34 protein-coding genes are annotated in these 46174 nt (G+C 68.0%); 5 read left to right on the forward strand and 29 right to left on the reverse strand.

Annotation, left to right across the window (positions count from 1 at the left end):
* The 3 genes from LDQ05_RS09950 to LDQ05_RS19840 form a co-directional block, all read right to left on the reverse strand.
* Positions 1 to 1847, reverse strand: a 1847-nt coding sequence (locus LDQ05_RS09950) for a nitric-oxide reductase large subunit (protein WP_226436796.1), incomplete at its 3' end; no start/stop codon positions are given.
* 343 nt (positions 1848 to 2190) lie between these two features.
* Complete coding sequence (gene rarD, locus LDQ05_RS09955) at positions 2191 to 3051, reverse strand: EamA family transporter RarD (protein ID WP_372461073.1); 861 nt, start codon at positions 3049 to 3051, stop codon at positions 2191 to 2193.
* Between the two features lie 184 nt (positions 3052 to 3235).
* Positions 3236 to 3403 (reverse strand): helix-turn-helix domain-containing protein, encoded by a 168-nt coding sequence (locus LDQ05_RS19840; RefSeq protein WP_226436800.1) that lies wholly within the window; start codon positions 3401 to 3403, stop codon positions 3236 to 3238.
* A gap of 65 nt (positions 3404 to 3468) precedes the next feature.
* On the opposite strand from LDQ05_RS19840, the gene LDQ05_RS09965 reads away from it, so the two are divergent.
* A complete protein-coding gene (locus tag LDQ05_RS09965) occupies positions 3469 to 6927 on the forward strand; it encodes a helicase-related protein (RefSeq protein ID WP_372461069.1) in 3459 nt (1152 codons plus the stop codon).
* Between the two features lie 7 nt (positions 6928 to 6934).
* Here LDQ05_RS09965 and LDQ05_RS09970 read toward each other — a convergent pair whose 3' ends face one another.
* Positions 6935 to 8623 (reverse strand): tetratricopeptide repeat protein, encoded by a 1689-nt coding sequence (locus LDQ05_RS09970; RefSeq protein ID WP_226436801.1) that lies wholly within the window; start codon positions 8621 to 8623, stop codon positions 6935 to 6937.
* A gap of 110 nt (positions 8624 to 8733) precedes the next feature.
* Here LDQ05_RS09970 and LDQ05_RS09975 point away from each other — a divergent pair, with 110 nt between their 5' ends.
* From LDQ05_RS09975 to LDQ05_RS09985, 3 genes are all read left to right on the forward strand, one after another.
* Positions 8734 to 11517: a DUF1156 domain-containing protein gene (locus LDQ05_RS09975; protein ID WP_226436802.1), complete on the forward strand. Its 2784-nt coding sequence runs from the start codon at positions 8734 to 8736 to the stop codon at positions 11515 to 11517.
* A gap of 173 nt (positions 11518 to 11690) precedes the next feature.
* Positions 11691 to 15116: a Swt1 family HEPN domain-containing protein gene (locus LDQ05_RS09980; RefSeq protein WP_226436803.1), complete on the forward strand. Its 3426-nt coding sequence runs from the start codon at positions 11691 to 11693 to the stop codon at positions 15114 to 15116.
* Positions 15117 to 15289: 173 nt separating this feature from the next.
* Positions 15290 to 16714, forward strand: coding sequence for an HNH endonuclease signature motif containing protein (locus LDQ05_RS09985; protein WP_226436804.1), 1425 nt, complete (start codon positions 15290 to 15292; stop codon positions 16712 to 16714).
* Positions 16715 to 16757: 43 nt separating this feature from the next.
* Here LDQ05_RS09985 and LDQ05_RS09990 read toward each other — a convergent pair whose 3' ends face one another.
* The 3 genes from LDQ05_RS09990 to lspA are packed head-to-tail and all read right to left on the reverse strand — an operon-like array spanning position 16758 to position 18922.
* A complete protein-coding gene (locus LDQ05_RS09990) occupies positions 16758 to 17399 on the reverse strand; it encodes a hypothetical protein (RefSeq protein ID WP_226436805.1) in 642 nt (213 codons plus the stop codon).
* Between the two features lie 3 nt (positions 17400 to 17402).
* On the reverse strand, positions 17403 to 18311 hold the full coding sequence (locus tag LDQ05_RS09995; protein ID WP_226436828.1) for an RluA family pseudouridine synthase: 909 nt from the start codon (positions 18309 to 18311) through the stop codon (positions 17403 to 17405).
* A gap of 14 nt (positions 18312 to 18325) precedes the next feature.
* Positions 18326 to 18922: a signal peptidase II gene (lspA, locus tag LDQ05_RS10000; RefSeq protein WP_372461070.1), complete on the reverse strand. Its 597-nt coding sequence runs from the start codon at positions 18920 to 18922 to the stop codon at positions 18326 to 18328.
* Between the two features lie 65 nt (positions 18923 to 18987).
* Between lspA and LDQ05_RS10005 the strand changes: the two genes are divergently transcribed.
* Positions 18988 to 19944 carry a hypothetical protein gene (locus tag LDQ05_RS10005; protein WP_226436806.1) on the forward strand — a complete coding sequence of 319 codons (957 nt, stop codon included), beginning with the start codon at positions 18988 to 18990 and terminating at the stop codon, positions 19942 to 19944.
* Positions 19945 to 19966: 22 nt separating this feature from the next.
* Here LDQ05_RS10005 and LDQ05_RS10010 read toward each other — a convergent pair whose 3' ends face one another.
* The 22 genes from LDQ05_RS10010 to mraZ all read right to left on the reverse strand — a co-directional run bounded on the left by LDQ05_RS10010 (position 19967) and on the right by mraZ (position 45755).
* Positions 19967 to 20461, reverse strand: coding sequence for a WKL family lipoprotein (locus LDQ05_RS10010; RefSeq protein WP_372461071.1), 495 nt, complete (start codon positions 20459 to 20461; stop codon positions 19967 to 19969).
* A 134-nt stretch (positions 20462 to 20595) separates the two neighbouring features.
* On the reverse strand, positions 20596 to 21936 hold the full coding sequence (locus tag LDQ05_RS10015; RefSeq protein WP_226436807.1) for a DNA polymerase IV: 1341 nt from the start codon (positions 21934 to 21936) through the stop codon (positions 20596 to 20598).
* Between the two features lie 31 nt (positions 21937 to 21967).
* Positions 21968 to 25114, reverse strand: coding sequence for an isoleucine--tRNA ligase (ileS, locus tag LDQ05_RS10020; RefSeq protein ID WP_226436808.1), 3147 nt, complete (start codon positions 25112 to 25114; stop codon positions 21968 to 21970).
* A 271-nt stretch (positions 25115 to 25385) separates the two neighbouring features.
* A complete protein-coding gene (locus LDQ05_RS10025; protein WP_226436809.1) occupies positions 25386 to 25679 on the reverse strand; it encodes a hypothetical protein in 294 nt (97 codons plus the stop codon).
* 15 nt (positions 25680 to 25694) lie between these two features.
* Positions 25695 to 26546: a DivIVA-like cell division protein Wag31 gene (wag31, locus tag LDQ05_RS10030; protein WP_226436810.1), complete on the reverse strand. Its 852-nt coding sequence runs from the start codon at positions 26544 to 26546 to the stop codon at positions 25695 to 25697.
* A gap of 149 nt (positions 26547 to 26695) precedes the next feature.
* A complete protein-coding gene (locus LDQ05_RS10035) occupies positions 26696 to 26986 on the reverse strand; it encodes a YggT family protein (RefSeq protein WP_226436811.1) in 291 nt (96 codons plus the stop codon).
* A 114-nt stretch (positions 26987 to 27100) separates the two neighbouring features.
* Complete coding sequence (locus LDQ05_RS10040) at positions 27101 to 27760, reverse strand: cell division protein SepF (RefSeq protein ID WP_226436812.1); 660 nt, start codon at positions 27758 to 27760, stop codon at positions 27101 to 27103.
* A 31-nt stretch (positions 27761 to 27791) separates the two neighbouring features.
* On the reverse strand, positions 27792 to 28535 hold the full coding sequence (locus tag LDQ05_RS10045) for a YggS family pyridoxal phosphate-dependent enzyme (protein WP_226436813.1): 744 nt from the start codon (positions 28533 to 28535) through the stop codon (positions 27792 to 27794).
* Positions 28532 to 29263 (reverse strand): peptidoglycan editing factor PgeF, encoded by a 732-nt coding sequence (gene pgeF / locus LDQ05_RS10050; RefSeq protein WP_372461074.1) that lies wholly within the window; start codon positions 29261 to 29263, stop codon positions 28532 to 28534. Before pgeF ends, LDQ05_RS10045 begins: the two co-directional genes overlap by 4 nt.
* The gene (gene ftsZ, locus LDQ05_RS10055; protein WP_226436815.1) at positions 29263 to 30507 is read right to left on the reverse strand and encodes a cell division protein FtsZ; all 1245 of its coding nucleotides are present in this window, start codon (positions 30505 to 30507) and stop codon (positions 29263 to 29265) included. The genes pgeF and ftsZ overlap by 1 nt, the downstream gene beginning before the upstream one ends.
* 202 nt (positions 30508 to 30709) lie before the next feature.
* A complete protein-coding gene (locus LDQ05_RS10060) occupies positions 30710 to 31444 on the reverse strand; it encodes a cell division protein FtsQ/DivIB (RefSeq protein WP_226436816.1) in 735 nt (244 codons plus the stop codon).
* Positions 31441 to 32970, reverse strand: coding sequence for a UDP-N-acetylmuramate--L-alanine ligase (gene murC / locus LDQ05_RS10065; protein WP_226436817.1), 1530 nt, complete (start codon positions 32968 to 32970; stop codon positions 31441 to 31443). Before murC ends, LDQ05_RS10060 begins: the two co-directional genes overlap by 4 nt.
* The gene (murG, locus tag LDQ05_RS10070) at positions 32967 to 34121 is read right to left on the reverse strand and encodes an undecaprenyldiphospho-muramoylpentapeptide beta-N-acetylglucosaminyltransferase (RefSeq protein WP_226436818.1); all 1155 of its coding nucleotides are present in this window, start codon (positions 34119 to 34121) and stop codon (positions 32967 to 32969) included. The genes murC and murG overlap by 4 nt, the downstream gene beginning before the upstream one ends.
* Entirely contained in the window at positions 34118 to 35536 is a 1419-nt protein-coding gene (gene ftsW / locus LDQ05_RS10075) for a putative lipid II flippase FtsW (RefSeq protein ID WP_226436831.1), read from the reverse strand. The genes murG and ftsW overlap by 4 nt, the downstream gene beginning before the upstream one ends.
* Positions 35537 to 35592: 56 nt before the next feature.
* Complete coding sequence (gene murD, locus LDQ05_RS10080; RefSeq protein WP_226436819.1) at positions 35593 to 37068, reverse strand: UDP-N-acetylmuramoyl-L-alanine--D-glutamate ligase; 1476 nt, start codon at positions 37066 to 37068, stop codon at positions 35593 to 35595.
* A 4-nt stretch (positions 37069 to 37072) separates the two neighbouring features.
* Entirely contained in the window at positions 37073 to 38152 is a 1080-nt protein-coding gene (gene mraY, locus LDQ05_RS10085; RefSeq protein WP_226436820.1) for a phospho-N-acetylmuramoyl-pentapeptide-transferase, read from the reverse strand.
* Positions 38149 to 39675 (reverse strand): UDP-N-acetylmuramoyl-tripeptide--D-alanyl-D-alanine ligase, encoded by a 1527-nt coding sequence (locus tag LDQ05_RS10090; RefSeq protein WP_226436821.1) that lies wholly within the window; start codon positions 39673 to 39675, stop codon positions 38149 to 38151. The genes mraY and LDQ05_RS10090 overlap by 4 nt, the downstream gene beginning before the upstream one ends.
* Positions 39672 to 41345 (reverse strand): UDP-N-acetylmuramoyl-L-alanyl-D-glutamate--2,6-diaminopimelate ligase, encoded by a 1674-nt coding sequence (locus LDQ05_RS10095; RefSeq protein WP_372461072.1) that lies wholly within the window; start codon positions 41343 to 41345, stop codon positions 39672 to 39674. Before LDQ05_RS10095 ends, LDQ05_RS10090 begins: the two co-directional genes overlap by 4 nt.
* Positions 41346 to 41435: 90 nt before the next feature.
* A complete protein-coding gene (locus LDQ05_RS10100) occupies positions 41436 to 43316 on the reverse strand; it encodes a peptidoglycan D,D-transpeptidase FtsI family protein (protein ID WP_226436823.1) in 1881 nt (626 codons plus the stop codon).
* The gene (gene ftsL, locus LDQ05_RS10105) at positions 43313 to 44074 is read right to left on the reverse strand and encodes a cell division protein FtsL (protein WP_226436824.1); all 762 of its coding nucleotides are present in this window, start codon (positions 44072 to 44074) and stop codon (positions 43313 to 43315) included. Before ftsL ends, LDQ05_RS10100 begins: the two co-directional genes overlap by 4 nt.
* 3 nt (positions 44075 to 44077) lie before the next feature.
* Positions 44078 to 45100 carry a 16S rRNA (cytosine(1402)-N(4))-methyltransferase RsmH gene (rsmH, locus tag LDQ05_RS10110; protein ID WP_226436825.1) on the reverse strand — a complete coding sequence of 341 codons (1023 nt, stop codon included), beginning with the start codon at positions 45098 to 45100 and terminating at the stop codon, positions 44078 to 44080.
* Between the two features lie 223 nt (positions 45101 to 45323).
* Complete coding sequence (mraZ, locus tag LDQ05_RS10115) at positions 45324 to 45755, reverse strand: division/cell wall cluster transcriptional repressor MraZ (protein WP_226436826.1); 432 nt, start codon at positions 45753 to 45755, stop codon at positions 45324 to 45326.
* Between the last annotated feature and the right edge of the window lie 419 nt (positions 45756 to 46174).

The following is a 46174-nucleotide window of genomic DNA, read 5'->3' on the forward strand; positions in this document are numbered from 1 at the left end:
GGCAGGTTCACCAGGAACCCGAACACCCCCGCCCCCACGAAGTTCCAGAACCCCACCGCAACGAGGAACATCACCGCCCAGCGGTGCGGGAACGGCTTGTCGCTGCGCGACTGCTGCCGCGCCCCGAGTTGCAGGAACGTCCATGCTTCGACGGTGAGGAACGTCAGCGGCAACACTTCGAGTGCGGAGAACACGGCGCCGAGGGCGGTGTGTTCGACGGGTGTTCCCGAAAAATACAGGTGATGCATCGTGCCGATCACACCGCCGGCCGAATACAGGATCACATCCAAGAAGATGATCTGAATGGCGATCTTCCGACGCACCACCCCGAGCATCACGAAGATGTAGGCCACCATCACCGTGGTGAACAACTCCAAGAAGTCCTCGACCCACAGGTGCACCACCCAGAACCGCCAGAACTCCGCGACCGTCAGATGCGTCTGCGTCCCGGCGAGCATCCCGACCGCATAGAACCCCGGAATCGCCAGACCCGCGTAGAGGAACAACCACGGCATGTTCAACCGATGCTCGGTCTTCAACCGCGAACGGATCGCCCGATAGATGATCGCGATCCACAGGAACAACCCCACCACCAACAGCGCCTGCCACACCCGCGGCAGATCCAGATACTCCCACTGCTGATCGAACAGCGGCGACCCCGCCGCCCAGTCCGGACCGAAGATCGAGATCGCCTCACTGGCCAGGGAACCGAACACCACCAGCGCGACCGCACCGAACAGCGCCCACACCAACCAGTGCTGCCGCCGCGGTTCCCGCCCCGCGATGATCGGCGCGAGGTAGATACCCGCGGCCAGGAACGCCGCAGCCGTCCACAGCAACGACAACTGCACGTGCCAGGTGCGTGCCAGGTTGAACGGCAGGACCTGCGCGAGATCGATCCCGAAGAAGCTGGTCAGATCCGCGCGGTAGTGCTCGATCGCCGCTCCCAGCAGTGCCTGGCCGAGGAACAACACCGCGACGACGAGGAAGAACCACGCGGTGACCTTCTGCGCCTTGGTGATCTGCACCTCGCCGGGCTGCCGGAACGCGAGCGCGGGTTGTTCGGCGGCGTGCCAGCCGATCTTCTTGCTCCACCGTCCGTACACGGCGAACAACACGCCCAGGCCACCGATCAACGCGACCAAGGAAATGCCCGACCAGACGAGGATGTCCGCGGTCGGGGTGTTGTCCACGCGCGATTCGGGCGGCCAGTTGTTGGTGTACGAGTAGTCGTGGCCGGGACGTTCGGCGGCACCGGCCCACGCGGTCCACGAGAAGAACGAGGTCAGGTCGTGGATCTGCTGCTCATCGGTGATCATCTCCGGCAGCAGCCCGTATTCGGTGCTGTCGGTGCCGAAGAAGTCCGCGTAGTACTGCGTCGCGGCGTCGAACGCGGCGACCTGCTCGGCGGTGAATTCGAGGATCCCGGTGTCCTCGTCGTAGCGGTTCTCCCGCAGCATCTGCGACACCGCTTCCGACGGGTCCTGCACGCCGGTCTCGTCGAGTTGGCCGCGGATGTGCTCGGCGGACAGGCGCAGGTATTCGGCGGTGTAGTCCGGTCCGAGGTAGCCGCCGTGGCCCATCACCGAGCCGTACTGTTGCAGGCCGCGGCGCAGGAAGATCTGCTGGCCCTCGGTGATCTCCTCCGCGGTGTAGACCACCTCGCCGGTGGGCCCGATCACCTTGTCGGGCAACGGCATCGAATCGGTGTAGGTCCGTAGCGCCAGCAATCCCATCACGAAGAACCCGAACACCATCACCAGAACAACACCCTGGACCCATCCCTTGGACAGGTTCAGGTCCACACCCCGCACCGATCCACCACTGGTATCCGACCGTCGCGCCATCGTCCCTCCCATCTCCTCGCCTGCCGCGATATAACCACGGTAAAAGCTGTGTAAATTCGGAACTTGTTGATACCACGTGCATTACAGATTTGTCGAGCCGCCCCTCGCCACCCCGGACGGATCGACCGCAAGGTGTCCGGACTCACCGGCCGGACACCGATGTCCGGGGCTAGGATGCGCAGAAGACACACAGCATCCCGACGGTGAGTGGACCCGCGACATCGGGCGATTCCGCATACCCTCCGCACGACCGAACAGCGAACCCACGTCACCGTCGCATCGACGTGGACCCGCCGACGTGCACAATCTCACCGTCGGGCAGACAACCCGACCGGCACGCGCGTCACCGGCGGCGCGCGTCCCCCCCGGCACCGGCGATCGCGGCCCGCGAGGTGCGGCGCGCGCGAACCAGCGCATCGGCGCTGTAGATCCCCAGCGCCACCCAGATGAGCCCGAACCCGATCCACCGCGACGCCGGCATGTCCTCGTGCAGCACCAACACACCCCACGCCATCTGCAGGCTCGGCGTCAGATACTGCAGCATGCCCAGCGTCGCCAGCGGCACCCGCTGGGCGGCGGCCCCGAACAGCAGCAGTGGCACGGCGGTGACAAGCCCCGCCGAAACGAGCAGCGCGGAATGCCCGCCGCCGTGCCCGAAGAACGTGCCGGTGCCCGTCACCGCGAGGAACACCAGGTAGCCGACGGCGAACGGCGCCGCGACCACCCCCTCACCGGCCAACGACGTACGCGGATCCAGCGGAACGATCTTCTTGATCACCCCGTACGTGGCGAACGACAACGCGAGCGTCAGCGCGATGATCGGCGGCCGGCCGTAGTCGACGGTGATCACCACGACCGCCGACGCCGCGACGACGAGCGCGATCACCTGCGGGGTCCGCAGTCTCTCCCGAAAGAACAACACCCCGAACAGGACGCTCACCAGCGGATTGATGAAGTATCCGAGGGCCGTCTCGACCACCCGGCCCGACACCACCCCGTAGATGTAGACACCCCAGTTCACCGCTATCGCCGACGACGCGGCAGCAACAAGGAGCCAGGTGCGTGCGCCCAATCCGCGCAGTGCGCCGAGCCGCCCCAGCACCGCAAGCAGGATCAGCATGAGCACGAGCGTCCACACCACCCGGTGTGCCAGGATCTCCACCGCACCCGACGGTTCGAGAAGACCGAAGAACGCGGGAAACATTCCCCACGACAGATACGCCCCGAGCCCGCAGAGCACGCCTGCCCGCTCGAACCCTCGACGCCCCTGATCCTTCGGTACCACCGCCTCACCCTACGGGTTCGGACCCGTCGGTGAGTGTGCAGTTCTGGTTGCCTGCAACGCGAAAATGCAACAACACCTGCACACTCGACCGCCGGGACCGGCGTCAGCCGAGCTTCGCCTCGAGGTTCGAGATCTGATTGCGGTGCATGCCCGTCAGCAACCCGAGGGCTTCCTGCGACAGGCCCCTGCGCTTGCGGAGCCACCGCAGACGTTGCGCGAACGACAGGCCGAAGCTCACCCACACGAGGTCGCTCTCGGTCTTGTTCGCCACGGAACTCACCGTGTCCGACGCACAACGTATTGTCTGCACACCCCGTTGTGCACCAGGAGAGATCTGTGACACCGCCCGACTTCACCGACCTGACCAGCGGCATCGTGCTCCACGGCGTCCGATCCGACGCCGTGACCATCCTGGCCGTCACCCGCCACGGATCCGACGTCGCGACCGTCGTGTTCCGCGAGGCATCGGGCGTCACCGGCGAGCAACTGATCTACCGCGACGACCTCGCGGGGCTGACGATCGTGCCGACCACCGCGCGGTGGTCGTTCACCGGCGACGGCGCCGACTTCCGCCTGGCCGCGGAGGCGCTACGCATCCGGATGGCGGGCCTGCACGACCCGATGCTCGCCGTGTCGTCGAGCGCGGTCCAGCCGCTCCCCCACCAGATCCGCGCGGTCTACGGGGAACTGTTGCCGCGCATGCCTCTGCGCTTCCTGCTCGCGGACGACCCCGGTGCCGGCAAGACCATCATGGCCGGTCTCTACGCGAAGGAACTGATCCTGCGCGGCGACCTCACCCGGATGCTCGTGATCGCACCCGGTGGTCTCGTCGAACAGTGGCAGGACGAGCTCGCCGACAAGTTCGGCATCGCCACCACCCTGCTCACCCGCGACCTCGTGTCCGCCGCACCCGACGGCAACCCCTTCACGGGCAATCCGATGCTCGTCGCCCGCATGGATCAACTCGCCCGCGACGAGGATCTGCTCGGGCACCTGGCAGCGAGCCGGTGGGACCTGGTGATCGTCGACGAAGCGCACCGCATGTCCGCGAACTGGTGGGGCGGCGAACTGCGCGTGACCAAGCGGTACGCCCTCGGGAAGATGCTCGACGGGATCACACGGCACCTGCTGTTGATGACCGCTACACCGCATTCGGGCAGCGAGGAGAACTACCAGGCCTTCCTGGCGTTGCTCGACCCCGACCGCTTCGAAGGCCGCTACCGTCCCGGCGCGCACTCCACCGACACCGGCGGGTTGATGCGGCGCATGGTCAAGGAGGAACTCCTCACCTTCGACGGCAAACCACTGTTTCCCGAACGGGTCGCCGAAACCGTGCCCTATCGGCTCTCCGGCGCCGAACAGGAGTTGTACGAGGCGGTCACCCGCTACGTCCGGGAGGAGATGAACCGGGCCGACGCACTGCCCGACAGCCCGCGCACCCGCACCGTCGGATTCGCGCTCACCGTCCTGCAGCGGCGCCTCGCGTCGAGCACCCACGCCATCCTGCGCTCGCTCGTCCGTCGTCGCGCACGACTCACGACGCGACGCGCCGAACTGCTCGCGCCCCGGAGTGCGCCGACGTCGGGCGAAGAAGACTGGTCGAAACTGTCGGACCCGGACGAACTGAACGCCGCCGAACTCGAGGATCTCGAGGAGGACGTGGTCGACGCGGCGACCGCGGCGCGGTCCGCCGCCGAACTCGACGCCGAGATCACCGCGCTCGGCGAACTCGTCGACCTCGCCACCGCCGTCCGCGACGCCGGTGAGGACCGCAAATGGGTCGAACTGCGGTCACTGCTGCTCGACCGTCGCCTCCTACGCGACGACGACGGCAATCCCCGCAAACTCATCGTCTTCACCGAACACCGCGACACCCTCGACTACCTGCACGAGCGCATCAGTTCGGTGCTGGGCCGCGACGATGCCGTCCTGACCATCCACGGCGGGACACGCCGCGAGGATCGTCGGCGGGTACGAGAGGAGTTCACCCACGACCCGCGTCGCCTCGTCCTCCTCGCCACCGACGCCGCCGGTGAGGGCCTCAACCTCCAGGCCGCCCACTTGATGATCAACTACGATCTGCCGTGGAATCCGAATCGGCTCGAGCAGCGCTTCGGCCGCATCCACCGCATCGGGCAACGGCACGTGTGCCGACTGTGGAACCTCGTCGCCGACGACACCCGCGAAGGTCAGGTGTTCACGCGGCTGCTCGAGAAGATGGAACAGCAACGCCGCGCCTACGGCGGCCGGCTGTTCGATGTCCTCGGCGAAGCCTTCACCGACCGGCCCCTGCGCGAGTTGCTCCTCGACGCGATCCGCTACGGCGACGACCCGGCCGTCCGCGACCGCCTCGACCGGGTACTCGACGAGGAAGTCTCCCACGGCCTGTCGGATCTTCTCGAGGAGCGTGCTCTGGCGCGTGAGGCACTCGATCCGCACGAGGTGCAGCGGCTCCGCAGGCAGATGGACGAAGCCCGGGCACGCCGGCTGCAGCCGCACTACATCGAGCTGTTCTTCCGCGAAGCGTTCACCCGGCTCGGTGGGCGACTCACCCCGCGTGAACGGGGCAGGTTCGAGATCAGCCATGTTCCGGCAGTACTGCGGGACCATCAGCCGATCGGCGCGTGGCGTCCGCTGGCCGGGCGGTACGAGCGGGTGACCTTCGAACCCGAACTCGTCGACGGCACCGTGCGCGCGGCACTGCTGGCGCCGGGTCATCCGTTGCTCGACACCGTCCTCGATCTGGCCCTCGAGCGGCACGGAGATGTGCTGCGCAGCGGCGCGGTGCTGATCGACCGCAACGATCCCGGGACCGCGGCCCGCCTCGTCGTCGCCCTGACCAGCGAGATCGTCGACGGCACCGGAACCATGGTGAGCAAACGGTTCTCGTTCGTCACGCTCGGTGCCGACGGTGCGGTCGCCGATGCGGGACCGGCCCCCTACCTGGATGCCGAACCGCTGACCGGTCACCGGGATGTGGTCGCCGCGGTACTCGACGAACCGTGGCTGGCGCAGGGCGTCGAGGAGATTGCCTCCCGGTGGGCGATCGTCCACGACCAGCCTCAGCACCTCGAACAGGTGCGGGCGCGGCTGGTGCCGCAGATCGACAAGGCGCGCAGTGCCGTGCGGTCGCGGCTCATCCAGCAGATCAACCACCTCGACGGTGAGGCCGCTCGGCTGCGCGACGAGCAGGCCGCAGGCAAGGCCGCGAAGGTGCGGGTGTCGCCGGAACGGCTCCGCTCCCACGCCCGCGAACTCGAAGCTCGCCTCGAGGCGAGGGTCGCGCGCCTCGACGCCGAGTCGCGGTTGTCGGCGAAACCACCCCGCACCGTCGGGGCCGCGCTGATCCTCCCGGCCGGGCTGGTCGCCGCCACGGTTCCGGAGGCGGTGGCGGCGCACGCGGTCGACACCGAAGGCGTCGAACGGCGTGCGGTGGACGCGGTGCTGGCGGCGGAACGGAGGCTGGGCCGCGAGCCGGAGGAAATGCCGCACAACAACAAGGGATTCGACATCCGTTCGCATTCCGGGGAGACACCCACCGTGTTCGTGGAGGTCAAGGGCCGCCTCGCCGGGGCCGAGGACTTCTTCGTCACCTACAACGAGGTGCTGTACGGGAAGAACGCCGGGGCGCAGCACCGCCTCGCGTTGGTCGAGGTGCATCCCGAGGGCGCGCACCTCGACCGGGTCCGGTACATCGTCGACGCGTTCGCGAACATCGAAATGGGATCGTTCGCGGCCACCGGGGTGCGCGGCGACTGGGCGCGCGAATGGGCGCGGGGCGTCGAACCGATCTGACGGCGCGCTACAGGCCGAGGGCTTCCCGCAGGCGTCGCGCGCTCATCGTCCCCGGTCGTTCGTCGTCGGGCATGCTGCCGAGGAGGTTGAGCAGATCGTCGCGGCGGGTCGGATCTGCCGCGGCCTGTCGCGGGGTCAGGCCGTCGAGTGCCGGGATCTGTTCGTCGAGCCACTGCTGCTCGTACGCCCGGATCTTCTCGTCGAGAAGTGCCGCGATCTCCGGGTCGTCGAGGTCGGGTTGCGGCGCCGGCCCGGACATTGCGCCCGCACGCCTCTCCGCGATCATCTGGGCGGCCGGGACCCTCCCCTCGCGCACCAGCGTGGCGCCCGGTGCGGCGCCGAGCACCAGGTGAACCATGTCCTCGTAATCGAATTCACTCATCGCATCGACTTTGATCGTCCACGGATCGCGCGAGGTGTCGAGTACGACGACACCGAGCACGCGGTCGCCCTCGGTCCACGTCCACTCGTCGTCGTGCGCCGCACCGAAGCGGCGGCTGAGTTTGCGTCGGAGCGTCGACGACGGTGCGACCGTCCATGCCGACGAACAGAAGACCATCGGTTCTCCGGAAGCCGTCACGAACTGCGGTGGCCCGAACCGGGCGCTGAGGAATGCCACGAGCTGTTCTGGGGTCGCCTCGTCGTCGTCGAGGAGGTCGAGGAGGGGTTCGCGCTGCGGCAGCGAGACGGGTTCGGCGCCGCCGAAGATGTTCCAGACTCCCTCACCGACGGGCACCACCCGTGCGCAGTAGAACTCTCCTGCCCGCACCTGCCGGGTCGCCGCGCGTTCGGTGACGTCGATGCGGTCGCCGGTGCGCACGGCGCGCATGGTCATGCCCGCACCGGGGCGGACGTCCTCGACCTCGAACAGGGAACGCTCGATCAGCAGCCACTGCTGGGCCAGGAGTTGTTCGTCCGCGGGCAGGAGCGGGCCGCGGACGGCGATGAACTCGGCGAACGCGCCGCAGTCGAACAGCACGACGTCCCAGACGAAGTCGTCGAGTCCGTCCTGAAGGTCGCTGTCGCCGGCGAGCCTCGGTGCGATCCGGATGCTCGCGAGTTCGACCAGGTGATCACGATGATGCTGCGACTGCTCGAGGTATTGCCCCGCCTTCTCGTACAACCAGCGGGCGCGCTCGACGAGCGAGTACTCACGGTCGTCGCGGTATCGGAGCAGCACGTCGAACATCGGGTGTTCGCGCCCTCCGGGAATCCGGTCGTAGAGCGCGAGCCCGCGGAGCGCATCGCCGCGGTCGGAGGCGTACTGGGCCAGTCGCAGCAGCGCCGGGACGAACTCGCCGTCGGCGGTACACGAGCGTTCGAAGTGGCCTTCGGCATCGTCGATACGGCCCACTGCTTCGGCGGCGAGACCGATGATCCACCGCATCGCCGCGGTGATCTGCGCGGGGCCGTGTTCGAGCAGCCACCGGGCGGCCTCGGCGATCGACTCGGGTTCGGTGCCGAAAATCTCGAACACCGCATTCGCGACGCCGGTCGCAACAGCGGGGTCGGCGAGGTCGGCGAACAGGTCGGGTCCGAACAGATTCCAGGTGTCGACCGACCTGCGGGTGGCATCGGCATCACCGGCACGGGAGCTGACGAGGGTGATGAACGCCGTCACCGCCGGGAGCGCATCGGCGCGCACCCCCAGGCTCGTCGCTAGCCGCTGGTCATCGCCCGCTCCCCATTGCGTCATGCCCGCGACGGTACCTGCGCAGGCCGACAGCGACCCCGACTATGCTCCGCACAACACGTTGTTCAACGTGTGTTCCGTCATGCCCACGATCGAGAAGCGAGCACCACCCCATGCCCGACGATGCACAACACGTTGTTCAGAAGCGAAAGCTGATCGAGGTGGCACTACCCCTCGAGAAGATCAACGCGGAGTCGGCTCGGGAGAAGTCCATCCGGCACGGGCATCCGTCGACGCTGCATCTGTGGTGGGCCCGGCGCCCACTCGCAGCTGCCCGCGCGGTGCTGTTCGCCCAGTTGGTGGACGATCCGTCCTCTCATCCCGATCGGTTCCCGACCGAGGACGCCGTCGCTGCCGAGCGCAAGCGCCTGCATGATCTGATCGAGCGGTTGGTCGTGTGGGAGAACTCGAACAACGAGGAGTTGCTCCGCCGCGCGCACGAGGAGATCCTCGCCTCGACCGACGGCAACCCGCCACCCATCCTCGATCCGTTCGCCGGCGGCGGAACAATTCCGCTCGAGGCCCAACGTCTGGGTTTGGAAGCGCACGCGTCCGATCTGAATCCGGTGGCCGTGCTGATCAACAAGGCGTTGATCGAGATCCCCCCGAAGTTCGCGGGGCAGCCCCCGGTGTTCCCCGGCGCTGCGGAGTCGCAGATCAACAGCTGGCCGCGCGCCACCGGCCTCGCCGAGGATGTCCGCCGCTACGGGCAGTGGATGCGCGACGAAGCCGAGAAGCGCATCGGGCATCTGTATCCGAAGGCGAAGCTGTCGGACGGTTCCGAGGCGACCGTCATCGCATGGATCTGGGCGCGGACAGTCACCTGCCCCAACCCGGCCTGCGGCATCGCCATGCCCCTCGTCCGCTCGAGGTGGCTCGGCAAGAAGAAGGGCAAAGAAGCGTACGTCGTTCCGTCCGTCGAGGACGGGAAGGTGGTCTTCCGCATCGGTCACGACGTGAAACACGCACCGACCAAGGAGAACGACGGGACGGTCGGGCGGACCGGGGCGACGTGCATCGGGTGCGGTGCCACCATGAGCCTGGACTATCTTCGCACCGAGGGTCGGGCTGGACGTCTCAGCTGCCAACTGATGGCGACGGTCGCCGAGGGAAAACGAACACGGATCTACCTGGAACCTGATCCGGAGCACGAACGCGCCGCTCTTGTTTCCCGGCCCGCTGACGTTCCCGACGGCGAGATCGCCACGAACCCGCGATGGTTCTCCACCCCGGCGTTCGGGATGACAGACTTTGCCGATCTCTTCACGCCACGCCAGCTCACCGCCCTCACCACCTTCAGCGACCTCGTGAGCGATGCTCGCGAGCACGTCCTCGCCGATGCCCTCGCGGCCGGAATGGAGGAGGGTGAGCGCCTCGAAGCCGGAGGAACCGGAGCCGCTGCGTACGCGGACGCCGTCGCGACGTACCTTGGACTTGTTGTCAGTAAGTGCACCAACCTGTCGTCTTCGATTACCAGTTGGATGAGTGATCGCGGAGCTTTCCGCGAGGTGTTCGCCCGTCAAGCCATTCCGATGGCATGGGATTTTGCAGAATCGTTCCTACTCGGCGAATCTGGAGGCTCGTGGCTCACAACTCTTGACAAGGCAGCACAGGTAGCCAATGCCTTACCGATCAACGAGGGCGTAGCCCGACAACAAAACGCGGCTTCCGAAATCGCTGGGAACACCGTCATCTCGACGGATCCGCCGTACTACGACAACATAGGATATTCAGACCTGTCCGACTTCTTCTACGTTTGGCTACGCCGCTCACTCCGGTCAATCCATCCAGAGTTGATGGGTTCTATGCTCGTGCCGAAGAGCGACGAACTTGTAGCGAATCCCTACCGGCACGGCGGAAAGGAAGGCGCACACAGATTCTTCGAGGAAGGATTTCGAGGGCTATTCACCCGTATGCGCAGTTCGGCCCGATCTGATATCCCAATCACGGTGTACTACGCCGTCAAACAAGCCGAATCAACGAGCGAAGGAGAAGCCTCGACGGGATGGGAAACCATCCTTGAAGGTATTATTCGGGCCGGGTGGGTGGTCACCGCGACATGGCCGATGCGAACTGAAGGTAGCGGCAGGCTACTCGCGCGTGGCACCAATGCCCTTGCCTCCTCGATCGTCCTCACCCTGCGCCCGCGCCCGGATGACGCACCCACCGTCGACCGCCGGAGCTTCGTCGCCGCGCTCAAAGCAGAACTCCCCGAGAAGCTGAAGGAGTTGCAGCAGGGCGCGATCGCCCCGGTCGATCTGCCGCAGGCCGCGATCGGGCCCGGCATGGCCGTGTTCTCCCGCTTCTCCGGCGTCCTCAACGACGACGGATCGAAGATGACCGTCCGCGCCGCGCTCGCCCGCATCAACGAGATCCTCGACGAGGTCCTCGCCGAACAGGAAGGCGACTTCGACGCCGACACCCGGTTCGCGATCGCGTGGTTCCGCCAGAACGGTTTCGAGTCGGCAGCTTTCGGTGACGCCGACAATCTCGCTCGCGCCCGCAACACGTCGGTCGAACGGCTCGACCGCTCGGGCATCCTGACGAGCCGCGCCGGGAAGGTCACCTTGCTCTCCCCGACGGCGCTCGACGAGGTGTACGCCGAGAAGCCGTACGATCCGTCCGCCGACTCGCAGATCAGCGAGTGGGAAGTCGTCATGCATCTGACCCGGCTGCTCACCACGCTGGGCGTACCGGGTGCGGGCGCGATGCTGGCGCAGGTGCCGTCGTCGATCGACCGGGATCTGTGCAAGGAACTGGCGTTCCTGCTCTTCGCCATCGCCGAGGACCGTAGGCAGACCAAGATCGCCGTCGACTTCAACTCGCTCGGCACCGCGTGGAACGACATCGTCCGCGAGTCACGAAACTCGGCCACGCAGCTGTCGTTCGACAACTGACCAGCAGAAAAGGCAGGAGCCCCAGGTCGCATACGAGGTAGAGGCGGCCTGGGGCATTCACCGTCGACGGTACCCGAAGGCAGCGGTCCCCCGGTCGAGCGCCCATCGTCGCGACTCCGTAATGTGCTCTGCACAATTTGTTGTGCAAAAAGTCGGGAGTTGAGGGGAACATCGTGGCGCTGTCCAACCGCGACCGGATCGGCCGGACATTCGAGCTTCTCGGGCCCGCTCTCGACCAGTTCCACACCTACGTCCTCGGGAAGCACCTGCAGCCCGGCCAGGACTGGACCGCCCTGCTCGAGGCCCGCGATACGGCGCGCGGCAGCACCGGGAAGTCGTATTCGGGTACCGATCCGCAGGACGGACTGCGGATGATCACCGAACAGATCCCCAACCAGATCAAGAAGGGGTGGTATCCGTTCACCGACCACCTCTCGCGCACCGAGCAGTCCTGGGCCACCGAACTACGCGACGTCCGCAACAAGTGGGCACACAACAGTTCCTTCACCGCCGACGACGCCTACCGGGCTCTCGACACCGCCGAACGGTTCCTACGAGCCATCGGCGCACCCGACCAGGCCGACGAAGTGCGGCGGTCCCGCGTCGACCTGATGCGCATCAGCTCCGAACGCGAAGACCGCAAGGTCGTCAAGGCACCGGGCGTCGCGGAGATCGGCGCGGCCGGGCTCGAGCCGTGGCGCCTGGTACTGCGTCCCCACCGCGACGTGCAGAGCGGCAACTTCCACGCCGCAGAATTCGCCGCCGACCTCGCGATGGTCTCACGCGGCGAAGGCGACGCCGAGTACACCGACCCCGTCGAGTTCTTCCAGCGCACCTACCTCACCCAGGGGCTCCGCGACATCCTCGGCCGCGCGGTACGCAGACTGTCCGGCGATGTGAACGCCGCACCGGTCATCAACCTGCAGACCAACTTCGGTGGCGGCAAGACACACTCGATGCTGGCCGTCTACCACATCGCGTCGGGCAGGCCCCTCGCCGACTACCCGCAGGACGTGCAGGATCTCCTGGGCGGCACCGAGCTTCCCACCGCACGGCGGGTCGCGCTCGTCGGCACCCAGATCAAAGCCGGCGCCGTCAAGACGATGCCCGACGGCACACGCATCAACACCATCGGCGGACTGCTCGCCTGGCATCTCGGTGGGGCCGAGGGCTACGCGATGATCCGCGAATCGGACGAGAACCGACTCAACCCGGGCGGCGAGGCCCTGCGCGAACTGTTCGAGCGGTTCGGGCCGGCAGTGGTACTCATCGACGAATGGGTGGCGTACGCGCGTCTGCTGCACGGACACGACGAGCTTCCTGATGGCACGTTCGACGCACAATTCACCTTCGCACAGGCACTCACCGAGGCCGCCAAAGCCGTTCCCGGCACCCTCATCCTCATCTCCATCCCGGCGTCCGCGGAGATGAAGGACGGCGAATACGTCGGCGACGAAGAAGAAGTGGGCGGCGAGAACGGCCGCGAAGCCCTGCGCATGCTCCGCAGCGCGATCGGACGTGTCGCCGACCAGTGGCGCGCCGCCGACGCCGAGGAAAGCTTCCACATCGTGCGCCGTCGCCTGTTCGAAACACCCGACGGGCAAGCCCTCGCCAAGATCAACGCGACCGCCGATGCGATGGTCGCCTACTACCGCGACCACAGCACCGAGTTTCCGCGTGAGGTCCGGGAGAACACCTACAAGGACCGCATCAAGCAGTGCTACCCGATCCACCCGGAACTGTTCGACCGGCTCTACGAGGACTGGTCGACACTCGACCGCTTCCAACGCACCCGCGGCGTGCTGCGCCTCATGAACACCATCGTCGGGCAGTTGTGGCGCGGCAACGACGCCGCACCGCTGATCATGCCCGGATCGGTCCCCCTCGACGAGGACAAGGTGATCACCGAACTCACCCAGTACCTCGACGACCGGTGGAAAGCCCTCATCGACACCGACGTCGCCGGCACACGGTCGGCACCCGCCGAAGTGGACAAGAACAACGCCCTTCTCGGACAACGCTTCACCACCCAACGCCTGGCCTGCGCCGTCTTCATGGGTTCCGTTCCCACCCTCAAGACCGCCCACAAGGGCATCGAGAAGCAACGCGTGTTCCTCGGGGCGGCCCTGCCCGGCGACATCCCCGGCAACTTCCACTCGGCGCTCAACCACCTCGCCGACACCGCCACCTACTTCTACAATTCCGGCTCCACCTACTGGTACGACACGCAAGCCAACACCACCCGCACCGCACGCGACTACGCCGAACAACTCCACAAGGAAGACGTCTGGGCCGAAGTCGTACGCCGGTTGCAGACCCACCGTCGTACCGCACCCGACGGATTCACCGCCGTCCATGTCGCCCCGGAATCATCCGCCGACGTTCCCGACGAACAGGAAGTGCGGCTCGTGATCGTGCCGCCGTCGCACACCCACAGCAAGGGCGGCCCCGACGCCGTCGACTGGGCCAGGGACGTCACCGAACACCGCGGTAGTGCCGCACGCACCCACCGCAACATGGTGGTGTTCCTCGCCGCCGATGCCGCGCGCTGGCGTGAACTCGAAGCCGCCGTGCGGGACTTCCTCGCGTGGTCGTACGTCCGCGACAACGCCGACAAGGACCTCGACCTCACCGCGTCGCAGCGGGAGCAGGCCGTCGACCGTGTCGCCACCCACGACCGCACCGTGCACGACCGCCTCCTCGAGACCTACCAGTGGGTGCTCGCGCCCATTCAGCCCGACGCGACGCGCCCCCTGCTGATCGAGACGAAGAAGACGACCGCCGGCGACAACCTGTCCGACCGCGCAGCCACATGCCTGCGGAACGAGGGCTGGCTGACCACGCAACGTGGCGCGGCCCTGATCCGTCACGACCTGAACGGCACGCTGAAGGCCGCGTGGGATCGCGACGGACACATCGACTTCGGCACGCTCTTCGCGCTGTACACCACCTACCCGTATCTGGCGCGGCTGCGTGACCGGCAAGTCCTCGAAGACGGCGTGCTGTCGGTGTACGACGAGATGCACTGGCAACCCACCGGATTTGCATTCGCCGACAGCTGGGACGGTGAAAAGTACATCGGGCTCGTCCTCCCCTCGGACACGGCAACACCGCCGCAGGTCACCGATTCGCTGCTGCTGGTCCAACCCGATCGTGCAGAAGCACAACGCGAACGCGAAGCCGACGAGTACGGCGGAGGTGCCACCGGTGGGTCCGATGGGTCCGATGGGTCGGGTAGGTCAGGCGGAGAGGTTTCTCCGGGTGACGACGGATCCAGCACGGGATCGAATGGCGGAACATCCGGAGGCACGGGCACGGGCACGGGCACGGGCAGCGGAACCGGCGGTACCCCACACAAACCGGTGAAGCGTCGGTTCTTCGGAAGCACCACCCTCGATCCGAGCTTCTACGGCCGCGACTTCAACCGGATCACCGACGAGATCGTCCAGCACCTTGCGGCCGTCGACGGTGTGGAACTCGAGGTGCGCATCGAGATCTCCGCCCGCGCCCAGGACGGTTTCGACGATGCGAAAGTCCGGACGGTGAGCGAGAACGCCACGACACTCAAGTTCGAGCAGTCCGGCTTCGAGGAGTACTGACGTCCCGACAGTCCGTGGGTGGACACCTACGTCGCCGGGCGCGCGACCGTCGTGACCATATGGGCCAGGTCGTACCCCGCCGGCGTCGGCGTCCGGTGTGTCTCCACCCACCCGAACCTCACCGTGTGACCGATGAGCAGAACCTGTCGGTGGGCGATGCCATACTCCCGGGCATGCACTCGGAGGGTGGGGTCCTGGAGCAGATCGCGTCACTGCGCGACGCCGTCGCCGCGCTGTCCGCCGCCGACCTCACCGCACTCTCCGACACCGCTGTCCTCGACGCGCTGCGCGACCTCGAAGCCACACGCCGCATGCTCGCCGGCGTCGACCACACGCTCGTCGTGCAACTCACCGAGCGGAAACTGCACACCCAGCACGGGGTTCGCTCACCGCAACGGCTCCTCGTCGACATCCTGCGGGTCTCGCGCCGTGACGCAGCCGAACGCGTGCAGGCCGCACGGCTGCTCGGCCACTGGCACCGACCGGACGGATCCACCGCGCCACCGAAACACCCCGCCACCGCCGCTGCTGTCGCGGACGGTGAAGCGAGCGCAGAGCATGCGCGCGTGGTGAGCAAAATTCTGCACAAGCTGCCCGAATCCGTGTCCGACGAGAAACGCACCGAGGCCGAACAGACGCTCGCCGAACTGGCACGCACCGCCACCCCGGAAGACATCCTCAACGCCGGGCACCACCTTCTCGCGCACCTCGACCCGGACGGATCGCTCACCGACGAACGCGACCGGCGACGGCGCCGCTCCGTGTACCTGCGCGGCCAAGGAGCCGACCTCATGTCGCGATTCAGCGGCGAACTGGACCCGACGGCACGGGCGATGTTCGACGTCATCCTCGCGAAATGGGCTCGGCCCGGCATGAACAACCCCGCCGACCCCGACTCCCCGACCGGAGACTGCGACGCACCGTCCGTGAACCGTGACGCGCTGGTCGCGGCGGCCGCGCGCGATACCCGCACCGCCGCGCAACGCAATCACGACGCGTTCGCCGCGATGTGCCGGTTCGTCGTCGAAACCGGCGTTCTCGGTCGACACCGCGGTCTGCCCGCCACAGTGATCATCACGATGAGCCTCGACCAACTGGAGAAAGCCGCCGGTGTCGCCACCACCGCCACCGGAGGCACCCTGCCCATCAAAGACGCGCTGGCGCTCGCCGAACACGCCCACCCCGTGCTCGCCCTGTTCGACCACACCGGGAAGCCCCTCCATCTGGGTCGAGGCAAGCGACTCGCCAACGTCGACCAGCGGTTCGCACTGATCGCCTGGCAGCGAGGATGCACCCGGCCCGGATGCTCGACCCCCGCCGCGCACTGCGCCGTGCACCACCAGACCGAATGGGAACGCGGCGGCGGCACCGACATCGAGAACCTGTCCCTGGCGTGCGACGCGTGCCATGCGCTGGTGACCAACACCGACGCGGGCTGGACCACCGCGCCGTCACCGCGCACCGGCCGGCCCACGTGGACAGCCCCCGTGCGTATCGACCCGGAGCGGCGTCCTCGTGTCAACATCCGTCACCACCCCGAGGAAATCCTCCGGCGTGCCCGAAGCCGGATCGTGCCGGACGAGAGCGACGATCCGTGAGGGTGCGCACCCTCGTCGATCACCGTTCGAGATCATCCTCGCTTCAGGGCTCGCCGTCGTCCGGGCCCGGAGCGACCGTGTCCACGTGCTCGGGCAGCAGCGGCGTCACCGAGAACCGGCCGGCCACAGCATCGGCAGGCAGCGCTTCGACCGCACGAACCTCCGCGACGTCCCCGAGGGCCCGCAGCTGCGGCAGTGTTCCGCGCACCACGATTCCCGCCACACACGCGCAGCCGGCGGCGAGTCGCTCGGCAGACACCTGGGCGACACGTGCGGCCCGTCCGGTTCCCGCCGTCCGAGGCCCGAGAAGCCCTGCCGCAACCGTGCCTGCACGCGCCAGCGAGTCGGGATGCTCCGAGACATCCACGGTCACCAACGGTGTCTGCACCCGGTCGAGGGGAACACGGAACAGGACCTGCGAGACCCGTACCTCCGGCAACACCGCGACCGTCTCGATATCGACACTGTCGGTGAACGACACGAGCGCCCACCGCGGTGTGGTGGTGTCCGCGGTGTCGGCGATACTGGTCGCCGCACGGTCCAGATAGTCCTCGACGAGCTCTCCGTTGTCGGGCCCGAGCGCGTCGGTGCCGATCGACGCGGGTCGCACCGGATTGAGGATCCCGGCAGCGAGCACCACGACGATCAGCGCGGCACCCGCCAGCCAGGGGAGGACGTTTCTCATACCTCAGGCATCGCGCAGCACGTCGAGTGCATGTTCGAGGTCGGCGGGATACTTGCTGGTGATCTCGACCCAGTTCCCACGGGTGGGATGGGCGAATCCGAGGGACCGGGCGTGCAACCACTGGCGTTCGAGACCGAGCCGCGCCGCGAGCCTCGGGTCGGCGCCATAGGTGAGATCACCGCAGCAGGGGTGTCTCAGCGCCGAGAAATGCACGCGGATCTGGTGGGTGCGACCCGTCTCGAGGTGGATGTCGAGCAGGCTGGCGGCCTGGAACGCTTCGACGGTGTCGTAGTGCGTGATGCTCGGTTTCCCGTCGGCCGTGACGGTGAACTTCCAGTCGCTGCCACGGTGCCGGCCGATGGGTGCGTCGATGGTGCCGCTGCTCGGATCCGGATGCCCCTGCACGAGGGCGTGGTAGCGCTTGTCGATGGTGCGCTGCTTGAATGCACGTTTGAGCACGGTGTAGGCACGTTCGGAAGTCGCCACGACCATCACACCCGAGGTTCCCACGTCCAGGCGATGCACGATGCCTTGACGTTCATGTGCCCCGGATGTGGAGATGCGGAATCCGGCTGCGGCGAGACCCCCGATCACTGTGGGTCCTGTCCACCCCACGCTGGCGTGCGCGGCGACACCGACGGGTTTGTCCACGGCGACGATGTCGTCGTCGGCGTAGAGAATCTCCATGCCTTCGACGGGTTTCGCTTCGATGGTCAGGGGGCGGGGCGGTTCGGGTAGCACCACTTCGAGCCACGATCCGCTCGACAGTCGATCCGACTTCCCCACCGGCCCTCCGTCGACGACGACGGATCCTTCCTCGGTGAGCGCGGCGACCACGGTTCGGGACAGGCCCAGGAGTCGGGCAAGCCCCGCGTCGACGCGCATCCCGTCGAGCCCGTCCGGTACGGGCATCGCCCGGGTTTCCCTCACTGCTGTGTTTCCTTTCTGCCGTCGGACTCTTGTCCGTCCTGCTCCGTGTCGCTCTTCGTCGTGCGCCCGGCACGGGTGCCGTCGGGTTCGAATCCGAAGAGAGTGAGCGCCACGAGCAGGACCGCACCGCACACCACCGCCGAGTCCGCGACGTTGAACACAGGCCACCAGCCGACGGACACGAAGTCGACCACGTGGCCTTGCAGCGGCCCCGGCGACCGGAACAGACGGTCGGTGAGGTTGCCGACGGCGCCGCCGAGAACGAGTCCGAGGCCGACCACCCACCACGGGGAGCGGAGGGTGCGGCCGATCCTGATGACGCCGATGACCACTGCGATGGCGACCAGTGACAGCAGCCACGTCATGCCGGTCGCCATGGAGAACGCGGCGCCGGGGTTGCGGACCAGCGTCAATGTGACCGTGTCGCCGATGATGGAGATCGGGTCCGACGGGTCGATGAACTCGACGGCGAGGATCTTCGTCACAAGGTCTGCGATGTAGATGCCTGATGCCAACAGGAGCAGGTACGGCAACTTCGACCGTCCGGCCTGGGTTTCGGGCACGGGGTCGGGTCGGGAAGCGTCGTCACTCACCCTGACATCATCCCTCACGCGGTGACCCGAACCGGCATCGCGCCGGTCGTGGCTACGCTGGTGGAGTGCCTGTGCTGTCCAGATTGGTTTCATCGAAACCGTGTGTCCTCGCCGCCGCCCTGTCCTTGACCGCGTTCGTCAGCGGTTGTGGTGGTTCGTCCGATGGGTCGTCGACCGTCACCGCTGCGACGTCGACGGAGGTGACGGTACCTGTGTCCGCGGTGACCGCCACCGTGCTCGATCCCGGCAGCGAGCCTCGGTCACCGGTGCGGTTGACTCCGTCGACGGGAACGGAACAGGACGTGATCCTGACGACCAGGTCCGAGGTGTATCAGCAGATCGACGACCAGGCACAGCAGGATTTCTCGACGCCCGAGTTGACGTTGCCGTTGGCGGCGACGGTGGAGCAGGCGGTGGACGAGTCGTCGCCGAGCATGATGGTCGATCTGGTGCTCGGTGATGTGACGTCGTCGGATCCGACGTTCGAGTCGTCGCTGTCGCAGATCGCGGGCTCGGGTGCGGGTTTGACGATGGGCCCGGACGGTTCGGTGAGTGCGTTGCGTCTGGCTCCTGGGTCGGCGGTGCCCAACGTGGGTCGGTCCGCGCTGGAGCAGGCGTTCTATCAGGCGGTGTATCGCATGGTTGCGTTCCCGGAGGAGCCGATCGGTGTGGGTGCGGTGTGGGAGACGCATCAGCAGGTGCTCAGTGCCGGGATCACCATCGACCAGGTCGGCACCGCGACGTTGGTGTCGCGTGAGGGCGGCCGGGTGGTTGTGGATGTGCGGGTCGAGCAGATTCCGGACCAGTCGACGTGGGAGTTGCCGAACGGCCAGGGACAGCTCGCGATCGAAAGCTACACGATGGCCGGCGAGGGCACGCTGACGGTGGATCCGACGAAGCCGCTCCCGGTGGAGGGCCGTTTCACCGTCACGGGTGAGCAGATGTACGTGGATGTCGAGGGCATGACTCGGTTGGGGCAGTCGCAGACCGACCATGTCGCGTGGAGCACTCCGGAGAAGTGACCGGCCGTGATGGTGTCGAGGGTCAGGCGCAGACCGGCGACTGGAGTCCCGCGAGGGACACGATGGCGCAGGCGTTGTCCTTCGACAGCTTCCACACACCGTCTTCGGCGACGAAGTTGACGACTCCGGTGGACACCTGGTCGCCCATGGCGGTTTCGATGCCGGCGGTGGCGGTGCCGTTCTCGTTGTCGTTGATGTCGAGGATCGTGATGGTGGCGTTGGCCTGCTTCGCGGCGGCGGCAACCTGGTCGATGAGTGCGGGGTCCGCTTCCGCGCCCTGGACGAGGTCGACCTTCTCCGCTGCGGGGACCGTCTCGTCGAACGCGGTGTCGAGCATGGTCTGCAGTTCTTCGACGGTGGGGACCGGCGGGTACTGCGACGCGGCTTCGGTGGTCGTGGTTGCGGTCGTCGTCGACGTGGTGGTGGTCGAGCTGCCCTCGTCGTCCGAGCTGCAGGCCGACATCGTGAGGGCTGCGGCGAGTGCCACGGTGGCGACGGTGATCTTGCGGAGCTTCAAAATTCTCGTCCTTCTCGTTTCTCGATGGGGCGCGGCGGTCGTGCCCCTCCGGCGACGGAGTCCACCGCGGCGTCGATCGCCCGCAAGCGTACCCGGCGGTACTGAGAGGACGGTGAGGGCCGCCCGGACGGTGTTCAGTTCAGGCTGAGCAGCGGATCGGCGGGATGGAGGTCGGGGTCGTGTTCGCCGAGGGTTCGTGCGGGACCGGGTCCTGTGGAACGCGTCTCGAACCGCACGGTGACGACACCGTGCCCGGCCCCTTGGACCCATCCGTGGCCGTGTTGCCGGTGGTGGACATCGGCACCCGGCGACCACCTCCACGTGTTGTTTCGGGTGCTCGGGGAGTCGTCGTCCCCGGTGGTGCCCGGGTCGTCGGTGGTGGTGGTGGTGTCTCGTTCCAGTTCCGGGAAGAGAGTGTCCTGCGCGATGGCGGACAGCCCGGCGTATCCGACGCCGACGAGCCGGATCGGCCCGATCTCGAGGGGGTCGAGTGCGAGCCGCTGTGCGGCCGCGGTGAGGGTGGCGAGGTCCTCGGTGGCGTACGGGAGGGTGGCGGATCGGGTGAGGATCGACATGTCGGCTTTGCGGAGTTTGACGACGACGGTGCGCGCGGCACGTCCGTCGGCGCGTAGTCGCCGGTGGGCTCCGGTGGCGCCGGCGGTGATGGCGCGTCTCAGGTCCGGTAACGCCACGATGTCCGTGGGATAGGTCGTTTCGGCACTGACCTGTTTCGATTCGGCCCGTTCAGTGACGGGTCTGTCGTCGATGCCGTTGGCGAGGCGGTGCAGTCCGGGTCCGATGGTGGAGCCCAGGATGGAGGCGACTTCGGGGACGGGCAGCGCGGCGAACTGTCCGATGGTTTCGATGCCGAGCCGGCGCAGTCGTTCGTCGGCGACGGGACCGATTCCCCAGAGTTTACGCACGGGAAGTGTGTGTAGAAGGGCCAGTTCACCGTTCGGGTCGGCGACGAACAGCCCGTCGGGTTTGGCGAGTCCGGATCCGATTTTTGCGATCTGTTTGCCGGATCCGGCACCGATGGACGCGACGAGTCCGGTGGTGTCCCGGATGTGGCGGCGCAGGTCTGCGCAGTATTCTCGGACTTCGGCGGCGGTGGCGCCGGCGAGATCGCCCGGCTCGGCGAATGCTTCGTCGAGCGACAGGGTTTCGAGGACGGGTATGCGTGAGCGGAGCGCATCGAACACCGCGGTACTGAGATGCCCGTAGACAGCGGCGCGGGGTGGTAGCACCACGGCGCCCGGGCCGACGAGTCGTCGGGCTCGGCTCATCGGCATGGCCGAGTGCGCGCCGTAGGAGCGCGCTTCGTAGCTGGCGCCGGCAACGACGCCGCGCGCGCCGAGCCCACCGACGAGCACCGGCCGACCCCGGAGGGTCGGCCGGGTCAGTTGTTCGGCGGACGCGAAGAACGCGTCGAGGTCCAGGTGCAGCACCCAGCGCCGACTCACGGTGGTGGGCATCCTTCCACGGTACGGATGCCCACCGACGTGGTCATGCTCTGGTGATCGATGCGCGTGTTCCCTCTCCGAGTTCCACGGCGTCGGCGGCGGCGGTGCCGAGGTCGAGGTCGGTGGCGAGGATTTCGCCGGCGATGAGGTCACGGTGCCGCTGCGCCCAGTCCCGACGGTCGTCGGGTACCTCGAACACGACGGTGATGCGGTCGGAGACGTCGAGTCCGAGGCCGCGCCGCGCTTCCTGCAGTTCGCGGATGCGGTCCTTCGCCCAGCCTTCCGCTTCGAGTTCTTCGGTGAGGGTGGAGTCGAGGACGACGAGTCCGTTTCCGCCGGGGAGCGCCGCGGTGGATTCGGGTTCGGCGGCGACGAGTCGCTGCGTGTATTCCTCGGGCAGGAGGGTGATCCCGGCGGCGGTGACGGTCCCGTCGGCGGTTTCGGACCAGTCTCCGGATTTGACGGCCTTGATGACCTTCTGCACATCCTTGCCGAGTCGGGGTCCGGCGGCGCGCGCGTTGACGGCGACCTCGAATCGGCCGTGGGATTCGACGTCGTCGGTGACGACGACCTGCTTGACGTTCACTTCGTCCTTGATGAGGTCGACGAAGGGTTCGAGTTGCTGCGCGTCGGGCATCGCGACGGTGACCTTCGGCAGCGGAAGCCGCACGCGCAGGTGCTGGGCCTTGCGCAGCGACAGGACGGTCGAGCAGACACCGCGCACTTCGTCCATGGCGGTGACGAGGTCCGGGTCGGCGGGCAGGTCGGTCGCGGCCGGCCAGTCCGTCAGGTGCACGGATCGTCCCCCGGTGAGGCCTCGCCACACCACTTCGGTGGCCATCGGCAGCAGCGGGGCTGCGAGTCGGGTGACGACTTCGAGGACGGTGTGGAGGGTGTCGATGGCGTCGACGTCCTCGTCCCAGAACCGGCTGCGGGAGCGGCGCACGTACCAGTTGGTCAGGGCATCGCAGAACGTGCGGAGTTCGTCGCAGGCACCGGCGATGTCGATGGTCTCGAGTGCTTCGGTGATGACGTCGCGGGTCTGCGCGAGCTTCGCCAGGATGTAGCGGTCGAGGACGTGGGTGGAGTCGGTGCGCCACGTGCCGGCCTTCGAGGCGTACAGCTGCAGGAAGCTCCACGCGTTCCACAGCGGCAGCAACGCCTGTCGTACGCCCTCGCGGATGCCCTGTTCGGTGACGACGAGGTTTCCGCCGCGCAGGATCGGTGACGACATCAGGAACCAGCGCATCGCGTCGGAGCCGTCGCGGGCGAACACTTCGTTGACGTCGGGGTAGTTGCCCTTGGACTTGCTCATCTTCAGACCGTCGTCACCGAGGACGATGCCGTGGGCGGCGACGCACTTGAAGGCGGGGCGGTCGAACAGCGCGGTCGCGAGCACATGGAGGGTGTAGAACCATCCACGTGTCTGGCCGTTGTATTCGACGATGAAGTCGCCCGGGTAATGGGTGTCGAACCAGTCGCGGTTCTCGAACGGGTAGTGGACCTGCGCGAACGGCATGGAACCGGATTCGAACCAGCAGTCGAGCACCTCCGGGACGCGGCGCATGGTGGACTGCCCGGTGGGGTCGTCCGGGTTGGGCCGGGTCAGTTGGTCGATCATCGGCCGGTGCAGGTCGTCGGGACGCACACCGAAGTCGCGTTCGAGCTCGTCCAACGAGCCGTAGACGTCGACACGCGGATACTCGGCGTTGTCGGACACCCACACGGGGATGGGGCTGCCCCAGTAGCGGTTCCGGCTGATGTTCCAGTCGCGGGCACCTTCGAGCCACTTGCCGAACTGGCCGTCCCGGATGTGGTCGGGCACCCAGGTGATCTGCTGGTTGAGTTCGACCATGCGGTCACGGAACCGGGTGACGGCGACGAACCACGACGGCACCGCCATGTAGATCAGAGGTTGCCCCGACCGCCACGAGTGGGGGTAGGAGTGTTCGATCGTCTCGTGTCGCAGCAGTTTGCCGGAGGCCTTGAGGTCTTTGATGATGGCCGGGTTCGCGTCGAACACCTGCAGGCCTTCGTAGGGGGGAACCATGGACGTGAACCGGCCGCCCGGATCGAGCGGCTGCACCAGTTCGATCCCGTTGCGTTGGCAGTACTCCATGTCCTCCTCACCGAATGCCGGTGCGAGGTGGACGATTCCGGTTCCGGACTCGGTGGTGACGTAGTCCGCAGCAATGATCCGATGTGCGTTCTCGCGCCCCACGAAGAAGTCGAACGGCGGCTCGTAGTCGAGACCGACGAGGTCGGCTCCGGTGTAGCGACCGAACGTCTCTGGCTGCTCACCGAGTTCGCGGGCGTAGTGGCCGACGCGATCCTCGGCGAGCAGATAGGTCTTCGCGGCATCACCTTCGCCGGAGCGGACCGCCACGTAGGCGACGTCGGGGTGCACGGCGATCGCAAGGTTCGACGGCAGGGTCCACGGCGTGGTGGTCCAGATCAGGGCGTTGGCACCGTCGAGTTCGGAACCGGGTGCGCGCAGCACCATATCGACGGTGACGGCCGGGTCCTGACGCATCTTGTAGGCGTCGTCGAGTCGAGTTTCCTGATTGGACAGCGGTGTCTGTTCGTACCAGCTGTACGGCAGGACCCGGAAGCCCTGGTAGATCAGGCCCTTGTCGTACAGCGATTTGAACGCCCACATGACCGATTCCATGAAGTCCAGGTCGAGGGTCTTGTAATCGTTGTCGAAGTCGACCCAGCGCGCCTGCCGGGTGACATAGTCACGCCACTCGCCCGTGTAACGCAGCACCGACTGCTTGCAGTAGGCGTTGAACTCGGCGAGCCCCATCGTGTCGATCTCGGACTTGTCCTTGATCCCGAGCTGTTTCTCCGCTTCGAGTTCGGCGGGCAGCCCATGACAGTCCCAGCCGAATCGGCGTTCGACCTTCTCGCCCCGCATCGTGCGGTAACGCGGCACGACGTCTTTGACGTAGCCGGTCAGCAGATGCCCGTAGTGCGGAAGGCCGTTCGCGAACGGCGGACCGTCGTAGAAGACGAATTCCTCGGCGCCGTCACGGTTCGTGATGGAGGAACGGAAGGTGTCGTCGTCCGCCCAGTGCGCGAGGACACGCTGCTCGAGATCGGGGAAATCGACACCCGAGTCCTTCGCAACGCCGTAGTCGACTCGCGGGTAGCCGCCCGACGCATCGACAGAAGTGGGGTTCTCGGTCACAGCGTGGCTCCTCCGTGCCTGATGTTCTCGGCACGGGGACGATCACCGCACACCGTGTGCGGCACCGCGGTACCACCCCGCTTGCCCGGTCGTGTACACGATTCGCATACACGGCCCGGCCTCTCGTTCGGGCTGTGACGGGCCCACCCGTTCGGTTCTACTGGGCGCCGCAGCGCTGTTCTTCCGAAGGCTCCCCGGTGATGGCCGGATCAACGCCGTCCCGCCCTGCGGGTGTCGACATGGTCGTGCTTCCTATTGTAGGCAGTGCCCATCAGTCGCGGGAATCCTGGTCGTTCGTTCGGTGATCGGAACCACCACCGCGTCGACGGTCGGCCTCGCCTCCGCGCCGACGGTCGGCCTCGCCTCCGCGCCGACGGTCGGCCTCGCCTCCGCGGGACCGAGCAGGAGGCGCATCGCGGGCGGCAAGTGCGCTGCTGAGCAGCAGCACCGCCCCCACGACACACACCACGATGCATCCCCATGCCCAGACGACGGATCCGGTCATCAATGCGATGACGAGGAGACCGAACCCGATCGCCGCGAGCACCAGCGTCACGACGAGCACCGGATGGTCCTTAGATCAGCCGTTGCCCTTGGCGAACGACGATGATCCGAAGGAGCCGGCTCCCGAATCGTTGAACGCATCCTGGTCACCGTCGACGGGAACCGCGGATCCACGCTGTTCGAGCTCTTCGAGCTGCGATTCCAAGTACGACTTCAGGCGCACGCGGTACTCACGCTCGAACGTCTTGAGCCGTTCGATGCGCCCTTCGAGCACCGATCGCTGCTGGTTGATCGTCGACATGATCTCGGTGTGCTTCTTCTCTGCGTCGGCCTGCAACTCCTCGGCCTTCTCCTTGGCCTGACGCAGCTGCGTCTCCGAGCGGGTGCGCGCGTCGGACAGCATGGCGTCGGACTTCTGGCGCGCGTCGGCGATCATCGACTCGCTGCGGGTGCGCGCGTCGGAGACGAGCTGTTCCGAGTTCGTGCGGGCGTTGCGCACGAGTTCCTCGGCCTCGGATTTGGCCTCACCGGTGAGACGGTCCGCCATCTCCTGCGCGAGCCCGATCACCTTCGCAGCCTGCATGCTGGCGTCGCCGCCGGCGGGAGCCGCAGCGACGGGAGCGGGAGCGGGGGTGGGTGCCGGGGTGGGCTCCGGTTTGGGAACCTCCGCGATCCTCGCCGGTTCCGGTTTGGGAGGCTGGGCAGGCGCAGCGGCAGCGGAGGTGCGCGGCGCCTTCTTCGCCTCGGCGAGTTCCTGGTCGAGTTCCGCGACACGCTGACGCAGGTCGGCGTTCTCCTCGATCAGGCTCGACAGCTCCTGCTCCACGAGGTCGAGGAAGGCGTCGACTTCGTCCTCGTTGTAACCACGCTTCCCGATCGGAGGCTTGCTGAACGCGACATTGTGCACATCAGCTGGTGTCAGCGGCATGGAAGGATCCCTTCACGCGTCGAGTAAGCGGTCAAGCAGGCGTTCTGTGATGCACACAGTGCGTCACCCTTATCGAAACTCACTGTATCCGGCATTCCATTCTGGCACATGGCGACGATCGCGCCCGGCGACCACGACCCGCACATCGGTCAGAACACCCCGCCTCGGGGAATGAATGCCATCAGGAAATACACGATGAACAGCAAGACCATGATGGACAGATCCAGCCGGACCCCACCCAGGTTGAGTGGGGGAATCAGTCGCCTCAGCAGCTTCACCGGCGGATCGGTGACCGTGAAGATCGCTTCGAGTACGACGACGATGAAACCCGTCGGCTTCCAGTCCCGCGCGAAGGTTCTGATGAACTCGACGATGATTCGCCCGATCAGCAGAAGCCAGAAGATGAACAGCAGGAACCACAGCACCTCGAAAACGGCCACCTGCCCACTCTGCCCGAACGACACGGGTCGATCAAAACCGAAACGCCCGACCCATGGTGATCTACGTCATGGTCGGGCGTTTCGTCCGATTCGGGAAGGGGATCGTCGAACGGCTCACTGCTGGCTGTAGAACCCGGTTTCTGCGATGCGACGTCGCTCCTCCGCGGAGACGTCGATGTCAGCCGGTGAGAGGAGGAACACCTTCGTCGCAACCTTGTCGAACGAGCCACGCAGCGCGAACGCGAGCCCGGCGGCGAAATCGACGAGTCGCTTCGCGTCGGCGTTGCTCATCTCGACCAGATCCATGATCACCGGGGTTCCGTCGCGGAACCGCTCACCGATGGTGCGGGCCTCGCTGTAGTCGCGTGGACGGAGCGTGGTGATCTTCGACAACGGGCCTCCTTCGTCGAACAGAGCGCCGCGTCGGGCTTCCGTACGGTCGAGCCGCGGCTCGGCCGCGAGTGTGGAACGCACCGGTGCTCGGGGCGGTGCGGGCGCCGGGCGGGGTGCCCGGGCCGTGATGGGTTCCACCCGGGCGGGTCGTGCCGGGGCGTCGTACCTGTCGAAGTCGTCCTGCGCGAACTCCCGTTCGGGATCGTCGCGGCGGGGCGCCGCGTACTCGTCACGGTCCCGATGAGAAGAGTATCCACCGTAGGCGGGTTCCCGGTACTCGCGGTCGCGGCGGGTGCTCGCCGGATCGTCGAGGTAGTCGTCCTCGTAATCTTCGAGCGGCACCATTCCGAAGTAGGCCTTGAATTTGTGCAGTGTGCTCATCGGTCGCCCTTCCTCGCGCGGCGGATGAGTTTCAGGCTAACGGGCGTGGGCCCAGCAATCCCGTTCCGACACGCACACATGTGGATCCCCACCGTACGGCCGATTCGAGGTCGCCGGACATTCCCGCCGAGAGTTCGGTCGCGTCGGGGTGACCGCGACGGAACCGCTCGGCGAGTTCGTGGAGCTTCTCGAAGGCGGTGTCGGGGTCCCAGCCGAGCGGGGGCACACCCATCAATCCGGCGAGCATGAGCCCGTCCGCCGCGGCCACGGTGTCCGCGAGCGCCTCGAGATCGTCGGCGTTCGCGCCCCCACGGTCGGGGTCGCCGTCGAGGCTGATCTGCAGGAACACCCGGATCGGCGCGGTGCGGTCACCGGCGTCGCGGGCGGCCCGCGCACCGGAGGCCAGGGTATCGGCCAAGCGGATGCTGTCGACGGAGTGGACGGTGTCGGCCCACCTGGCGACGGCCCGGGCCTTGTTGCGTTGCAGGCGCCCGATCATGTGCCACCGCACCGTGGGGTCGTCGATCTCGGCACGGAACCGATCGATCTTTCCGCGGGCATCCTGTTCACGGGATTCGCCGAACTCGCGGCATCCCAGTTCGTGCAGGGCGATGACGTCGGAGACCGGGAAGTACTTCGTGACGGGGAGCAGCGAGATCTCGGCGGGATCGCGACCGGCGTCGCGCGCCGCGGCGTCCAGTCGTGCGCGCACCGAGTTCAGCCGGCCGGAGATCTCGGTGCGACGCGCCGAACGGTCGGGATCGGCTTCGGTCACCGGGGGGCCTCCTCGAGCCAGATCAGCGAGGCGAACCGTCCCGTCGGGGCGTCCCGCCGGTGACTGAACAGGGTCGGGTCCTCGATGGTGCAGCGGGGATCCTGCGCCACCGCCGCGACCCCGAGTTCGAGGAGTTGCCGCCGGAGCCCCGCGCGCAGGTCGATGCCGGGTGTCCCGGAGACGGTCGTGGTGGCGCTTCCCGGTAGATGCTCCTCCACGTCGTCCCGCATCTCGGCGGGCACCTCGTATCGACGACCGCCGGCTGCGGGGCCGAGCAGTGCACCGATTCGGTCGGCGCGGGCGCCGAGTTCGACCATCGCCTCGACCACCCGGGGGACGATGCCGATTCGTGCCCCGATACGCCCGGCGTGCGCGGCCCCGACGACACCTGCTTCTTCGTCCGCGAGCAGCACCGACACGCAGTCGGCGCTGAGGGTGACGAGCGCGAGCCCCACCTCGCGGGTGACGAGCGCATCGGTGGCGGGCACGGTGCCGCGCACCGTGCTGTCGACCACCGTCACGTTCCGGCTGTGGATCTGTTCCATCCAGACGAGCCGGTCGGGTGCCAGCCCGATCCCGTCCGCGAGCCGACGCCTGTTGGCGGCGACGGCGGCGGGGTCGTCGCCGACGTGATCACCGAGGTTGAACGAGTCGTAGGGAGCCGCGGACACTCCCCCGGTTCGCGTCGTCACGACGCGCCGCGCCCGAAGCCCCGAACCCACGCCGATCAACGCTGCATGAAGATCGGAACGTTGATGTCGTCGTCGCCACCGTCGTCGTCGAGACCGACCTCCACGGGCCTGTGCGTGTTGCCGCCGACGGGCGGCAGGCCACCGTGCGTCGGCGCGGGGTCGCGGACGGGGACGTCGTCCGCGTTGTCGCGTCCGGGCCTGCCGAGTTCGCCTGCGCGACCGACGCCGATGGTGCCGGTACGCGCCGCACCCTGCTGACCCTGACCCTGCCCCTGGTTCTGGTTCTGGCCCTGGGTGTTCTGTGCGGGCACCTCGACGGGGCGGCGTGCCGGTGTCCCGCCCTCGAATCCCGCCGCGATGACGGTGACCCGCACTTCGTCACCGAGCGAATCGTCGATGACGGTGCCGAAGATGATGTTGGCATCGATGTGCGCGGCTTCCTGCACGAGTGATGCCGCCTCGTTGATCTCGAAGAGACCGAGGTCGGATCCACCGGCGATCGAGAGGAGGACACCGCGCGCGCCTTCCATCGACGCTTCGAGCAGCGGCGAGTTGATGGCTGCTTCGGCGGCCTTGATGGCGCGTCCTTCGCCACGCGACGAGCCGATTCCCATCAGCGCGCTTCCGGCACCCGACATGACGCCCTTGACGTCGGCGAAGTCGACGTTGATCAGTCCCGGAGTGGTGATGAGATCGGTGATGCCCTGGACACCGTTGAGCAGAACCTCGTCGGCGGAACGGAAGGCGTCCATGAGGCTGACCGCGGCGTCACCGAGCTGGAGGAGCCGGTCGTTGGGGATGACGATGAGCGTGTCGCAGGATTCGCGGAGGGTCTGGATCCCGGTGTCGGCCTGGCTGCCACGACGTTTGCCCTCGAACGAGAACGGTCGGGTGACGACGCCGACGGTGAGCGCACCGAGCTTGCGCGCGATGCTGGCCACGACGGGTGCACCACCGGTGCCCGTGCCACCGCCTTCGCCCGCGGTGACGAAGACCATGTCGGCTCCCTTGAGAACCTCTTCGATCTCGTCCTTGTGGTCTTCGGCGGCCTTGCGGCCGACCTCGGGGTCGGCACCGGCTCCGAGTCCGCGGGTGAGTTCGCGTCCGACGTCCAGTTTGACGTCGGCATCGGACATGAGCAGTGCCTGCGCGTCGGTGTTGACCGCGATGAACTCGACTCCCTTGAGTCCCTGCTCGATCATCCGGTTGACCGCGTTCACACCGCCACCGCCGATACCGACGACCTTGATTACGGCGAGGTAGTTGTGCGGGGGCGTCATGGGCTCTCGCCTTCCTGGGTTTTCGGGGCCACGCTCGGACATGCTGCGGGCACCCCCCAAACCCTCAACCACAGCTTGAAGGTTATGTCAAGTACCCGACTGATGCGAAACGCTATGGCACACCGGACCGAATCCGCCAGCAGACTCGCCGACGACACGGCACGAATTTCGCTTCGATCCGCGTCGAGCACATCCGATCACCTCACCGGACCGTCGGCAGGTCGGGGCTCGACACGTCGTACCGCTGCCCGGGCTGGGTCAGCAGCGGGCCGATCACCGCGGCCTTCCGCTCGGAACGCTCGGGTCCTCCCCAGATCACCACGCGGCCGTCTCCGAGGGTGATCGAGACGTCCGATTCGGATCCGGCCGCGATCTCCTGCACCTGGACACGCAGGTCCGGCGGGAGGGACTCGAGGATCTGCACCGCCACGAGTGTCGCCGGATCACCGGTACCGGGCGTGGCGGTCACCAGTCGGGGGGTGAGCATCGGGGGTGGTTCGACGGCGAAGTCGACGCCTTCGGCGTCGACGGAATGCGTTCCGTCGGGCGCATCGAAGTACACCACCGCGACCCGTTCGACCACGGTCACACGCACGGTCGACGGATACACCCGCTGCACACGCGCCGACGCGACTCGGGGCAGCGCCGCCACCCGCTGTGCCGCAGCGGCGGTATCGACCTGCAGGAGCGGGGTTCCCTCCGCGACGCCGAGTACGTCGACGACCTCACCCTCGGTGAGGGTCTCGACACCGACCACGTCCACGGTCCGCACCGACAGCAGCGGCGACAACCACGCCACGACGATCGCGGCCAGGAGCACCAGCACGACTCCGGCACCGATCAGCACGGTGCGCAGTCGTACCGATCGCCCCGACGGGCGACGCGCCTTGTTGCGGCGGTCCGGGCGCACGGCGGCGCGGGTCGCGGCGGGCGTCACGAGCCGCTCGACTCCGCACCGGTCTCCGCGGACCGGAACCGGCTCGGTTTGCTGTGCAGTGCGTCGAGGATCTGCCGTCCGAGCATGGTCACGTCACCGGCACCCATCGTGATCACGACGTCGCCGGGACGACTGAGTGCCGCCACCTGCCGCGGCACGAGCGACAGGTCGGGTTGGTAGTGCACCGGCTTGGACACCCCCCGCGCCACCAGCACCCCGCTGACTCCGGGGATCGGTTCCTCGCGGGCGCCGTAGACATCGAGGACGACCACCTCGTCGGCGAGGTCGAGCGCGGCGCCGAACTCCGCGGCGAAGGTCTCCGTGCGTGAGTAGAGATGCGGTTGGAACACGACGATCACGCGGGGCCGCTCGGTACCGTCCTCGGTGTAGCGCAGCGGTTCTCCCGCCACCAGTTCCGCGGCCGCGGTCAGAACGGCCCGCACCTCCGTCGGGTGGTGGGCGTAGTCGTCGAACACTCGAACGCCGTGCTCGCGCCCGCTGTACTGGAAACGTCGGTGCACACCCCCGAACCCGGCGAGTCCCTCGACCGCCTCCTCGACCTGCGCCCCGGCCTCGAGGGCACCCAGAAGCGCTGCCAAAGCGTTGAGTGCCATGTGGCGACCGGGAACAGCCAGGCGCACCGTGCGGGACGCCTGCTCGCCCGCGAGGTGGAACTCGGCGACCCCGCCGACGTCCTTCGCTTCCCAGTCGACGAGCCGCACACCCACGGGAACCCCCTCGTAGGTGTCGCCGGTTCCGATGACGGACACGGATCCGTAGCCGGTGACACGCAGGTCGGAGCGTTCGAGGGCGACGACCCGCCGGGCGAGGTCCGCGGCGCCGGGATCGTCCAGGCACACCACGAGCAGGCCACCCGGGGACAGTCGCGCGACGAAGTCGTCGAACACCTGGACGTACGCCTCGGCACTCCCGAAGTAATCGAGGTGATCGGCTTCGATGTTGGTGACGATCACCATGTTCGGGTCGTACTGCAGCAGCGACCCGTCACTCTCGTCGGCTTCGGCCACGAACACGTCGCCGCTGCCGTGGTGCGCGTTGGTCCCGGATTCGTTGAGCTCGCCACCCACCGCGAAGGACGGATCGAATCCGCAGTGCTGCAGTGTCACGACCAGCATCGAGGTCGTCGAGGTCTTTCCGTGCGTGCCCGACACGAGGAAGGTGCGGTGACCTCGCATGAGTGCGGCGAGCACGGTCGGGCGCATCAGCACGGGAATGCCGCGTTCTCGTGCGGCGACGAGTTCCGGATTGTCCTGCGGGATCGCGGCGAAGGTGGTGACGACGGCGGTCGGGCCACCCTCGACGAGATCGAGTGCACCCGCGTCGTGTCCGACCTGCACGTGGGCGCCGCGCGCCCTCAGCGCGAGGACTCCCCTGCTCTCTTTCGCGTCGGATCCGGAGACCTGCCCGCCGCGCGCGAGGAGGATACGTGCGATACCGGACATTCCGGCTCCGCCGATGCCCACCATGTGCACCCGCTGCAGTTCTGCGGGCAACTCCGCGTTCATCGTCCACTCCTGTTCGGTTCCGTGCCTGCTACGTCCAGCACGATTCTGGCAACGTCGTCCGCGGCACTTCGGTGGCCTGCCGCTGCCGCGCTGCGTCCCATCGCCGTGAGGCGGTCCGGGTCGCCGAGCAGGGGGATCACGGATTCTGCGACGAAGGCGGGTGTCAGGTCGGCGTCCGCCACGATCATCCCGCCGCCGGCGGCGACGACCGGTCGGGCGTTGAGTTCCTGTTCGCCGTTGCCGTGTGGCAGCGGAACGTACACGGCGGGAAGCCCGACGGCGGAGACTTCCGCGACGGTCATCGCCCCGGACCGGCACATGACGGCGTCGGCCGCCGAGTACGCGAGGTCCATCCGTTCGAGGTAGGGAACGGCGACGTAGGGCGCCGTCTCGTGCCCGGGATGTGCCGGTACGTCGACGGTGTTCTTCGGTCCGTGCGCGTGCAGTACGGCGATCCCCGCCTCGGCGAGGTCCGCCGAGGCGCCGGTGACGGCGTCGTTGAGCGACCGGGCCCCCTGGGATCCCCCGAAGACCAGGAGCACGGGTGTGTCGTCCGGAAGCCCGAAGTGCCGTCGCGCTTCGGTGCGCAGCGCTGCCCGATCCAGCGATGTGATCGACGTCCGGACGGGTATCCCGACGATCTCGGCGTCTCCCTTGCGGACGATGCCCGATCCCGGAACCGCGGCGAGCACCCGCGCGGCCCGCACCGCACCGATCCGGTTGGCGATGCCTGCACCGGCGTTCGCCTCGTGTACGACCACGGGGATCCGCCGGCGCCGACGGAGCAGCCCCGATCCGGCCGCGAGGTAGGCGGGCAGGGCAACGTATCCGCCGAAACCGACGACGACGTCGGCGTCGACGTTGTCGAGTACTTCCCGGGTGCGGCGCACGGATGCGAGCACCCTGGACGGCAGTTTCAGCAGATCCACGGTGGGTTTGCGGGGCAGCGGCACCGGCGGGATCAGTTCGAGCGGATAACCGCGGCGTGGGACGAGGGTCGTCTCGAGGCCGCGGGTGGTTCCCAGTGCCGTGACGGTCGCGCCCGGAACGAGTTCTCGTATCGCGTCGGCCACGGCGAGGGCCGGTTCGATGTGCCCGGCCGTGCCACCTCCTGCCACCACCACGGACAGGGTGGACGTGTCCCCACTCACCTACGGTTTCCTCGCTCTCCGGTTCTTCCGTTGCTTCCGCGTCCCCGGGTCGTGCCCGAGGCGCGTGCGGTTCTCGATCGTGCTGTTCCCGATCCTGCCCCGGCGGCGGTTCGGGTGGTGCGTTGGGATCTCGTGGCGGTTCTCGGGGCTGCCGCCTGGTTCCGGGGTGTGCGTCGGCCCGCTGCTTCCGGGCGGGGTGCTCGACGTGGCCGTGCGGGGCGACCGGCACCCGCCCGGACCGGTAGGTACGGTTCCGGTTTCCGGATCCGGAACAATCGGGCGAAACGCCCGTCCTGCCCGGCGTTGAGCGCGGCGACGGCTTCGGGTTCGTGCCGCGCGGCGCTCGCGATGAGGCCGAACATGAGCAGGGTCGTCACGGTGGACGTCCCACCCGCCGACACCAGCGGAAGCTGCAGTCCCGTCACCGGCAGCAGACCGACGACGTAGCCGATGTTGATGAAGGCCTGCCCGATGATCCAGGTGGTGGCGGTGGCGGTGAACAGGCGCAGGAAGGGGTCGACCGACCTCATCGCGATGCGCAGGCCGACGTACGCGAACAGGCCGAACAACCCGATCACCGCGACGCCGCCGAGGAACCCGAGTTCTTCGCCGATGATGGCGAAGATGAAGTCGTTGTGGGCGTTCGGCAGATAGTTCCATTTGGCTCGGCTCTGTCCGAGTCCACGTCCCCACAGTCCACCGTCCGCGAGCGAATACCTGGCCTGCCGTGCCTGGTAGCCGCTGCCCTGAGGGTCGTCACCGGGATTGAAGAAGGCGCGCACCCGCGCGGACCGGTATCCGGCGGTGAGTGCGAGGACGGTGGCGCTCGCGGCAGCGGTGCCGACGATTCCGATGAACACCTTCAACGGCAGGCCCGCGAACCACAAAAGGGCGAGGACGATGATGAACAGCGAGACGGTGGTGCCGAGATCGGGTTGGAGGACGATCAGGATCGTCACGAGCAGCGCGGCCGGAACGAGCGGTACCAGCATCTCCTTGAGGGTGGCGCTCTCTCCGCGGCGGGATGCGAGCAGATGCGCGCCCCACACGGCGAGGGTGATCTTCGCGATCTCCGACGGCTGCAGGGACACACCGCCGATCACGAACCAGCCGCGCGTGCCCTGGGACTTCGTGCCGATGCCGGGGATGAGCACCAGGGCGAGCATGATCACGGAGATCGCGAAGGCCGGGAAGGAGAACTTCCGGAGAGTTCGCACCGGGATCTGCAGGGCCAGGTAGAACACCACGAGCCCGATGAGCGCGAAGACGAACTGGGAGGTGAACTTGTCGTAGGGCGATCCGTCGGCGGCCACGGACTCGACACTCGATGACGACAGCACCATCACGAGCCCGAGCACGGTCAGCAGCAGCGCGATGGTCACCACGAGGTGGAACGACGCGAGGGGCCGCGCCATCCACACGCCGACGCGGCCGCGCACGGTCCGTGCCGGTGAGGCGGCCTGCGTCGGGTTCACCTCGCTGTCCCGCCTCCGCGTAGTTCGTCCACGGCATCGGCGAAGCTGCGGCCACGTTGGGCGTAGTCGTCGAACATGTCGAGTGATGCAGCTGCGGGTGCGAGCAGCACCGTGGCGCCGTCGGCGGCGAGCCGCGCCGCTTCGCGTACCGCCGTGCGCATCGCGGTGGGCCCGTCGGCGCCGGGCAGCGCGATGTGGCGGTGGTCGGTCGTTCCTGCGGTCACGGTGCCATCGTCGCGCGTGTCGACGACCACGACGGGGACCCCGGGGGCGTGTCGCGTGAGTGCCTCCGCGATCTCGGCGGCGTCGCGACCCAACAGCACGGCACCGGTGAGGCGGGGCGCGACCTCGGCGACGAGTTCGTCGACGCGGGCGCCTTTGAGGAGACCGCCGGCGATCCACACGACCGGGTCGTGCGCCAGCAGTGAGCTGCGTGCGGCATGCGGATTGGTGGCCTTCGAATCGTCGACGTACTCGACACCGCCCACGGTTCCGACCGGCGCGGCGCGGTGCGGACCCACCCGGTGTCGCTGCAGGCCGTCGTGGACGGCGGCTTCCGGCACGTCGATGGCGCGGGCGAGGGCGGCGGCGGCGAGGGCGTCGGCGAGGCCTGCCGGCCCGGGTGGCGTCACGTCGGTGACGGAGGCGAGCACCGCGGAGTCGGCGAAGGCCCTGTCGACGAGCACGTCGCCGCTGATGCCGAGCTGACCCGGTTGTGGGTAGCCGAGCGTGAATCCGACGGTGACCAGTGCCTGCGACCGGTCGACGAGACCGCCGGCGATCGGATCGTCGAGTCCGATGACGCCGACGGCGCCGGTGAGCGCCCGGAGTTTGGCGTCGATGTAGTTCTCGATTCCGCCGTGCCAGTCGAGGTGGTCCTCGGCGATGTTGAGTACGACCCCGGCCGCGGGCCGGACGGAGGGTGCCCAGTGCAGCTGGAACGAGGACAGTTCGACGGCGAGGACTTCGGCGCGCCGGTCGGTGCGCCGCAGCGCGTCGAGAACCGGCAACCCGATGTTGCCGCAGGCCACGCTGGGGATGCCGGCGGCGTCGAGGACGGAGTGGAGCATCATCGTCGTGGTCGTCTTGCCGTTGGTGCCGGTGACGACCAGCCAGCGACGTGCCGGTCCGTACAGTTCGGCCCGGTCGATGCGCCACGACAGTTCGATGTCACCCCAGATGGGGACGGCTGCTCCGGCGGCGCGGGACAGCAGCGGGGAGTCCGGTGGGAATCCGGGGCTGGTGACGACGAGCGCGAAGTCCTTCAGTCGTGCGGGCTCGTCGACGAGGACGTCCAGGTCGATGGTGTCGGCACCGAGTTCGGTGCAGGCCGCCAGCGCATCACGGTTCCGGTCGGCGACGGTGACGTGCGCTCCGAGGTCGGTCAGCGGACCGATCGTGGCGCGGCCGGAGACACCGGCTCCCGCCACCAGGACGTGCGCTCCGCGAAGTCGTTCCAGTTGATCGGTCACGGTGTCAGTCCCCGATCGCCGCGAGGTACTCGCTGTAGAACAGTGCGAGCCCGATCGCGGAGGCGATGGCGGCGAGCAACCAGAAGCGGATGATCACCGTGGTTTCCGCCCAGCCGCCGAGCTCGAAGTGGTGGTGGAACGGGGCCATGCGGAACACTCGGCGTCGGCTGGATCGGAACACGGCGACCTGGATGAGCACGGACGCCGCCTCCGCGACGAACAGCGCACCGATGACGACCATGAGCAGTTCGGTGCGGGTGGTCACCGAGAGACCGGCGAGCATACCGCCGAGCGCGAGCGACCCCGTGTCGCCCATGAAGATCTTGGCGGGCGCGGCGTTCCACCACAGGAAGCCGATGCAGGCGGCGGCACCGGCGGCGCACAACAGCGCCAGGTCGAGGGGGTCACGCACGTCGTAACAGCCCTTGGTGGGTTCGGCGACGCACGAGTTGCGGTACTGCCAGAACGTGATGATCACGTAGGCGCCGAGTACCAGCGACATGGATCCGGCGGCGAGGCCGTCGAGTCCGTCGGTGAGGTTGACCGCGTTCGACCAGGCACTGACCAGCAGGTACATGAACAGGATGAACACGACCGACCCCATCGACACCGTCGCGATGTCACGCACGTACGACAGGTCGGTGCTCGCGGGGGTCAGGCCGTCCGCGTTGCGGAACTGAAGTGCCAGGATGCCGAAGGCCACGGCCACGACGAGCTGGCCGACGAGCTTGGCCGTCTTGTTCAGGCCGAGGTTGCGTTGCTTGCGGATCTTGATGAAGTCGTCGAGGAAACCGACCCCGCCGAGCGCGGTCGTCAATCCGAGGACCAGCAGACCCGATGCGGTCGGGCCTTCAGCGTCGTAGGCCATGCCGATCAGGTGTGACCCCCAGTACCCGGCCCACAGGCCGGCGAGGATCGCGACGCCACCCATCGTCGGTGTGCCGCGTTTGGACTGATGACTCTGCGGTCCTTCGACCCGGATCTCCTGTCCGAATCCCTGCCGCGAGAACGCCTTGATGAGCACCGGCGTGAGCAGGATCGACACCGCGAGCGCGATGCCCGCGGCGAAAAGGATCTGTCTCACCGTGCCGCCTCCGTTCCCACAGCAGTTCCGCTGTCACCGAGCAGTTCGTCGGCGACCGTCCACAGGCCCACCGATTGCGATGCTTTCACCAGCACGATGTCGCCGGGCCGCAGTTCTTCGCGCAGCAGCGCGAGCGCCGCGGCCGGGTCGGGTACGTGGCTGGCCTCCTCGCCCCACGATCCTTCCATCACCGCGCCCTGGAACAGTCCGCGGACCGGGCGTGTCGCACCGACCGCGATGATGCGGGTGATGTCGAGGCGGACGGCGAGCCGCCCGATGAGGTCGTGTTCGACGACGGAGTCGTCGCCGAGTTCCATCATCTCGCCGAGGACTGCGAAGGTGCGGCGGGGTCGGTCACCGCCCCGCGCCATCGTCGCGAGGGCCTTGAGCCCGGCGCGCATGGAGTCGGGGTTCGCGTTGTAGGCGTCGTCGATGACGGTGATTCCGTCGCCGCGGGTGTGCACGGCCATGCGGTGCGCGGACACGGCACCGGCCGCGGACACGGCGGCAGCGGCCTGTTCGGCGGTGGCACCGCATTCGAGTGCGACGGCGACGGCGGTCAGGGAGTTGCCCACCTGGTGTTCACCGTGCACGGTGAGTTGCACGGGCGCCTGCACCTCCGTTCCGGTCGCGGGGTCGCGGACGACGAGGGTGTATCGGGCGCAGGCACGGTCGTCGAGTCGCACATCGGTCGCGGCGACGTCCGCGGCCGCGGTGGCGCCGACGGTCACGACGCGGGCGCGGGTGCGCCCGGCCATCTCGGCGACGAGCGTGTCGTCGGCGTTGAGGATCGCCACACCACCGTCGGTGGCGGTGGGCAGCGCCTCGACGAGTTCGCCCTTGGTGCGGGCGATGGCCTCGCGGGACCCGAATTCGCCGAGGTGGGCGGTGCCGACGTTGAGTACGGCACCGATTCGCGGTGGTGCGATCCGCGCGAGCGCGGCGATGTGCCCGCGACCGCGGGCCGACATCTCGAGGACCAGGAATCGGGTCTGTCGGTCGGCGCGCAGCGCGGTCCAGGGGTGCCCGAGTTCGTTGTTGAACGATCCGGGCGGCGCGACGACCGGGCCCAGCGGTTCCAGCACCGCGGCGATGAGGTCCTTCGTCGACGTCTTGCCGGCGGAGCCGGTCACTCCGACCACGGTCAGGCCGTCCTCGGTGAGGACGTCGACGACGTGGCGTGCGAGCGTGCCGAGGGCGGCGAGCACGGCGGCCCCGGACCCGTCGGTGTCGTGTTCGAGCGCGAGGGTGTTGTCGTCGCCCACCTGTACGGGAGGTACGACGATCGCGGGAACCCCGACGGGGCGTGCCGCGACGACGGCGACGGCGCCCGCGGCGATCGCGGCGGCCGCGTGATCGTGACCGTCGGAGGTCGCGCCGGGCAACGCCAGGAACAACCCTCCCCGCTGGATTCTGCGGGAGTCGAACTCGACGGTGCCGGTGATCTCCGCGTCCGGGTCGTCGACATCGTGCAGTGTGCCGCCGACCACCTCCGCGATCCGGCCCACTGTCATCGGGATCATTGCGTGCCTCCACAACGCTGCTGCTGTTCGACGGCGGCCGCGAGCACCTCACGGTCGTCGAACGGATGTTTGACTCCGTCGATCTCCTGACCACGTTCGTGGCCCTTACCCGCGACGAGAACGACGTCACCCGGCCGTGCCCAGGCCACGGCGGCGGCGATGGCGTCCGCGCGGTCGCCGATCTCGTGGATCTCGGCGCGTTCGTCGTCGGGCACGGTGCGCGTGCCCTCGAGCAGCGCGGCCCGGATCGAAGCCGGGTCCTCGGTGCGCGGATTGTCGTCGGTGATCACGACGAAGTCTGCGGATGCCGCGGCGATGGCTCCCATGAGCGGTCGCTTCTCCCGGTCCCTGTCGCCACCGGCACCGACCACCACGGCGATCCGCCCGGTGGTTCCGCGCCGCAGTGTGGTGATGACCGCGTCGAGCGCGGCGGGTTTGTGGGCGTAGTCGACGACCGCGAGATAGTTCTGGCCCCGGTCGATGCGTTCGACGCGTCCGGGCACGTCGACGGTCGCGACTCCTCGGGCCGCGGAGTCGACGTCGACTCCTGCCGCGACGCACAACGCGACGGCCAGTGCGGCGTTGGCGATGTTGTAGCGGCCGGGCAGGCGCACACCGATGCGGTGTGTGGAGCCGTCGGGGGCGATCAGGTCGAAGTGCTGGGTGCCCGACGGGTCGGTGGTCTCGCCCGTGACGGTCCAGTCGGCGTCACCTTCGGTGACCGCGACGGTCTGCACGACGTCGGGTGTGCGGTCGACAGCGGCGACCGCCGCCATGCGCCGCCCCCATCGGTCGTCGACGCAGACGATCGCGCGTTCGGCCCGCACCGGTGATCCGGCAGCGAACAGTCGCGCCTTGGCGTCGAAGTAGTCGTCGAGGTCCCGGTGGAAGTCGAGGTGATCCTGCGACAGGTTGGTGAAGGCGCCCAGGTCGAATCGTGTCGCGGCGACACGGCCGAGGGCCAACGCGTGACTGGACACTTCCATGACGACGGTGTCCACTCCGCGCTCGAGCATGGCCGCGAACAGCGCGTGCAGTTGCGGGGCCTCGGGGGTGGTCAGGGCGCTGGGGACCCGCCGGCCCGCCACGCGGATCTCGACGGTGCCGACGAGTCCGGTGACCCGCCCGGCCGCGGCGAGACCGGCCTCCACCAGATACGCGGTGGTGGTCTTGCCGGATGTTCCGGTGATGCCGATGATCTGCATCCGTTCGGACGGATCCCCGTACACCGTCGCCGAGGCCGCGCCGAGTACCGCGCGGGGCTCGGGGTGGATCAGGACGGCGGTGGCGGCGGAGGCGATCCCGGCGACGATCTCGGCGCCGGCGGGATCGGTGAACACGGCGACGGCGCCGCGGTCCAGCGCGGCACGCGCGTACGTGGCGCCGTGTGCGTGCGCTCCGGGAAGCGCCGCGAACAGGTCACCGGGAAGCACGTCCTGAGCCCGCAGGTCGATGCCGGTCACGGTGTCGGCGGGACGTCCCGCGCCACCCACCACGGTCAGTTCGGCACCGATCGCGGCGGCGAGGTCGTCGAGACGCGTGACCGGGGGATGCTCGGGTCGGCGTCCCCCCGCAGGGACGGACGGATCCGGACTCGATGGCACTGGTTCCAGGTTCCTCTCTTGCCGCGCGGTGCGTCGGTGTTCGGTGACGGTCGGAGTCGCAGTCATTGCCGACGTGTCAGATTACCCACGGTTCGCTCGCAGGCCGTCACCCGTCCGCATCCGACACGCACCCGCGCACGCCGATCACGGTGGACGTCAGTCCACCTGCAGGACGAGTTTGCTGCCGGGGTCCGGTGACACCGGCACCCCTTCACGCTGGAGCAGCCACGATGCGATGTCGTGGAACAGGGGCGCGGCCGACTGACCGCCGCTCCCGTCCGAGCTGCGCGTGGGAGCATCGAGCATGATCCCGATCACATAGCGCGGATCGTCGGCGGGGGCGATCCCCGCGAACGTGATCCAGTACTCGGAGTTGGAGTAGCAGCCGCAGTTCGGATCGATCTGCTGGGCGGTTCCGGTCTTTCCGCTGATCTGGTAGCCCTCCACCGCGGCCTGGGCGCCCGTTCCCTGCTGGTTCCCGGTGTCGCTCTGCACCACGGCACGGAACATGTCGCGGACGGTGGTGGCGGTCTGCGGGCTGACCACGCGGATCGGGTCGGGATCCGGTGTCTCGGTGCGGGTACCGTCCGGACCGATCGTGGCGCGCACGATGCGCGGCGGTATCCGCTCCCCGTCGTTGGCGATGGCCTGATAGATGGCGGTCATCTGCAGCAGGGTCATCGACAGTCCCTGGCCGATGGGCAGGTTCGCGAAGGTGCCGCCGGACCACTGCTCGCGGCTCGGGACCAGACCGGCGGACTCTCCGGGGAGCCCGACGTCGGTGCGTTGGCCGAGCCCGAAGAGGGTCAGCATGTCCGCGAACCGGTCCTCCCCGACCCGCTGCGCGAGCATGAGCGTGCCGACGTTCGACGACTTCCCGAAGACACCGGTCGTGGTGTACGGGACGACACCGTGGTCCCATGCGTCCTTGACGGTCACGCCGGCCATCGAGATGCTTCCGGGAACCTGCAGGACCTCGTCCGGTGTGGTGAGCCCGTCCTCGATCGCCGCCGCCGCCGTGATGATCTTGTTCACCGAACCCGGCTCGAACGGTGAGCTCACCGCCGGGTTGCCGAGTTCCGCGTCCGCGGGATTGTTCGCGACACCGATGGACGGGTCGAACGTGCTGTCGCTGGACATCGCGAGCACCTCACCGGTGTGCACGTCGAGGACGACCGCAGACGCGTTGCGGGCACCGGACAGGTCCTTCGCGCGCTGCACCTGCTGCTGCACGTGGTACTGGATGTCGTTGTCGATGGTCAGTTCCACGGCCGACCCGTCCACGGCCGGCTGCTGGTCACGCCAGCTTCCCGGGATCACGGCACCGTCGGAGCCACGGTCGTAGGTCGACGAGCCGTCGGTGCCGGCGAGCACGGCGTCCATCGACGCCTCGAGCCCGATCAGGCCGTGCCCGTCCCAGCCGGTCGCGCCGACGATGTTGGCGCCCAGCGAACCACCCGGATACAACCGGATGTCCTGGCGTTCGAGCCCCACCATCTCGTACTCGTCGACGATCTTCGCCGCGACTCCGGGATCGACTCCTCGCGCGAGGTATACGAACGTCTCGTCGCTCCGCAGCTTCGCGAGGACATCCTTCTCCGGCGCGGCGGCGCCGAGAGCGGCATGCACCGCCTCGGCGACGCCCTCCAGGTAGGCGGACGTCTCGGGCGCGGACGGATCCTTCGCGTGCGCCTCGTCGAGTTCCTCACGTACCCGCACCGGCTGGAAGGTGAGGGCCTTCGCCTCCATCGTGTAGGCCAGCGGGCTGCCGTTGCGGTCGCTGATCGTGCCCCGGGTCGCGGGCTCGACGAGCCGGGTGGTCCGCTGACTCGCCGCCTCGGCCGACAACCGCGGCGCCTGGAACACCTGCACCGACAACAGCTGCGCCGCCGCGAGTCCGAGTACGACGCAGATCGCGGCCAATCCGAGCCGGTTGCGGAACCCGAAGTCCGTCGTATCCCGCTTCCCTCGTCGCGGCCGGGCCCGGGCGGGGCGACGCGCCGGGGACGGTCGGCGTGGTGTCGCGCTCCGATTCACCGCGGGCCGTCCTCCTCCGATCCCGGCAGCACCTCGACCGGCACGCCCGCCGGTTCGGCCGGTGCCTCCGCGGAGGCTCCGGCCGGAGTCCCGTGCGGTTGCGGAACCCCGCCGACCTCCGCCGCCCGCGGGGCCTCGGCGACCGCCGCCGCCCGCTGCTGCGGGTCGACGGTCGCCTGCGGCTGCGGTTGCTCCCCCTCCGGGGACAGCGGCCGGGGATTCTCGGTGCCGGCGCTACCGGCCAGCGGTGTCTGCACCCGCACGTCGTCGCGCACCGACGAACTGAGCGGTGCGGCGGGCGCTCCCTGCGCCGGCACCGGGTCACCGACGACCGTCACCGTTCCGTCCGCCGCAACGACGAGACGCGCAACATCGCCGCTCGGGATCATCCCCAGTTCTGCCGCGCGCTGCGCGAGAACGGGTGCCGACAGTCCTGCCTCCACGTCCCGCTGGAGAACCGCCCGCTGCTGTACGAGACTCATGTTGTAGGCGCGCGCCGTGCTGAGTTCGTAGGAGTCCTCCGCCGCCCGGGTGGTCAGGAACAGGGTCAGTGCCATTCCCGCCCCGAGCAGCGCGATGATGGTCGCCACGAACGGGATCCGTGTCGCGACACGTCCGGCTCCCGTGGTGCGACCTCGGGTCTGCACAGGTGCCGTCCCGGTCTGCGCGGCGCGCTGATTCCGACGTCGGTACGCGCGCTGAGCCGCATTCGAACGTGCCGGCCGGGCGCGGAGCGGTGCCGCCACCTGCACAGTCATCGATTACCTCCTGGCGATTCGTTCCGCGGCCCGCAGGCGCACCGGAGCCGACCTCGGATTGATCTCGATCTCGTGTTCGGATGCGCGCTCCGCGCCGCGGGTGAGGATCCTCAGTTCGGGGCCCATCCCCGGAAGCTCCACCGGAAGACCTTCGGGACTGCGGGATTTCGAGCGCGGCGTGAGCTCCTGCTTCACCACGCGATCCTCCAGCGACTGGTAGGACATGAACACGACTCGCCCACCGACGGCCAGCGCGTCGAGCGCAGCCGGGATCGCTGCGCGCAACGAATCCAGTTCGGCGTTCACCTCCACCCGCAACGCCTGGAAGGTGCGCTTGGCGGGATGACCACCCGTGCGACGCGACGCGGCGGGGATGGTGCGGTACAGGAGTTCGACGAGTTCACCGCTGGTCCGCAGCGGAGCCTTCTGCCGCGCCCGCACGATCTCCGACGCGATCTTCCCCGCGAAGCGCTCCTCACCGTACGTACTGAGGATCCGGGCGAGATCGCCGTGGCTGTACGTGTTCAGGACGTCGGCGGCGGTGATCCCGGTCGTCGGGTCCATCCGCATGTCGAGCGGCGCGTCCCGGGCGTATGCGAAGCCGCGGTCCGCTTCGTCGAGTTGCATCGACGACACACCGAGGTCGAACAGGATCGCGTGGACGGATCCTTCCCGCGCGAGACCGCACGCATCGAGTGCGGCGGCGATTCCGTCGTAACGGGTGTGCACGAAGTCCGTCCGGTCCGCGTGATGCGCCAGCCGCGCCCGGGCGATCGCGAGTGCGTTCGGATCGCGGTCGAGGCCGACGAGTCGGAGCCTCGGAAAGGTGCGCAGGAAGTGTTCGGAGTGTCCGCCGAGACCGAGGGTGGCGTCGACGTACACCGCACCGGCGCCTCCCGGTCCTGCCGCCTCGATCGCCGGGCCGAGAAGCTCCACCGCACGGTCCAGGAGAACCGGCACGTGCCCGAACTCGCCGTCGTGCCCTGCACCGTCGTGCTCTGCGGCGTCACCCTCGCCGTCCGCCATGTGTCCTCCGGAATCCTGCTTCGATCGAATGCGGTGTTGTCGGTGGTCGGCCGGGTGATCCGGATACGGGGGCGGCGAATGCCCAGAGGGCTCTGTCCGATTCCGGGGACCTGGCACTGGGGAAGTGTGCCAGGGCTTCCGGTCCGTACCTGGCGCTGGGGAAGTGCGTCAGGGCCGGTGTCGGGCAGAGGCCTCACGGCACTCGCCGCGGAGCCGAAGTCCGTCACAGAATGTCGCGCAGCACCTCGTCCCTTGCCTCGGAGAAGCCTTCCTCGTGTTCGGCCAGGTAGGCCTCCCACGTGGTGGCGTTCCAGATCTCGAGATAGTTGACCGAGCCGATCACCACGCAGTCCTTCGTGAGGCCCGCATAGGCGCGGTGCGCCGACGACAGCGTGATCCGCCCCTGCGCGTCGGGCCGCTGCTCATCGGTGCTCGACGCGAGGTTGCGGAGATAGGCACGCATCTGCGGGTTGCTGCGCGACGCCGCCGCAGCGCGCTCGGCGAGCGCCGCGAACTCGTCGCGGGGATAGACGGTCAGGCTGTGATCCTGCCCTTTGGTGATCATCAACCCTCCCGCCAGTTCGTCTCGGTACTTGGCCGGCAACGTCAGCCGACCCTTGTCGTCCAGCTTCGGCGTGTAGGTACCGAGGAACACCCGGACCTCCCAGTCGAAGTGGGACGGATTGCTTCGTCGTGCGACGGAACGACCCGCGCGCTCCGACGTGCCCCACAGTACCCCACTTCCCCCCACCCGGAACTGATTACACGGCCGCGAATGGGCGTGTTGCGACGGAATTCCCAGCTCGTGACGACCCCGCGGAGCGTGGGCCGCCGTCGATGGTGACCCGCCCCGCACCGGTCGATCCGCGTGATCCACGCGACACCACACCCGGTTCCACGCGTTTTCCAGCAGTTTCGCCGTCGGCGACGGCCCACCGGAGCCGAGCGCGGTCCGCACGTGGGGGACGGTGGGGCGCGGGTGTCGGCCGGCCGACGACCGAGACCGACCGACGGGCAGGATCACACACACCGCACCCGGGACGCAGAAGAGCGGCGCACCCGGGTGGGTGCGCC

This window comes from Rhodococcus yananensis (genome assembly GCF_020515525.1).
Classification (GTDB): Bacteria; Actinomycetota; Actinomycetes; order Mycobacteriales; family Mycobacteriaceae; genus Rhodococcus; species Rhodococcus yananensis.

What these genes read in the sequence shown, in the direction of transcription:
- rarD (WP_372461073.1), bottom strand. Translation starts at nt 3,051, where the DNA reads ATGTTTCCCGCGTTCTTCGGTCTTCTCGAACCGTCGGGTGCGGTGGAG.
- LDQ05_RS09970 (WP_226436801.1), bottom strand. Translation starts at nt 8,623, where the DNA reads ATGACGCAATGGGGAGCGGGCGATGACCAGCGGCTAGCGACGAGCCTG.
- LDQ05_RS09975 (WP_226436802.1), top strand. Translation starts at nt 8,734, where the DNA reads ATGCCCGACGATGCACAACACGTTGTTCAGAAGCGAAAGCTGATCGAG.
- LDQ05_RS09985 (WP_226436804.1), top strand. Translation starts at nt 15,290, where the DNA reads ATGCACTCGGAGGGTGGGGTCCTGGAGCAGATCGCGTCACTGCGCGAC.
- LDQ05_RS09990 (WP_226436805.1), bottom strand. Translation starts at nt 17,399, where the DNA reads ATGAGAAACGTCCTCCCCTGGCTGGCGGGTGCCGCGCTGATCGTCGTG.
- LDQ05_RS09995 (WP_226436828.1), bottom strand. Translation starts at nt 18,311, where the DNA reads ATGCCCGTACCGGACGGGCTCGACGGGATGCGCGTCGACGCGGGGCTT.
- LDQ05_RS10015 (WP_226436807.1), bottom strand. Translation starts at nt 21,936, where the DNA reads ATGCCCACCACCGTGAGTCGGCGCTGGGTGCTGCACCTGGACCTCGAC.
- wag31 (WP_226436810.1), bottom strand. Translation starts at nt 26,546, where the DNA reads ATGCCGCTGACACCAGCTGATGTGCACAATGTCGCGTTCAGCAAGCCT.
- LDQ05_RS10040 (WP_226436812.1), bottom strand. Translation starts at nt 27,760, where the DNA reads ATGAGCACACTGCACAAATTCAAGGCCTACTTCGGAATGGTGCCGCTC.
- ftsZ (WP_226436815.1), bottom strand. Translation starts at nt 30,507, where the DNA reads ATGACGCCCCCGCACAACTACCTCGCCGTAATCAAGGTCGTCGGTATC.
- murC (WP_226436817.1), bottom strand. Translation starts at nt 32,970, where the DNA reads ATGAACGCGGAGTTGCCCGCAGAACTGCAGCGGGTGCACATGGTGGGC.
- ftsW (WP_226436831.1), bottom strand. Translation starts at nt 35,536, where the DNA reads ATGGCGCGGCCCCTCGCGTCGTTCCACCTCGTGGTGACCATCGCGCTG.
- LDQ05_RS10090 (WP_226436821.1), bottom strand. Translation starts at nt 39,675, where the DNA reads ATGATCCCGATGACAGTGGGCCGGATCGCGGAGGTGGTCGGCGGCACA.
- LDQ05_RS10095 (WP_372461072.1), bottom strand. Translation starts at nt 41,345, where the DNA reads ATGACTGCGACTCCGACCGTCACCGAACACCGACGCACCGCGCGGCAA.
- ftsL (WP_226436824.1), bottom strand. Translation starts at nt 44,074, where the DNA reads ATGACTGTGCAGGTGGCGGCACCGCTCCGCGCCCGGCCGGCACGTTCG.
- rsmH (WP_226436825.1), bottom strand. Translation starts at nt 45,100, where the DNA reads ATGGCGGACGGCGAGGGTGACGCCGCAGAGCACGACGGTGCAGGGCAC.